55 protein-coding genes and 1 pseudogene (1 of these 56 only partly in view) are annotated in these 55,449 nt (G+C 71.3%); 22 read left to right on the top strand and 34 right to left on the bottom strand.

All coding sequences use genetic code 11. The annotated features are described in order from the left end of the window. From ACWDZ4_RS26945 to ACWDZ4_RS26905, 9 genes are all read right to left on the bottom strand, one after another. Positions 1–736, bottom strand: the 5' portion of a protein-coding gene (locus ACWDZ4_RS26945; protein WP_451510973.1) for a bifunctional DNA primase/polymerase. Its footprint begins 167 nt before the window's first position; 736 of the gene's 903 nt are visible here — the first part of the coding sequence; its start codon is at positions 734–736; its stop codon lies beyond the left edge, outside the window. Positions 737–816: 80 nt separating this feature from the next. Then, positions 817–1,278 carry a hypothetical protein gene (locus ACWDZ4_RS26940; protein ID WP_451510972.1) on the bottom strand — a complete coding sequence of 154 codons (462 nt, stop codon included), beginning with the start codon at positions 1,276–1,278 and terminating at the stop codon, positions 817–819. 206 nt (positions 1,279–1,484) lie between these two features. Continuing rightward, positions 1,485–3,602, bottom strand: a complete 2,118-nt coding sequence (locus tag ACWDZ4_RS26935) for an ATP-binding protein (protein WP_451510971.1) — start codon at positions 3,600–3,602, stop codon at positions 1,485–1,487. Between the two features lie 53 nt (positions 3,603–3,655). After that, positions 3,656–4,210 carry a hypothetical protein gene (locus ACWDZ4_RS26930; protein WP_451510970.1) on the bottom strand — a complete coding sequence of 185 codons (555 nt, stop codon included), beginning with the start codon at positions 4,208–4,210 and terminating at the stop codon, positions 3,656–3,658. Between the two features lie 59 nt (positions 4,211–4,269). Then, positions 4,270–5,118, bottom strand: coding sequence for a phosphoadenosine phosphosulfate reductase (locus ACWDZ4_RS26925; protein WP_451510969.1), 849 nt, complete (start codon positions 5,116–5,118; stop codon positions 4,270–4,272). Continuing rightward, complete coding sequence (locus ACWDZ4_RS26920) at positions 5,115–5,969, bottom strand: DUF2637 domain-containing protein (RefSeq protein WP_451510968.1); 855 nt, start codon at positions 5,967–5,969, stop codon at positions 5,115–5,117. Before ACWDZ4_RS26920 ends, ACWDZ4_RS26925 begins: the two co-directional genes overlap by 4 nt. After that, a complete protein-coding gene (locus ACWDZ4_RS26915; protein WP_451510967.1) occupies positions 5,966–6,250 on the bottom strand; it encodes a DUF6303 family protein in 285 nt (94 codons plus the stop codon). Before ACWDZ4_RS26915 ends, ACWDZ4_RS26920 begins: the two co-directional genes overlap by 4 nt. Next, positions 6,247–6,513 (bottom strand): DUF6284 family protein, encoded by a 267-nt coding sequence (locus ACWDZ4_RS26910; RefSeq protein WP_451510966.1) that lies wholly within the window; start codon positions 6,511–6,513, stop codon positions 6,247–6,249. Before ACWDZ4_RS26910 ends, ACWDZ4_RS26915 begins: the two co-directional genes overlap by 4 nt. 564 nt (positions 6,514–7,077) lie before the next feature. Then, a complete protein-coding gene (locus tag ACWDZ4_RS26905; protein ID WP_451510965.1) occupies positions 7,078–7,857 on the bottom strand; it encodes a GntR family transcriptional regulator in 780 nt (259 codons plus the stop codon). A 15-nt stretch (positions 7,858–7,872) separates the two neighbouring features. On the opposite strand from ACWDZ4_RS26905, the gene ACWDZ4_RS26900 reads away from it, so the two are divergent. After that, positions 7,873–8,349, top strand: a complete 477-nt coding sequence (locus tag ACWDZ4_RS26900) for an NUDIX hydrolase (protein ID WP_451510964.1) — start codon at positions 7,873–7,875, stop codon at positions 8,347–8,349. 631 nt (positions 8,350–8,980) lie between these two features. On the opposite strand, the gene ACWDZ4_RS26895 is transcribed toward ACWDZ4_RS26900, so the two are convergent. Further along, entirely contained in the window at positions 8,981–9,526 is a 546-nt protein-coding gene (locus ACWDZ4_RS26895) for a flavoprotein (RefSeq protein ID WP_451510963.1), read from the bottom strand. A 254-nt stretch (positions 9,527–9,780) separates the two neighbouring features. Between ACWDZ4_RS26895 and ACWDZ4_RS26890 the strand changes: the two genes are divergently transcribed. The 3 genes and pseudogenes from ACWDZ4_RS26890 to ACWDZ4_RS26880 all read left to right on the top strand — a co-directional run. After that, complete coding sequence (locus ACWDZ4_RS26890; protein WP_451510962.1) at positions 9,781–10,722, top strand: MurR/RpiR family transcriptional regulator; 942 nt, start codon at positions 9,781–9,783, stop codon at positions 10,720–10,722. 315 nt (positions 10,723–11,037) lie between these two features. Continuing rightward, positions 11,038–11,430: a hypothetical protein gene (locus ACWDZ4_RS26885; protein WP_451510961.1), complete on the top strand. Its 393-nt coding sequence runs from the start codon at positions 11,038–11,040 to the stop codon at positions 11,428–11,430. 60 nt (positions 11,431–11,490) lie between these two features. Next, positions 11,491–11,703 (top strand): annotated as a pseudogene (locus tag ACWDZ4_RS26880) (DUF2277 domain-containing protein); the annotation flags it as partial. A gap of 59 nt (positions 11,704–11,762) precedes the next feature. On the opposite strand, the gene ACWDZ4_RS26875 reads toward ACWDZ4_RS26880, so the two are convergent. The 4 genes from ACWDZ4_RS26875 to ACWDZ4_RS26860 form a co-directional block, all read right to left on the bottom strand. Further along, positions 11,763–12,404: a DedA family protein gene (locus ACWDZ4_RS26875; RefSeq protein WP_451510960.1), complete on the bottom strand. Its 642-nt coding sequence runs from the start codon at positions 12,402–12,404 to the stop codon at positions 11,763–11,765. Positions 12,405–12,635: 231 nt separating this feature from the next. Beyond that, positions 12,636–14,588 (bottom strand): FAD/NAD(P)-binding protein, encoded by a 1,953-nt coding sequence (locus ACWDZ4_RS26870; protein ID WP_451510959.1) that lies wholly within the window; start codon positions 14,586–14,588, stop codon positions 12,636–12,638. 212 nt (positions 14,589–14,800) lie between these two features. After that, a complete protein-coding gene (locus ACWDZ4_RS26865) occupies positions 14,801–16,540 on the bottom strand; it encodes an alkaline phosphatase D family protein (RefSeq protein ID WP_451510958.1) in 1,740 nt (579 codons plus the stop codon). A gap of 100 nt (positions 16,541–16,640) precedes the next feature. Then, positions 16,641–17,336, bottom strand: coding sequence for an HNH endonuclease family protein (locus tag ACWDZ4_RS26860; RefSeq protein ID WP_451510957.1), 696 nt, complete (start codon positions 17,334–17,336; stop codon positions 16,641–16,643). A 183-nt stretch (positions 17,337–17,519) separates the two neighbouring features. On the opposite strand from ACWDZ4_RS26860, the gene ACWDZ4_RS26855 reads away from it, so the two are divergent. Continuing rightward, a complete protein-coding gene (locus tag ACWDZ4_RS26855) occupies positions 17,520–18,314 on the top strand; it encodes an ABC transporter permease (protein ID WP_451510956.1) in 795 nt (264 codons plus the stop codon). Positions 18,315–18,559: 245 nt separating this feature from the next. Beyond that, on the top strand, positions 18,560–19,141 hold the full coding sequence (locus tag ACWDZ4_RS26850; RefSeq protein ID WP_451510955.1) for a TMEM165/GDT1 family protein: 582 nt from the start codon (positions 18,560–18,562) through the stop codon (positions 19,139–19,141). Between the two features lie 180 nt (positions 19,142–19,321). On the opposite strand, the gene ACWDZ4_RS26845 is transcribed toward ACWDZ4_RS26850, so the two are convergent. From ACWDZ4_RS26845 to ACWDZ4_RS26835, 3 genes are all read right to left on the bottom strand, one after another. Beyond that, on the bottom strand, positions 19,322–19,984 hold the full coding sequence (locus ACWDZ4_RS26845; RefSeq protein ID WP_451510954.1) for an HAD-IA family hydrolase: 663 nt from the start codon (positions 19,982–19,984) through the stop codon (positions 19,322–19,324). 125 nt (positions 19,985–20,109) lie between these two features. Beyond that, positions 20,110–20,298 carry a hypothetical protein gene (locus ACWDZ4_RS26840; RefSeq protein ID WP_451510953.1) on the bottom strand — a complete coding sequence of 63 codons (189 nt, stop codon included), beginning with the start codon at positions 20,296–20,298 and terminating at the stop codon, positions 20,110–20,112. A gap of 42 nt (positions 20,299–20,340) precedes the next feature. Further along, a complete protein-coding gene (locus tag ACWDZ4_RS26835) occupies positions 20,341–21,444 on the bottom strand; it encodes a peptidoglycan-binding domain-containing protein (protein ID WP_451510952.1) in 1,104 nt (367 codons plus the stop codon). 175 nt (positions 21,445–21,619) lie between these two features. On the opposite strand from ACWDZ4_RS26835, the gene ACWDZ4_RS26830 reads away from it, so the two are divergent. Then, positions 21,620–23,683 carry a DHA2 family efflux MFS transporter permease subunit gene (locus tag ACWDZ4_RS26830; RefSeq protein WP_451510951.1) on the top strand — a complete coding sequence of 688 codons (2,064 nt, stop codon included), beginning with the start codon at positions 21,620–21,622 and terminating at the stop codon, positions 23,681–23,683. Between the two features lie 63 nt (positions 23,684–23,746). On the opposite strand, the gene ACWDZ4_RS26825 is transcribed toward ACWDZ4_RS26830, so the two are convergent. After that, on the bottom strand, positions 23,747–24,223 hold the full coding sequence (locus ACWDZ4_RS26825; protein ID WP_451510950.1) for a GNAT family N-acetyltransferase: 477 nt from the start codon (positions 24,221–24,223) through the stop codon (positions 23,747–23,749). 100 nt (positions 24,224–24,323) lie between these two features. Between ACWDZ4_RS26825 and ACWDZ4_RS26820 the strand changes: the two genes are divergently transcribed. The 3 genes from ACWDZ4_RS26820 to ACWDZ4_RS26810 all read left to right on the top strand — a co-directional run bounded on the left by ACWDZ4_RS26820 (position 24,324) and on the right by ACWDZ4_RS26810 (position 26,708). Then, the gene (locus ACWDZ4_RS26820) at positions 24,324–24,986 is read left to right on the top strand and encodes a hypothetical protein (RefSeq protein WP_451510949.1); all 663 of its coding nucleotides are present in this window, start codon (positions 24,324–24,326) and stop codon (positions 24,984–24,986) included. Further along, the gene (locus ACWDZ4_RS26815; protein ID WP_451510948.1) at positions 24,986–25,459 is read left to right on the top strand and encodes a hypothetical protein; all 474 of its coding nucleotides are present in this window, start codon (positions 24,986–24,988) and stop codon (positions 25,457–25,459) included. Before ACWDZ4_RS26820 ends, ACWDZ4_RS26815 begins: the two co-directional genes overlap by 1 nt. A 136-nt stretch (positions 25,460–25,595) precedes the next feature. Next, positions 25,596–26,708 carry an amidinotransferase gene (locus tag ACWDZ4_RS26810; RefSeq protein ID WP_451510947.1) on the top strand — a complete coding sequence of 371 codons (1,113 nt, stop codon included), beginning with the start codon at positions 25,596–25,598 and terminating at the stop codon, positions 26,706–26,708. A 133-nt stretch (positions 26,709–26,841) separates the two neighbouring features. Here the strand turns inward: ACWDZ4_RS26810 and ACWDZ4_RS26805 are convergent, their stop codons facing one another. Then, complete coding sequence (locus tag ACWDZ4_RS26805; protein ID WP_451510946.1) at positions 26,842–27,189, bottom strand: antibiotic biosynthesis monooxygenase family protein; 348 nt, start codon at positions 27,187–27,189, stop codon at positions 26,842–26,844. Next, positions 27,186–28,616, bottom strand: coding sequence for a glycine betaine/L-proline transporter ProP (gene proP, locus ACWDZ4_RS26800; RefSeq protein WP_451510945.1), 1,431 nt, complete (start codon positions 28,614–28,616; stop codon positions 27,186–27,188). Before proP ends, ACWDZ4_RS26805 begins: the two co-directional genes overlap by 4 nt. Before the next feature lie 367 nt (positions 28,617–28,983). On the opposite strand from proP, the gene ACWDZ4_RS26795 reads away from it, so the two are divergent. Beyond that, on the top strand, positions 28,984–31,116 hold the full coding sequence (locus ACWDZ4_RS26795; protein WP_451510944.1) for a bifunctional glycosyltransferase 87/phosphatase PAP2 family protein: 2,133 nt from the start codon (positions 28,984–28,986) through the stop codon (positions 31,114–31,116). Next, positions 31,117–31,275, top strand: a complete 159-nt coding sequence (locus ACWDZ4_RS26790) for a hypothetical protein (protein ID WP_451510997.1) — start codon at positions 31,117–31,119, stop codon at positions 31,273–31,275. On the opposite strand, the gene ACWDZ4_RS26785 is transcribed toward ACWDZ4_RS26790, so the two are convergent. Further along, positions 31,199–31,549: a pyridoxamine 5'-phosphate oxidase family protein gene (locus ACWDZ4_RS26785; RefSeq protein ID WP_451510943.1), complete on the bottom strand. Its 351-nt coding sequence runs from the start codon at positions 31,547–31,549 to the stop codon at positions 31,199–31,201. The two genes, ACWDZ4_RS26790 and ACWDZ4_RS26785, sit on opposite strands and share 77 nt — an antisense overlap. Positions 31,550–31,916: 367 nt before the next feature. On the opposite strand from ACWDZ4_RS26785, the gene ACWDZ4_RS26780 reads away from it, so the two are divergent. The 5 genes from ACWDZ4_RS26780 (at position 31,917) to ACWDZ4_RS26760 (ending at position 36,403) form a co-directional block, all read left to right on the top strand. Next, on the top strand, positions 31,917–33,605 hold the full coding sequence (locus ACWDZ4_RS26780; RefSeq protein WP_451510942.1) for an ATP-binding protein: 1,689 nt from the start codon (positions 31,917–31,919) through the stop codon (positions 33,603–33,605). A gap of 135 nt (positions 33,606–33,740) precedes the next feature. Then, on the top strand, positions 33,741–34,160 hold the full coding sequence (locus ACWDZ4_RS26775; protein ID WP_451510996.1) for a roadblock/LC7 domain-containing protein: 420 nt from the start codon (positions 33,741–33,743) through the stop codon (positions 34,158–34,160). After that, positions 34,157–34,516 carry a DUF742 domain-containing protein gene (locus tag ACWDZ4_RS26770; protein WP_451510941.1) on the top strand — a complete coding sequence of 120 codons (360 nt, stop codon included), beginning with the start codon at positions 34,157–34,159 and terminating at the stop codon, positions 34,514–34,516. The genes ACWDZ4_RS26775 and ACWDZ4_RS26770 overlap by 4 nt, the downstream gene beginning before the upstream one ends. After that, complete coding sequence (locus ACWDZ4_RS26765) at positions 34,497–35,135, top strand: GTP-binding protein (RefSeq protein ID WP_451510940.1); 639 nt, start codon at positions 34,497–34,499, stop codon at positions 35,133–35,135. Before ACWDZ4_RS26770 ends, ACWDZ4_RS26765 begins: the two co-directional genes overlap by 20 nt. Next, on the top strand, positions 35,132–36,403 hold the full coding sequence (locus tag ACWDZ4_RS26760) for a cytochrome P450 (RefSeq protein ID WP_451510939.1): 1,272 nt from the start codon (positions 35,132–35,134) through the stop codon (positions 36,401–36,403). Before ACWDZ4_RS26765 ends, ACWDZ4_RS26760 begins: the two co-directional genes overlap by 4 nt. Positions 36,404–36,573: 170 nt before the next feature. On the opposite strand, the gene ACWDZ4_RS26755 is transcribed toward ACWDZ4_RS26760, so the two are convergent. The 9 genes from ACWDZ4_RS26755 to ACWDZ4_RS26715 form a co-directional block, all read right to left on the bottom strand. Further along, positions 36,574–37,089, bottom strand: a complete 516-nt coding sequence (locus ACWDZ4_RS26755; RefSeq protein WP_451510938.1) for a hypothetical protein — start codon at positions 37,087–37,089, stop codon at positions 36,574–36,576. 217 nt (positions 37,090–37,306) lie between these two features. Further along, positions 37,307–38,530 (bottom strand): cytochrome P450, encoded by a 1,224-nt coding sequence (locus ACWDZ4_RS26750; RefSeq protein ID WP_451510937.1) that lies wholly within the window; start codon positions 38,528–38,530, stop codon positions 37,307–37,309. A gap of 184 nt (positions 38,531–38,714) precedes the next feature. Beyond that, a complete protein-coding gene (locus tag ACWDZ4_RS26745; RefSeq protein ID WP_451510936.1) occupies positions 38,715–39,122 on the bottom strand; it encodes an aggregation-promoting factor C-terminal-like domain-containing protein in 408 nt (135 codons plus the stop codon). Positions 39,123–39,419: 297 nt separating this feature from the next. Then, entirely contained in the window at positions 39,420–40,310 is an 891-nt protein-coding gene (locus ACWDZ4_RS26740; RefSeq protein WP_451510935.1) for an ECF transporter S component, read from the bottom strand. Then, positions 40,307–42,166 carry an ABC transporter ATP-binding protein gene (locus ACWDZ4_RS26735; RefSeq protein ID WP_451510934.1) on the bottom strand — a complete coding sequence of 620 codons (1,860 nt, stop codon included), beginning with the start codon at positions 42,164–42,166 and terminating at the stop codon, positions 40,307–40,309. The genes ACWDZ4_RS26740 and ACWDZ4_RS26735 overlap by 4 nt, the downstream gene beginning before the upstream one ends. After that, positions 42,163–43,314 carry an energy-coupling factor transporter transmembrane component T gene (locus tag ACWDZ4_RS26730; protein ID WP_451510933.1) on the bottom strand — a complete coding sequence of 384 codons (1,152 nt, stop codon included), beginning with the start codon at positions 43,312–43,314 and terminating at the stop codon, positions 42,163–42,165. Before ACWDZ4_RS26730 ends, ACWDZ4_RS26735 begins: the two co-directional genes overlap by 4 nt. After that, complete coding sequence (locus tag ACWDZ4_RS26725) at positions 43,311–43,985, bottom strand: SCO2322 family protein (protein WP_451510995.1); 675 nt, start codon at positions 43,983–43,985, stop codon at positions 43,311–43,313. Before ACWDZ4_RS26725 ends, ACWDZ4_RS26730 begins: the two co-directional genes overlap by 4 nt. Positions 43,986–43,990: 5 nt before the next feature. After that, on the bottom strand, positions 43,991–45,271 hold the full coding sequence (locus ACWDZ4_RS26720) for a prenyltransferase/squalene oxidase repeat-containing protein (RefSeq protein ID WP_451510932.1): 1,281 nt from the start codon (positions 45,269–45,271) through the stop codon (positions 43,991–43,993). Positions 45,272–45,952: 681 nt separating this feature from the next. After that, positions 45,953–46,549 carry a TetR family transcriptional regulator gene (locus tag ACWDZ4_RS26715; RefSeq protein ID WP_451510931.1) on the bottom strand — a complete coding sequence of 199 codons (597 nt, stop codon included), beginning with the start codon at positions 46,547–46,549 and terminating at the stop codon, positions 45,953–45,955. 228 nt (positions 46,550–46,777) lie between these two features. Between ACWDZ4_RS26715 and ACWDZ4_RS26710 the strand changes: the two genes are divergently transcribed. The 4 genes from ACWDZ4_RS26710 (at position 46,778) to ACWDZ4_RS26695 (ending at position 50,706) form a co-directional block, all read left to right on the top strand. Beyond that, positions 46,778–48,094, top strand: a complete 1,317-nt coding sequence (locus ACWDZ4_RS26710) for a glycosyltransferase family 4 protein (RefSeq protein ID WP_451510930.1) — start codon at positions 46,778–46,780, stop codon at positions 48,092–48,094. 116 nt (positions 48,095–48,210) lie between these two features. After that, positions 48,211–48,957, top strand: a complete 747-nt coding sequence (locus ACWDZ4_RS26705; protein ID WP_451510929.1) for a class I SAM-dependent methyltransferase — start codon at positions 48,211–48,213, stop codon at positions 48,955–48,957. Then, the gene (locus ACWDZ4_RS26700; RefSeq protein WP_451510928.1) at positions 48,954–50,021 is read left to right on the top strand and encodes a prenyltransferase; all 1,068 of its coding nucleotides are present in this window, start codon (positions 48,954–48,956) and stop codon (positions 50,019–50,021) included. The genes ACWDZ4_RS26705 and ACWDZ4_RS26700 overlap by 4 nt, the downstream gene beginning before the upstream one ends. Before the next feature lie 154 nt (positions 50,022–50,175). Then, positions 50,176–50,706, top strand: a complete 531-nt coding sequence (locus ACWDZ4_RS26695) for a GNAT family N-acetyltransferase (protein ID WP_451510927.1) — start codon at positions 50,176–50,178, stop codon at positions 50,704–50,706. A 39-nt stretch (positions 50,707–50,745) separates the two neighbouring features. Here ACWDZ4_RS26695 and ACWDZ4_RS26690 read toward each other — a convergent pair whose 3' ends face one another. The 4 genes from ACWDZ4_RS26690 to ACWDZ4_RS26675 all read right to left on the bottom strand — a co-directional run bounded on the left by ACWDZ4_RS26690 (position 50,746) and on the right by ACWDZ4_RS26675 (position 54,434). Beyond that, complete coding sequence (locus ACWDZ4_RS26690) at positions 50,746–51,843, bottom strand: IS630 family transposase (RefSeq protein WP_451510926.1); 1,098 nt, start codon at positions 51,841–51,843, stop codon at positions 50,746–50,748. A gap of 120 nt (positions 51,844–51,963) precedes the next feature. Beyond that, the gene (locus ACWDZ4_RS26685) at positions 51,964–52,878 is read right to left on the bottom strand and encodes an IS982 family transposase (protein WP_451510925.1); all 915 of its coding nucleotides are present in this window, start codon (positions 52,876–52,878) and stop codon (positions 51,964–51,966) included. A gap of 85 nt (positions 52,879–52,963) precedes the next feature. Further along, positions 52,964–53,902: a MerR family transcriptional regulator gene (locus tag ACWDZ4_RS26680; protein ID WP_451510924.1), complete on the bottom strand. Its 939-nt coding sequence runs from the start codon at positions 53,900–53,902 to the stop codon at positions 52,964–52,966. A 238-nt stretch (positions 53,903–54,140) separates the two neighbouring features. Then, the gene (locus tag ACWDZ4_RS26675) at positions 54,141–54,434 is read right to left on the bottom strand and encodes a hypothetical protein (protein ID WP_451510923.1); all 294 of its coding nucleotides are present in this window, start codon (positions 54,432–54,434) and stop codon (positions 54,141–54,143) included. Between the two features lie 72 nt (positions 54,435–54,506). Here ACWDZ4_RS26675 and ACWDZ4_RS26670 point away from each other — a divergent pair, with 72 nt between their 5' ends. Further along, on the top strand, positions 54,507–55,292 hold the full coding sequence (locus ACWDZ4_RS26670; protein WP_451510922.1) for a maleylpyruvate isomerase family mycothiol-dependent enzyme: 786 nt from the start codon (positions 54,507–54,509) through the stop codon (positions 55,290–55,292). The last annotated feature ends 157 nt before the right edge of the window (positions 55,293–55,449 follow it).

Here is a 55,449-nt window from a genome sequence, read left to right as displayed (position 1 = left end):
TGAAGGCGCACCGGTTGAGCGTGGTGTTGCCCTGTTTCTCCGGCGCCTCACGGACCCGGTCACACTCCCGGGCCAGCGCCGCCCGCCCCGCACGACTGCCACTGACGACAGGCGCGACCAGCGGCCGGACCGGTACGGGCCGGGTCGGCTGGAGCAACCCGAGCAGCCAGCCGGGCAAGTCCACGATCGGGACAGGGTCAACAACCTCGTACGCGCCGGTCGTTGTGGTGCTGCCCGCGGCGACGACGTAGCCGCCCCAGGCCCGTGTATCGACCAGCGGTGCGAGCGTGCCTGCTGTGTTCCCGAGCCGGATGCCGGGCGGGGCGGTGAAGTACAGGTGGTGTCCGCCGCTCGCAGTCCGCACCCGGTAGGTGGTGGGGACGGCCTGCCCGGAGCGCTCGCAGAGCGCCTTGAAGGTCGTCACGCCGCAAGGCGTGTCCGCACTGCTGTTGGGCTTGGGCATGTCGAGGTCGACGACGACCAGCCCGGACGGGCCGGTGGCGATCCCGATGTTGAACGGGCGGTCGGCCCATGCCCGGCGGATGCGGTCCGGGTCGGTGGTGGCTCGGTCCTCCCACTTGCGGTGCCCGCCGGCGCAGTCCCCGAGTCCCTGGCAGGCGGTCTCTCCGTGGAGGGCGGGGCGCTTGTCGCCGGGCCGGAGCGGGAAGACGTGCCAGCCACGTTCGGCTGCTCGTAACGCCGCTTCGAGCAGCGCGGTGTTGCGGTCGTGGGTCATGCTGGGTGTCTCCAGTTCTCTGATGTGGATGGCTGGATGAGGGCGGCCCCGGACTTTGGCGAGACGGGGGCCGTCCTCGGTCAGTTGTGGAAGTGGTTGCGCTTGATGACGGCCTTGCGGATGTTCACCGTCGTGGCGCCCTTGTGCTGGCCGGTGGCGGTGAGGACCTGGATGGCGATGAAGCCGCCGAAGATGACGGCGGCCAGGATGATGAGCTGCTGGATCAGGGCCGCGAGTGCGGCGATGAACGTGGTCAGCAGAACGAGCCCTCCGCAGACGGCGGCGAACCCGATCCCGCCCAGCGCGATGTTCACCGCCGTACGGGAAACCAGCGGCTTCGCGGTGACGGGTTCGGGGTGGGTAGGGGCGATGGCGTAGCCGGTGATGACCCGCCCGTCGGGCAGGACGATGGACGTCACCGCTGGGACTGTTCCGGGCTGGAGCGGGACGAGCGGCGCGGCCGGGATGGTGGTGATCGGGGTGGGCTGGTGGATGGTCACGGCCCGCTCGGCAGGCTGGTAGCCGGTGTTCTCGGGGAACATGTGGAATCCCTTCCTCTGCTGGGTCAGGGAGGCGGACACACCCCCTTACGGGGGCGCGTGGAGGGGTGTTCGGGGGTGCTGAGCTGGGGTGACTCCCTGCCTCCCTGAACATCATTTGTGCAGGTCAGGTCCAGGGAGGCGGGTCAGGGAGGCGTTCAGGGAGTTCTCCCTGCCTCCCTGACCCGCCAGGGGTGCGCTCCCTGTGATCAGGACGCGGAAGCGGAACCGTCGCTATCCCGGTTGGCGAGAGCGCGGGCGATGCGCTCACGGCCCACGACCATCCGGCCGTCGGACTTGTAGGGCTCGGCTGCCGTGCCGTCCAGGACTCGCTTGAGGTCGGCGTGCGTCCAGCTCCCGTAGCTGTCCTCGGACAGCGCTGCAAGGCGCTGCAACACGTCCTGGGTGAGGACCCGGTTCGTGTCGCCGATGACGGTCGCGATGTCGGCGAGCGGGTCACGCGCCTCGTCGCGCGCGATGACGTGGAGCGTGGTGACGCCGTCGCGCATGGCCCGGGCGCGGGCGGTGATGAGCGCGGCGGTGTCGGTGTCGATGTAGTGCGTGCGCACGGTGATGCTGGCCTGGCCGGCGGGGATGTCGATGCCGTCCGACGCGACGACCAGCGTGCCCTTGTCGAGTCCGGGGCGGAGCAGGTTCGGCGCGGCCCCGCCGTCGACAGCCTTGTCCCCCAGAGCCATGCGGGCCTGCGACTCGGTGCCCAGCGCGAGGGACGCGCGGGTGTGGGCACCTTCGCGGACCAGCTTGGGAAGGTTCTGGTCGGTGGGGTCCTGCGTTCCCTGCCACAGGGTCACGTTGACGGCCCGCCCCTGGTTGTGAATCTTGCGGGCTGCCATGAAGTACCTGCTGGTGGCCTTGGAGCCGCCGTACGGCCGTTTCTTCTCATCGACCATCGGGCACATGAACGCGACCTGTGCCTCGTCGACGAGCAGGACGAGCGGTGGGAACACGGTTCCGGGCTGTGCCTGGAGGCGGCGTTCCATCTCGCTGACGCCGTCTTCCAGCATCTCGGTCGCGTCGACGACGTGGTCGTCGGTCGGACCCTGGATGAGCACGGTGGCCAGGCCGTCGAACATGGCCCAGTCCCCGGCGCCCTTGAGGTCGGCGATGCGGAACTCAACGCTGCGGTCCAGGGCCAGCCACAGGGCCAGGGCGCGGAGTGCTGCGGTCTTGCCCTGGTTGGACAGACCGGTGATGAGGAGGTGGCGCTGGTAGAGGCTGATGGCGGCCAGGTCGCCGCGCAGGTCCTGGCCCCACGGGGCGCGTCCGGTCTTGTAGTTGGCGGTCAGGTCCTGGTCGGTGGTGAGCGGGGACGGGCCGATCGGCTCGTCCAGCGCGCCGGAGTCGGCGACCCAGAGCCGGACCGTGCGGGCAGCTTGCGGGATGGTGATGAACACCTCGTGCTCGTGCCGGGACAGGTTCTCGGCGAGCTTGCGGCGCTTGCCCTGGATCTCGTTGGTGGAGACACCGGAGGGCAGTGTCACGTCGACTTCGACCCCGCATCCGGCGATCCGGATCGGGCCAAGCATGCTCGCCCCGGCGTCGCCCATCTCCTTGATCGCGGTGCGCAGCGGGGCGATACCGAGGTTGCGGAGTGCGAGGACGACGACGGACGGGGTGATCGGCTCACCCGCACCGGACCGGGCGTTCACGGGAAGCGCCCACTGGGGCGCGGCCTGCTGGTGCTTGCCCACCGCCCACAGACCGAGCAGCACCGCCCACGGGCCCAGGGTCACGAGCGGGCCCCAGGTGACGGTGATGATGAGGACGAGCCAGCGGACGAGCTCGATGAGCGCCATGATCGGCGTCCCGATGTCGGTCCAGTCCTTGTTGGCGACGGCGAGCATGATGCCCAGGATCAGCAGGCCGCCGGCCCCGATTCCGGCGCCGGCCGCGATGCCCTTGGCTGCGTCCATGGGGGCGGTGAGCAGGTCCATGCGGCGGCGGTGGCGTTCCTGGCGGAACTTCTGGCCGCGCTCTTCCCACTCCGCTGCCGCTTCCATGTTGCTCGCGGCTTCGGCAGCACGCAGGAGGCGTTCGTAGCGGGAGGCGGTGCGGCCCTCCCAGGTGCGGCGGGCCACGATCCGCGTCCCGCCCAGGACGTAGAGGCCGTGGCGGGCGGTGACGCGGCAGACGGTCTTGGTGTGTTCGTGGGTGGCGACCGTGCGTACGCCCCTCGCGGAGTGTACCCACAGGGGCACAGAAGGCTTTTCGGCGGCGGGAGTTGCTACAGCAGCCACCGCGGCGGGCTGGTTCGTCTCGGGGGCGGTGGTGGTCTTTTCGAAGAGGGGAACGACGTTGTCGCTCATGGCGGAACGACTCCTGACTGCTCCGGGTACCCGGAGCAACGAAGGGGGGTGGGTCAGGCTGCGGCGGCGGGAACGAGGCGGCCGGCGAGGTATTCGGCGCCGTACGCCTCGTTCTCCTCCTGTTCCATGCAGCGGTCGTGCTCCCTGGACTCGCGGCGAGACATCCGCTCGATGCCCAGGTCGTGGCGCAGGCCAGACACAAGGCGGTCGTGGACGCCTTTGCGGCTGGTCTGCATGGCGTGGACCAGTTCGTGCACGAGCGTGATCGCGAATGCGGCTTCGTTGGGGTGCTGGTCGACGTTGATGACGATGAGCACCCCGCCGTCGGCGAGCGGGATGGCACGGCCGGCCGCGTCGCGGGCCAGCTTCTTCGCGGCCCGCAGCGCGCGGGCCTGGACCCGCTTGTCCGTGCATCCGGCGGTCTCCCACTCGGCGGCCGTGGCCACCTCGGCAAGGTTCCGCTCCGAGGTGAGGACGATCTGTACGTCGGGCATGTGGCCGGGCACCGCCCGGTCGACGACCCGTACAGCCTGCTCGGTCAGACGCTTCGCGGTGCGCAGGGTGGCGCCGTAGCCGAAGAGCTTGTGTGTGCTGACGGTCAGCTTCACTACATCTCCGTTTCAATGCCGCAGCTCAGGCGGCAGAGTCGCTTCCAAGGAGGGAGGGGTCAGGTGGCGCACCATCCGGAATCGCAAGCGCCGTCCGCTTCGTCGAAGATGGGCAGGAGATCGACGCCGTCCGGGATGGCTTTGCGCAGCGGCCTACCGAACCGGGTGAGGAAGACGTGGTCTTTGCCGAGTTCGTCGCGCCGCGCATTGAGGAGTTCTTCGAGCTGGCAGGACTTCTCGAAGAGTTCGGGTTCGTTGCGGCGCATGTCGTGCCAGGTCTCGGGCCGGTGGAATGGGCAGAACCAGCACGATGACTTCGGCGGTACGGGCAGGCCCGCGTCGCGGATGATCCGGGCGCAGTCGATGCGCCTGAGCCCCATCTCAAGGAGGGGGTAGACGATCTGCTCGTACGGCTCGCAGCGCCGGTTGTTGGCCCGGTGGATTTCATCGAGACTGATGCCGATACCGATCGTCGCCGGGGCCTCTTTCGTGGCGCCCCGCCGCTTGAGTTCACGGCCGACGACCTTGATCTTGAAGTCGGCCGTGCACGATCGGGTTCCGGGCGCCCCGTTCGACATGCGCACGGGAATCGCGAGCGACCGGCTTCCCGCCTTGGTGAGCTGGCCATGCAGCGTGCGAGTCTCGCCGCTACGGACCATGACGCGATCCAGCAGCACGAGTTCGATGCCATGCTCGGCAGCGAACGGCCGCGCGTGCTCTTCCAGATAGCGCAGAGTTGCCGGGTTCTCCGAGTCGTTCCCGACGTTGGCCATCAGGAACGTCCGGAAGTCGATACGGCCCTGCGCGGCGAGCACGAGCAGCGCCGTGGACTGCACGCCCCCGCCGTAACTGATGGAACGGATCGGCTCAGCCGCTTCGGGGGCCGCTACCGCGGTGATCGGGCTCATGCCGATACCTCCGCTACGTCTGATCCGACTGCACGTTCGGCGCGCAGGGTCTCGCGCAGCACGCGCGCTTTGGCCGCGGAGGTGTGGACCGCCTTGCGGATGGCCTCGCCGGTCAGTTCCTCGACCGGCCACTCAGCGGTGGCCGACCGGGCTTCATCGAGCAGCTGCTCGGCGGTGCGGACCGGTCGACTCGACCGCGCGACGTCCGGTACCCGACCGGTCGCCCGACGCGGTCGGGTCGACTCCGCAGCCACCGCCCCGACCGGGGTCGGCTCGAACAGCGGCAGGTCCTCAACCGGTTCCGCCGCCGGGAGAGCGGGCGGAACGTCGACCGGTGACATGGGGGCGGGGGTCGACTCTTGCAGGTCAGAGGTAGACCGATTTACGGTCGTCTCGGTCGTTTCCTCCATAATTGCGGGTTCCGTCGATTGGTGGTGCAGGACCTTGGCGACGAGGTCGGAGCCGAAGTAGATCGACCCGACCGGCAGCGACGTGGCGAGCAGGACCAGAGCCCAGTTGGCGGGATCCCAGTCGGCCAGTCGACCCCAGTCGACCGACGTGCTGTGCAGCTCGGGGACGAGGCCGTGCACGTAGTTGAGGACGAGCGAGGCCAGCGTGTAGGAGGCCAGAACGCGCAGTGCGAACCGCCGTGAGTCGCCGGTCAGTACGAGCGTGGCGACCAGGGCCAGGGCCATGAGGCCATCGACCACGAACGGGTACAGCAGCGCTGCCGTACTGTCCGCACCGGTCGCGGTGGCGACGTCCCGCAGCGCGTTCCAGGAAACCCGGAACGCCATTCCGACCACGCCGACCAGAGCGGCGACGAGCAGTCCTTTGCCGAAGCGGTTCATGCCGCACCGCCTGTCCGCTCGCGCACCGGCAGGGAGGCGAGCAGGTGAACCTGGGCGTCGTCGCTGTCCTCGCTCCACTCCCACTCGGCACCCTCGACCGGCTCGTAGCCGAGCAGAGCGAGCGCCGCCGTCCGGGCGGCCCGCGTCGGGACCTCCCGACCGGTGAACACGTGCTCGGGCCACGCGTCGGTGGTGTTCATCAGCGCCACGAACACCCGCCACCGGTCGGTGGTGCGCGACTCGGCCAGCACCGCCGTGTGCGTTTTCGGTGCGGCGCTCATGCGGCACCGCCCGTCCGAGCCGTCTCGGCGCGGTTCGTCAGGTCACGGCGGGCGGCGAGCACCCGGCGGCGGGCCCTGCGGATGCGTCGCTCGTCCAGCTCGGTGGGCGTGCGGTCGATGGTCATGATCTGCGCGTCGAGCAGGTCGACGTCCGCCAGGATGACGGGCATCTCCAGCTCGATCGCGTCCAGCTCAGGGGCCGACGGCTCCATATCGAGCGAGACGGCCGTAACGAGGTCCTGAAGTGCAGCGATGGTCTTCATGGGTCGTTGTCTCCTTCATGGGTCGGACGGCCCGAACAGCGGCCCCGGTGTTCGAGCACCGGGGCCGCGCGCCGTCTGAGGGTCGGTCGTGGCTACGAGCGACCCACGGCGACCCGACACCGCAGCCCACCGAAGAGGCGGGCCTGAATGCCGGGCACCGTGAACGCTGGTACGGGTTCGGTTCTCCTGTTCGCACGGTGCTGCTCGTTCCGGGGAGATCCGAAGTCCCGGAAGTCATCGCAGCTTCGAGTGCCGTGCGGTTCTTAGAGCCGATGGCGTTCCCGGTTAGGGGTGTGGGCCCCGGTGTGAAGGGGGCCGGTTCTCGGTCGGCTGGTCTCCACTCGCCTCGGCCGGAACGGTCACGGCCGCCGTACTGCGGTGGATCACGCTGTGGAGTTGTCGTCTTCGCACCCGTCCGGGCACGTAATGCACGGAGCTCTAAGAGCTCCTGCACTCCTGCACTCATGTGCAGGAGTTACGTTCATCAGAATGCCCAACTCCTGTATATGAGTCAACCCGTCGCGATCGAAATCTGCGCGACGGGTCTCGATTGCTGGTGTTCCGTCAGTCCCCCGCAGGGATGCGGTAGTCGAGAACGAACTGGTCAGCGGCCATAATGGTGTCGCACACCTCGACTACGCGACCTGCTTCCGATTCTGCGCTTCGCGTCAGATGGATGACGGGCGAGCCGGGGCTGAGAGTGAGCGCTCCTACCTCCTGCTTGGTGGCGAGCCGCGCACGAACCGTCTCCGTGAACTCTTTGAGCATGTGTCCGTGATCTTCCAGGCGCGCGTAGATGCCACCGGGCCCCGGGTTTTCCGCGAGGAGTTCCGGAATGTCCTCGGCGATGTCCCACGGCAGGTAGGAGGTCGCCTCCTCGGTTGGTGTGCCGTTGCTGAAGTACAGGCGGCGGCGGGCTAGCACCTTGGTGCCAGCCGGAACGTTCAGTCGCTCCGCGATGTCCTCCGGTGCGTCTGTTGGGCCGACGTACAGGACCGTGACGCCGGGCGTCTTTCCGGCCTGCTCGCTCTCAGCGATGTACGCAGCTTTCCCAGCCCTGCGATGTGAGCGGCGGAAGCGGTCCGAGGACTTCCGGCGTACCGGCGGCTGGCTCTTCACGAACGAGCCCTTGCCGTGGAGTGTGTCGATCAAGCCCGTAGGTCGGAGCTCTGCCACCGCCTTGCGGGCCGTGCCCTGAGACACCGAGTAGCGAGCCATTAGCTCCGACTCGCTCGGCACTTTCTTGCCGGGGGCCAGCACGCCAGTCCTGATCTGCTGTGCGAGGTCTTCCGCGATCTGTAGGTACCGTGGCTTGCCAGAGTCCCTAGAGGCTGTGATGCCCATGTCGTTCTGTCTCCTATGCTCATATACATGAGTAACGCTACCCAGGAAGGGGCGTCAATGTCTCTGCACTCGGTGTCGGTGGCCGGCGTCGTCGTGCGGGAAGACGGCCGTGTCCTCGTGATCCGGCGAGCCGACAACGGTGCGTGGGAGGCCCCTGGTGGTGTCCTCGAACTGGATGAGCGTCCCGAGGACGGAGCCTGCCGGGAGGTGCTGGAAGAGACCGGTATCAAGGTCGATGCTGTACGTCTCACTGGTGTGTACAAGAACATGGCCCGAGGGGTCGTAGCCTTGGTGTTCCTGTGCCGCCCGGTCGGAGGGCAGGAGCGGACGTCTGGCGAGTCGACCGCCGTCTGCTGGTTCTCTCGCGGAGAGGTAGAGACCCACATGGTCGAGGCGTATGCCGTCCGCGTGCTTGATGCCCTCGATAGTCAGGCCCCGCCGGTGCGTGCACATGACGGACGGCGGGTGCTCGGCGGGTTGGCCGGCCCGTGATGCGGCGGCGCCGGAAGTCTGCGTGACTGGGCCAGCCCCTCCGCTTCGCGCGTAGTGTTTGAGCATGGCCATGGGAGACCGGCAGCGCCGCGACGGTGCTGCGAAACGCGTCCAGTTGACCAGCGGCGATCACGGCGGCCCGAAGGACAAGAAAGCCCGTAAGTCACGAGTGGCGAAGCCCGACGGGGCTCAACGGAGGGCTTCCGCTGCGAAGGAGTGGAAGAAGTTGTTCGCGCGCATGGACGAGATGCGGCAACGGGAGGCCCGGCGAAATGAGCGCCCGAAGTAAGGCAACTTCCGTCCTCTGGGCGCCGGGTGATGACGGCAACGATTGACGGCAACGTCCCCGCATGGCTGCGTATCCCGGATGGCTGTGAGAGTGGTCCACGCCGGTGTGAGGACCCGGGAGGACATGGTCCCACGGCCGGTCAGGCGAACTTACAAAGCAGATGTCGGCGGTTCGAAACCGTCCGCGCCCACCAGGTGTGACCAGCCAAAACGCCCCCCGCCCAGCAGGGTGGGGGGCGTTTTGACGATCCAGTGGGAGCAGATCGGGAGAACGGCTCCGCATGCGCGGCCGCGGCAGCCCGCACGGAACCGCGGGCGGAACCGCGGGGGCAGGGAAGCCTGGTCACGGGGAGGGGACGGCGACCGCATCCATCGCTTCGAGAGCCAGGCCCCACGGGTACCCTTCCGGCTGCTCCTGGCCCGGCTCGTTCGGCGCGAACCCGCCGTCCCCGTACAGCACGGTCACACCAGCCCCCCGCAGCATTCCCACCGACCGCTCGAACTGCGGATGCTGCACGTAGGCCGCATTCACACACGGCATCGTCACCAGCGGGATCCGCTTGCCCATCCCCTCGGCGGCCACGCCCACGACGAACGACGAAGTGATCCCCTGCGCCCACTGGTTGACGGTGTTGAACGTCGCCGGCGCGAACAGGATCGCGTCCGCCTCCGGCCACACATCCGGCTCGCCGGGCATCTTGTACTCGGAGCGCACCGGATGGCCAGTCAGCACAGCCAATCCGTCGAGGCTGTTGCCGAGCCAGCGGGCCGCGGTCGGCGTCAGCCCCAGGCACACGTCCCAGCCGCGGGCCTGCGCGTCCTCGACAATCCGGGCCACGTCGAACACGGGCGGCGCGGCCGAGCAGAACAGGTACAGAGTCCTCGTCATGCCGTCCAGTGGATCACACACAACAACCCCCGGACCAAGGGGAATAGGAGCGGAAGGTGGGTTTTGGGCCACGGTGCGCGGGGTGCACGGGGGTGCACGGAGGTGCGCAGGGGTGCACGGAGACGGTTCCGGGCGGGGCGGGCGGGCGCGGAGTGGGGCCGCGTGGGAGCCGGCTGCTTCGGGTGGCTGTCCGGGTTGTGGTCGCGAGGGGTGGGCTATGTTGAGCGTCAGTGGGACGAGAGGGAGGCACGCCGGTGCCATCGAGGCAGCAGGCACGCGCACAGGCGTCCGCGATCACGCCGGGAAGGCAGTCCCCGGGCGCGGAGGCGTCTTCCACGGCTCCCGCGGACAGGGTTCGCGCACTGTTCGGCGGCCACCGGCTGTCCCCCGCGCAGCGGCGTATCGCCCAGTACATCGTCGACCACCTCACCGAGGCCGCCTTCCTGTCGATCACGGACCTGGCGGAGCGCGTCGGGGTGAGCCAGCCGTCGGTGACCCGCTTCGCGTCCTCCCTGGGCTTCAGCGGGTACCCCGCCCTGCGGGAGGCCCTGCAGCCCATCGCGCTCAGCTCCGTCGCCGGCTCCCCGGACGCGCGGGAAACGCGGGAGGAGATCCGCCGCAACGAGCTGCAGGCGGCCGTCGACGCCGAGATCGAGAACCTGGAGAGCCTGCGGCGCACTCTCGCCGATCCCGGCCGGATCCTCGACATCGGCCGGGAGCTGGCCCGGTCCGTGCCCCTGACGGTTCTGGGGCTGCGGATCTCCGTGTCGTTGGCGGAGTACTTCGCCTACGCGGCGCGGCGGATCCATCCCGACGTGCGGCTGGTGACCCGCGGCGGCAGCGTCGCCTACGACGCGCTGCTCCAGTCGCGGGAGGCGGGCGGGACGTGGGTGGTGGCGTTCGCGATGCCCCGGCACGCCAACGAGACCCTGGCGGCGATGCAGGCCGCCCGCAGCACGGGGCTGCGCGTCGCGCTGATCACCGATCTGACGCTCGGGGCGCTCGTGGACGAGGCCGATCTGGCCCTCACCGCCGGCACCGGATCCCGTCTCGTCTTCGACTCCTACGCGGCGCCGGGAGTCCTGTCCGCGGCCGTCCTCCAGGCCATGGCCGACGCCGATCCCGTGCGTACGCAGTCGCGGCTGGAGGGGTACGAGCAGGTCGCGGAGCAGCACGACTTCTTCCTCGAGGACTGAGCCGGGCCCGGGCGGAGTTACGGAACGTGGCCTTTCGTATCACTTGAGGAATGAATTTTTTCATACCCTTGCCTACTCGGCGGTATATATGTTTACTGCCTGTGGTCGCCGCATCTCGCGCCTCACATGAACCGGACACCCACGGGCGGCGCGCTCCTCCTCACGCCGGCCCACGGGTGTTCCATCCGGGCACTCCGCTTTCCCCGGCGGACGCCCCCGTCGGCGGTCCCGGTCAACCCCTGGGCCGGGACCGCCACACACTTCCGCGGCGCTCGGCGACCACAGTCCGCCCACCATCCCGCCGGAGCGACGACGATGCCCCAGACCCTCTCACCGACCGGCCCGGACTGGCCGGGTCAGGTCAAGGCCCCCGGCAGCCAGGACTGGGAGCGCACGGCCGCCCGGTGGCTGCGGGACCTCCTGCCGGCCCGCTACGCCGGGTACTCCACGCTCACCCGCCACCACGTCCTCCTCGCCCGCCACGCGCAGCTCCAGGTCGAGCACGAGATCCGTGCCGTACGGGTCGCACTGCGCACCTGCCGGGCGGAACTGCCCGTCCTCGGCGTCTCCGAGAAGGCCATCGAGAGCACCATCCAGCTCTACGCGGTCGAGCTGGAGCAGCTCGACCGCCTTGCCCGCTCCGTCCGGCTCATCACCGGCGCGCTCCTCGCCGACGCCCGTACCGGGCGGGGGCGGCAGGGCCGCTGAGCGGGATTCCCGTCCGCGAGGACCGTGCCGAGGAGGGCGGTCCGGGGATACCGTCGGAGTATGTGCCGCAGCATCAAGACGCTCCGTCCGCCCGTTCTGCCCGGGGAGGCGTCCGACGAGGAGATCGGTGCGGCTGCCTTGCAGTACGTGCGCAAGGTCTCAGGGTTCCGGGCGCCCGCCGCTCACAACCGCGAGGCGTTCGACCGGGCCGTCGCCGAAGTGGCCGAGGCGACCCGGAGGCTGCTCACCGGGATCGAAGTGCGAGGGGCGGCCAAGCCAAGCCAAGCGGAGCTGAGGGCTGAGGCTGAGGGCCAAGAGTCAAGGGCTGCGCGTCAGGGCGTGACCGGTGCGGGGGCCGGCGCCGGGCGGCGTACGAACAGGGCCGCCAGGGTGCCCGCCACGAACAGCGCCAGCAGCGAGACCGCCGCGCCCAGCCACGACGCGCCCAGCCACTGGGCGCCGAGGTAGCCGAGGCCCACGCTGTAACCGGCCCAGGCCACGCCCGCCAGGGCCGACCAGGGCAGGAACTCCTGCACCTTGCGGTGTGCGGCGCCCGCGCCCAGGGAGACGACGGAGCGGCCCGCCGGGGCGAAGCGGGCGATGACGACGAGGATGCCCCCGCCACGGCTGAGCGCGGTGCCGAGACGTTCCTGCGCGGTGGTCAGGCGGCGGGAGCGGGCGATGGCGCGGTCCAGGCGCTCGCCACCGCGCCAGGCCAGGCGGTACGCCACCAAGTCGCCCAGGACGGACGCCGCCGTCGCACACACCATCAGCGCCAGGATGTCGGGCACCTGGTGCGCGACCTGGCCGGTGGCTCCCGCGGCGGTCGTGGTGCCCGCCGCGGCGGCGGTGGCGGCCGTGATCACCAGGACTCCGCTGGGGAGGACCGGTACGAAAACGTCCAGGACGACGGAGAGCGCGACCACCGCGTAGATCCAAGGGCTGCCGGTCAGCGCCCCCACACTTTCCAACAACGTGACTCCCCGGTTCGTGACAACGCCGCGACGTCGCAGGGGAGCGGCAGGGGCGGCTGTACAGCTATACAGCGTACGCCTGCCATATCGGCCGAGATCGTCAGGGGCCCGGCGATGTTGGACATGTCACGTTCGACGGGCCGGCGGGAATACGGCCGGGAATACGGCGAGGCTGCGGGACCGGAATGCGGGCGGGAACGCGGGACCGGAGCGCGGGCGGGAGCGGTCGGCTCAGGTCGGGGTCCGGTCCGTCGGCAGAGGGGTCAGGACCGCGGCCGTACGTACCGTCACCGCCGCCCGCAGAGCCGCGCGCGCCACCGCGTCCGCGTCCGCCAGCGTCACCGAATCGACCCCGGGCCTGGCGCCCGCCGCGGTCACCCAGTGCACCCCCTCCGTGGGCACTCCGAACGCGAACCGCCCGGGATGCGGCCGGCCCTCGCCGTCGGTCAGGCGGTACGGGCGGCGGGTGACGTCGAGGCCGCCCGTCTCGTACCCGTCGACCGTGTGCGGACGGCACTGGCCGGTCCTCAGCAGGCGTGCGAGGAGTTCGTCCGACGTACGCCGCAGGTCGGGCTCCGGCAGCCGTGCCTCGATGAGCGCCGTGACCGTGACCTCGGACCCGGCGATGTCGGGGGACCGGGCGACGAAGCCGTGGTCCGCGGTCTCCACCGTCATGCGCGGGCCCACCACGTCCAGTACGCCCGCCTCGATCAGCGCCGTCATCTCCTCGATCCTCCTGCGCGGCGGTCCGATGGAGAGGAAGGCGTTCAGCGGCGTGTACCAGCGGTCGAGGTGGTCGCGGCGGGACGCGCCGGGCAGACCGGCGTGGTCCACGATCTGCCGCAGTTCGTTGCGCAGGTCGCGCAGCACGTCGAGGGCGGCCTTGCGCGGGCCCGCCACGTTGCCGAGCGCCGCGTGCGCCGCGTCCCGCCGCAGGTGGCGCAGCAGCCAGGCGCGGTGGTCCGCCGGGTCGCGGAAGGTCTGCCCGGTGTACGGGCGGGCGGTCAGGTCCCAGCACCAGCGTTCCGTGTGCGGCACCCCGAACGCGGCCAGGACGTCCGCCTCCTCGGCACTGCGGTGCGCGGTGGCGAGGAAACGCCCGCGAAAGCCGGTGCCGTCGCCCTGTCCGGCGGTGGCCTGGGCGCCCAGCAGCGTCTCGTAGTAGACCGTCTCCACCTCCTTCGCGACCAGCGGCCATATCTCGGCCAGGAAGTCGGGCGGATCGCCCGCGTCCGCGCGGGCACGGAAGGCCGCGATCACGGGGGGAGTCAGGAGCAGCGGCTCGTGCCGGCCGTACGGGCCCTTCGCGTTGTCGCCGCGCGCCTGGTGCGGCACGCCGCGCCGCGATCCCGCGAACAGCCGCGGTTCGCGGCCCGAGCGGTGGTAGACGAGGCCGCCGCCCGCGGCGCGGGTGAAGGTGCCGCCGCGCCCTGCGGTCAGCAGCGCCATGTGGTCGAAGAAGTTGAGGCCCAGGCCGCGCAGCAGAACGGGTTCGCCGGGGGCGAGGACCGACAGGTCGAGGTCGGCAGGGTTCGCGGGGAGCAGGTGGCGCAGGCCGTGGCGGGCGGCGTGCGCGGTGAGGCGCGCGTCCGACGGGCCGGGGTGCACGGGCAGGTGGCCCTGGGCGAGGACGACCGCGCTCAGGCCGGTGAGTACCTCGCCGTTGTCGAGGGTGAGGGTCTGGGGGGCGTGGGGGGAGCCGTGGGGGCTGCGGGAGTCGTAGGGGCTGTGGGTGTCGTGGGTGTCCTGGAGGTCCACGGCCCGTGCCGGGTGCACCCGTACGGTGACCGACCCCGGAGCCGCGCGTACCACTTGGCGGAACACCCACTCCAGGTAGCGGCCGTAGCAGGCGCGGGTCGGGTAGTCGTCGGGGCCGAGCGCCGCCTCGCCGCTTTGGGAGGCGGCCCACTCGTACAGGCTCGGCCCCGGGCGTATCGGGCCCTCGCAGCCGACGCTCGCGTCGGTGAAGAGCGTGACCTGTGAGGCCACCGTGTTCATCAGCAGCTCGGCGGGCTGGTCGGTGCGCCAGACCCGGCCCGCCCCCGGCGGCGCGGGGTCGACGACGTGCACCGTCAGTCGGGTGTCCGGGGCCAGCTCCGGCACGGAGGCGCAGAGCCTTTCGAGCACGCTGGTGCCGCGCGGGCCGGCGCCCACGACAGCGATGGCTTGGTGCACTGCGGACAAAGCGTGGACTCCCGGGGCGGGTGTGGGGTGTGGCGGCGGGTGTGGCGTGGGGGGCGCCGGAGGTGGAAGGTTCGCATCATCATGCCGGGGCAGCACGGGAAGTCGTAGCCCTGTACCGGTGATCTCCACCCGCTGTGGGAAGGATCACGGGAGATCACGGGACCGGCGGGCGGCCCGGCCCGTGCCCCCGGCCGCCGGGTCCGCCCATGCGCTCAGCCGCCGGTCTGCCCCGGCCGTGTCAGCTCTCTCTCCAGTACGGTCACGAGTCCCGCGCCGCCGCCCCTCCTCGCCCGCGCCTGCTCCAGCCGCAGCGCCGCCGACCGGCCCCGCAGCGTCAGCGTCATCAGCTGGTTGCCGAACCACGGCCCCGACGTCTTCCGCCAGCCGATCCGCGGCTCCTCCATCCGCCCGTGCCGTGCCAGGAGGCGGCCGATGCGCCGGCCCGTCCCGCTCCAACCGAAGCGGAAGCCGAGCCGTATCGAGGCCGAGATGCTGTTGTGCACGGGGGAGCAGGTCAGCTGGACCACCTGCGCCGCAGGACCGCGGTTCTCGCCGCCGTCCTTGCCGCCGTCCTCACCGCGCCAATGCGCCTCGGCGACGTACGCGTGGTGCACGTCGCCCGACAGTACGCACACCGTCGCCGGGGCGTCGGAACCCGAACCCACCTCCGCGATCATGCCGGCCAGCCGGTCGAAGGACGCCGGGAACGCCGCCCAGTGCTCCAGGTCCGCCTTCCTGCGCAGGTTCTCGCCGAAGCGCGCCCAGCGCGCCCCCCGTTCGCCCCGGCACAGCGCCGCGTTCCAGCCCTCCGTGTCATGGATGAGCGGGGGCAGCAGCCAGGGCAGCGAGGTCCCGATCAGCAGGTGGTCGTACGAGGCCGGGGCCTCCAGCGCCTGGTCGCGCACCCACCGCTCCTCGGCGTCGTCGAGCATCGCGCGCCTGTCCTCCTCCAGGACGCGGGCCGCGCGCGTGTCGACCATCAGCAGGCGCACCCGGCCGAAGTCGCGCCGGTAGCTCCAGTGGACGTGGGCCGGGTCGTTGTCGGCGCGCGAGGCGAACTCCCGCAGGAGGTCCGTTCCGTCGGGGGCCGCCCGTACGGCAGCGTAGAGCTCGTCCTTCGCGAGCTCGGCGGGGGAGAGGTTCCCCAGGTGCTGGTAGACCCAGTACGACATCAGGCCGCTGAGGATGCGCTCCCGCCACCAGGGCGTGGCGCGCATGTCGGCCACCCAGGAGGCGCTGGTGTTCCAGTCGTCGATCACGTCGTGGTCGTCGAAGATCATGCAGCTCGGGACGGTGGAGAGCAGCCAGCGCACCTCCGGGTCCAGCCACGACTCGTCGTAGAGCCGGGTGTACTCCGTGTAGTCCGCGACCCCCGCGCCCGGCGCCTCGCGCAGATCGCGCCGCGCGGCCAGCCAGCGCCGCGTCGCCTTCGACGTCTCGTCGGCGTACACCTGGTCGCCGAGCAGGAGCAGCACGTCGGGGCGGGCCGACGGCGGGGCCGCGGCCAGGTCCTGGGCGAGGGTGTTCAGGGCGTCGGGCCCCACCGGGTCCTTGCCGCCGTGGGCCGGCGCGGCCCACCGGCACGAGCCGAAGGAGACGCGCACCTCCTCGTCCGGCCGTGCCGGTGTGCGGATGGTGCTCGGCGGGAAGCGGGAGTCTTCGAGCGGCCACACCCGGTGCCCGTCGAGCAGCACCTCGTACGCCGTCTCCGAGCCGGGGCGCAGTCCGGTCACGGTGACCAGCGCGTAGTGGTGTCCGGCGATCTGGAACGTACGGGCCGAACCGCCCGCGCCGCCCGTTCCGTCCGTCCCGCGTGTCCCGCCCGTCCCGCCTGTTCCGTCCTCGCACCGCACCTCCGCCGTGCACGGCCGGTCCGCCTCGACCCAGACGGTCGCGGAGTCGCCGGCCCCGTCGACGTACCGCAGCAGTGGTCCCAGCCGCAGCCCGGCCATGTGTGCCCTCCTCCGTCGCGTCCCGCACAGGGGTCGACCCCTGTGCGGGGTTCGCCCCCGTACGGTACGGAACGACGGAGGAGGGCGGGAAGATTCCGGCTCAGCAGTTGTTCAGAACGCCCTGGAGGGCGGTCTTCTCGGCGGAGTTCACCGTCAGCTTCCAGTGGTGCTTCACGTCCACCCACATCCGGGCGTACATGCAGCGGTAGGCGGTGCGCGGCGGCAGCCACTCGCCCGGGTCCTGGTCGCTCTTCTCCTGGTTGACGTTGTCGGTCACGGCGATGAGCTGCGGCTGGGAGAGGTCGTTGGCGAAGGACTGCCGCTGCGCGGTCGTCCAGCTGCTCGCGCCCGAGCGCCAGGCCTCGGCGAGCGGGACCATGTGGTCGATGTCGACGTCGGAAGCGGCGGTCCAGGTGGCGCCGTCGAACTCGGAGTACCAGCTGCCGCTGACGGCGGCGCAGCCGGAGTCCTGCTGGACGTTCGTGCCGTCGCGCTCGAGGACGACCTCGCGGGTGTTGCAGGTGCCGGACTGGGTGATCCAGTGCGGGAACTTGTCGCGGCTGTAGCCGGTGGACGAGCCCTCGGCGCGCTCGGTCAGCTCGCCGAGGTACGTGCGGGCGGTGGCCGCGCTCACGGGGGTGGGCGGGGAGGCCAGGGCGGTGGGGGACGTGAGCAGGACGCTCGTGCCGGCGAGGGCGGCGGACGCGGTGAGGACGGCGATCCGGCGCGGTATGCGAAGCGTTCGGAGCGCCCGGGGCGTGCGGAGCGGAACTCGACGCGCGTAGACACCTGACATGTGAACTCCCTTGTGGTGGGGGGCCGACCGGACTGCCCGTCGCCGGGTCCGGTCATCGTGGCGGCGCCGGGTTGCCGGGGGATGGGCGCCGGGTAACAGCGTGACGACATGTGCACGTCACATCAAGAGTTCTGACGTCCCGACACCGTTCCTCCACCGCCCTAGGGTTGGGCGGTGCCCGCCTTGTCAGCGCCACCCCTCGCCGCCGCCGGCCACGTCCTGCTGCCCGTCGGTCCCACGCTCGCAGCCGTCCTCGCCGTGCTGCTCGCGGTCGCGGTGACCGTCGTCGCCTGCGCCCGCCTCTCCGACGACGGATCCCGCGGCCGGGCCCGCTCCGTGGCCGGCGCCGGCCTGCGGGCCGCCGTCCAGCTCGCCGCCGTGTCCCTCCTGATCGGCTGGGCCGTACGCTCCGGATGGCTGCTGCTCGCCTTCCTCGCCCTGATGTACGCCGTCGCGGTACGCACCGCCGGACGCCGCGTCACCCCCAACGGCACCTGGTGGTGGGCCGCCGTACCGATCGGCGCGGGAGTCGTCCCGGTGGTCGCCGCGCTCCTGCTCACCGGGCTCGTACCGGTCGACGGCATCGCGCTCGTCCCCGTCACCGGCATCCTCATCGGCGGCGCGCTCACCGCGACGGTGCTGGGCGGGCGGCGGGCGCTCGACGAGCTCGCGGTGCGGCGCGGGGAGGTGGAGGCGGGCCTGGCGCTCGGCCTCGTCGACCGCGAGGCCCGGCTGGAGATCGCCCGTCCCGCCGCATCCGACGCGCTGCTGCCGGGCCTCGACCAGACCAGGACGGTGGGCCTGGTCACACTGCCGGGCGCCTTCGTCGGCATGCTGCTGGGCGGCGCCTCGCCGCTGCTCGCCGGGGTGGTGCAGCTGTTCGTGCTGATCGCGCTGATGGCGGTGCAGGCGGTCGCGGTCGCGGCGGTACTGGAACTGGTGGCGCGGGGGCGGCTGCACCGGGACCAAGGTGCCTGAGGAGCCCGGAGCCCGTCGCGTACCCTGTACGGAGCATGAAGGGGAGTAGCTCTTCGCCGGACCGTCGACATACTGCTGAGCACGCCTCAGCCGGCGCCCGGAGGCGGACACGGAACCACGTCCGCCAGCGAGACCTTCGGCCGCAGTGTTGTTGTCTTTTTACGACGCTGCCGTGCCGGAGCGACCCCTGATTCACGCAGGTTTCTCTCGGCGGGCAGCCCGACCGATTGAGGAACCCCACCCCCGTGATCAGTTTCACCATCATGGCGATCACCTTCGGCACCGTCTTTCTCGCCGAACTCCCCGACAAGACCGCCCTGGCCGGCCTCATGCTCGGCACCCGCTACCGCGCGTCGTACGTCTTCGCGGGCGTCGCCGCCGCCTTCGCCGTCCACGTGGCCCTCGCCATCGCGGCGGGCAGCGTACTGACCCTGCTGCCGCACCGGCTGGTGCAGGCCGTCGTGGGTGTCCTCTTCCTCGCGGGCGCGCTGGTGCTGCTCTTCAAGAAGGACGACGCCGAGGAGGAGATCAAGGCCCCCGTCGACCAGTCCTTCTGGAAGGTCTCGGGCGCGGGCTTCATGCTCATCCTGGTCGCCGAGTTCGGTGACCTCACGCAGATCATGACGGCCACCCTGGCGGCCCGCTACGACAACCCGGTGTCCGTGGGCATCGGCGCGGTGCTGGCCCTGTGGGCGGTCGCGGGGATCGGCATCGTGGGCGGCCGCACGCTCATGAAGTACGTACCCCTGAGCCTGATCACGAAGGTGGCGGCGGCGCTGATGCTGGCACTGGCGGCGTTCAGCCTGTACGAGGCCGTCGTCGGCTGACCGCTGTCTCTTCCGCTGGGGTTTCGTCCTCGGAAGGGGGATCGGACCGGCCCGGGCAGTGCTGTTCGCACCGCACGAGCTTCCCGGAGCCCCGGCCCGGCGGCCGGGTCGGGCGCCCGCCCTCGGGCGCGCGGCCGAGGGCGCGCGGCCGAGGGCGCGCGCCCAGGCGTCCGCTCGCTCTCAGGCGGTGATGTGCAACCGCAGCGTGCCGTCGGGCAGGGCCTCGATCCGTACCTGCGTGAGGTCGTTCACGTGCACCGTCGGGGCGTGGACGGCCGCGCGCGGCCCCACGCCCACCACGCGCATCCCGGCCGCCCGGCCCGCCGTGATGCCCGCCTCGGAGTCCTCGAAGACGACGCAGTCGGCCGGGGCGTGGCCCAGCTCCGCCGCGCCCTTCAGGAAGCCCTCGGGGTCCGGCTTGCTCGCGCCCACCAGCTCGGCGGTGACGCGGGTGCGCGGCATCGGCAGCCCGGCGGCCGTCATGCGGGCCTGGGCCAGCCCTTCGTCGGCCGAGGTCACCAGGGCGTGCGGCAGGCCGGCCAGCGCGGCCATGAAGGCGGGGGCGCCGGGGACGGGCACGACGCCCTCGACGTCGGCGGTCTCCTGGGCGAGGAGCTCGCGGTTGTCGGCGTAGTTCTGCTCGACGGGGCGCTCCGGGAGGAGGACGGCCATGGTGGCGTACCCCTGACGGCCGTGTACGACCTTGAGGGCCTCTTCCGGGTCCAGGCCGTGCTCCTCGGCCCAGCGCCGCCAGACGCGCTCCACGACGGCGTCGGAATTGACGAGTGTGCCGTCCATGTCCAGGAGGAGCGCGTTGGCGTTCAGAACGGTGGTGGCCGGCATCGGCGTACTCCAGAGCGCGGAAGAAGGAGACAAGCGGCCCCGCCCGCCGGTCAGGGAAAACGGGCGGAGGCCACTTTGTTCCACCACTATACAAAATGGCCGGGGGCAGCGCCACCCCACCCCCCTCAAGGCATCGGCAGGGCCGCTGCGGCGGCGGGCGGCGAGGGCTCGGGCCTGCGCGGTTCACGCACGCCGGAGGGCGGCGGACCGCCGCCGGGGCCGGCCCGCCCGCCCGCCGTGCGGCGACGCAGCAGCCGGAAGACCAGGAACAGGGGAAGGGGCGGCAGGGTCAGCAGCAGCCAGTTCTTGTTCATCCCCCGACGGTCCGCTCCGGGCGGCGCGAACGCCATGGCCCGTCAGGGCTCCTCCGTCTCCGCCTCCAGCGCGCGGCGGGTGTGGGGGCCGTAGGTGCCCTCGGGGTCGCCCTGGATGTACTTGTACGACTGGTACGTCCGCACGGCTTCCTCCACCCGGTCGCTGAAGTGACCGTTCTTCCGGCTGCGGTAGAGCCAGAGCTGCGCCAGCCTGTCCTGGAGTTCCGCGACCTCCGGGCCCCGGTCGCCCCTCCTCAGCGTGGCGGCGGCGGGTTCCGGCGGTTTCTCCGCCGTGGTGGTGGTCCGCGCGGTGGAGGGCGCCGCCGACGCGGTCGGCTTCGACGCGTCGGCAGAGGCGCTCGCGGACGCGGCGGCAGAGCGCGAGCCGGATGCGGAGGCGGACGTCGATGCGGACGCCTCTGTGGACGTGGACGCGGACGGGGAGGCCGACGCGGAGGCCGATGCGGAGGGACTCGGAGACTGCGATCCTGCGCCGGACTCCGACGCGGACGTCTCGGGGCCGTCGCTCGCGCTCGGCACGCTGGTCACCACGTCCGGAAGCGCGTGCTCACGCTCGTCCTCCCCGGAGAACAGCCCGCCCGCGAAGGCCGCGGTGCCCACGACCGCGGCAGCGGCCGCACTCACCGCGAGCCACAGCACCGGCCCTTTGCGCTGCTGCCTGCGGGGCCCCGACGGTTCCTCGCCGAAGCCGAAGCCGAAGCCGAAGCCGGGGTCGACGCCGGAGCCGAAGCCGGGGTCGGCTCCGTACCCCGGCCCCGCTCCGGGCGGGGGGCCGTACGACGGCACGGCGCCCATGACGGCCGTGGTGTCGGTGGTGCCAGTGGCATCGCGTCCGGGGCCGCCCTCGTGCCCGGGCCCGTTCAGCACCCCCAGCGGCATCGTCATCGCCGTAGTGCCCTCAGGCTCCGCGTACGAGGGCGGCGACGCCCCGTCGTCCGTCTCCTGGAGCGTCACATACGGGCGTATCCGCAGCGGATCGAAATCCTCCGCCGCCGCGATCTCGGCCGACCGCTCGGCCCGTACGGCCCGGGCCGCCCGTTCCGCGCACCCGCAGCCGGGTCTGCCCGCGTCGTCGGACGCGGCCCCCCGGTCCGTACCGCACTCGGGACATACGTGTCCGTTCATCGTGGGGCCCCTCCCTCGAACTGCCGGCGATTATGCAGACCCGTCGAAGGGATGCCCAGCAGGTACGCCCAGCAGGTACGCCCAGCAGGTACGTCCTCCCTCGGCAGGCCATATCCGCCCACAACACCCAGGATGGAAGGGGTGCACAACTCCCAGGGGACCCAAGGAGAAGTCCATGGCCCAGCAACCGAGCGGCGCCCCCGCCGCGGCCCCGGCCGCCGGCCCCGGCACAGGCCCGGGCGACAGCCGGCGGACCGTTCTCGTAGCCATCGGAGCGCTGCTCCTCGGCATGCTGCTCGCCGCGCTCGACCAGACCATCGTCTCGACCGCCCTGCCGACGATCGTCAGCGAACTCGGCGGCATGGAGCACCTGTCCTGGGTCGTCACGGCGTACATGCTCGCCGCGACCGCGGCCACGCCCCTGTGGGGCAAACTCGGCGACCAGTACGGCCGCAAGAAGCTGTTCCAGGCCGCGATCGTCATCTTCCTGATCGGCTCCGCGCTGTGCGGCGTCGCGCAGGACATGTCCCAGCTCATCGGCTTCCGCGCGGTCCAGGGACTGGGCGGCGGCGGCCTGATGGTGCTGTCCATGGCGATCGTCGGCGATCTCGTGCCGCCCCGCGAACGCGGAAGGTACCAGGGCCTGTTCGGGGCGGTGTTCGGCGCGACGAGCGTCCTGGGACCGCTCCTCGGCGGGCTCTTCACCGAACACCTCAGCTGGCGCTGGGTCTTCTACATCAACCTTCCCGTCGGCGTCGTCGCCCTCCTCGTGATCGCCGCCGTACTGCACATCCCGGTCCGCCGCACGCGCCACACCATCGACTACCTGGGCACCGCCCTCATCGCCTCGGTCGCCGTGTGCCTCGTCCTCGTGGCCTCCCTCGGCGGCACCACCTGGGCCTGGGGCTCGGCGCGGATCATCGGGCTCGCGGTCCTCGGCGTCGTCCTGCTCGTCTGGTTCGTCCTCGTGGAGCGCAGGGCCGCCGAACCCGTCCTGCCGCTGAAGCTCTTCAAGCTCAGGACGTTCACGCTCGTCGCGGCCATCAGCTTCGTCGTCGGCTTCGCGATGTTCGGCGCGATGACCTATCTGCCGACGTTCCTCCAGATCGTCCAGGGCGTCAGCCCCACCATGTCCGGCGTGCACCTGCTGCCGATGGTGCTCGGCATGCTGCTCACCTCGACCGCGTCCGGCCAGATCGTCAGCCGTACCGGCCGCTGGAAGGTCTTCCCGATCGCCGGTACGGGCCTCACCGCCCTGGGCCTTCTCCTCCTGCACCAGCTGACCGAGACCACCGGCGCCTGGGAGACGAGCTTCTTCTTCTTCGTCTTCGGCGCCGGACTCGGCCTGGTCATGCAGGTGCTCGTGCTCGTCGCGCAGAACGCCGTCAGGTACGAGGACCTGGGCGTCGCCACCTCCGGCGCCACCTTCTTCCGCTCCATCGGCGCGTCCTTCGGCGTCGCCATCTTCGGCACCGTCTTCACCAACCGGCTGGTCGACAAGCTCGGCGACGCCCTGACCGGACAGCAACTGCCGCCCGGCACCGGCCCCGACCAGGTCGCGGCCGACCCGCGCGCCATCGCGCTGCTGCCGCCGGAGTTGCGCCCCTCGGTGCTGCACGCGTACTCCACGTCGATCACCGACGTCTTCCTGTACGCGACCCCTGTCGTCCTCATCGCCGCTGTGCTCGCCTGGCTGTTCAAGGAGGACAGGCTGCGCCGGTCGGTGACGGCGCCCGACGCGGGCCAGACGCTGGCGTCCAACCCGGTCGAGCGCTCCTCGTACGACGAATGCGCCCGCGCGCTCTCGCTGCTCGCCACGCGGGAGGGGCGCCGCAGGGTCTACGAGAGGATCACCGCCAGGGCGGGCTACGACCTGCTGCCCGCGGCCGGTTGGCTACTGCTGCGCATCAGGCGCTCGGGCGCCGTCGAACCCGGCATGCTCGCCGACGTCACCCCGGTTCCGCTGCGGGTCATCACCGAAGCGTCCCGGCAGGTGGAGGAGCGCGGGCTCGCCCGGCGTGACGGCCTGCACCTGGTGCTGACGGAGAAGGGGGCGGTGGTCGCGGAGAAACTCGCCGAGGCGCGCGAGGAGTCCCTGGCCGAGCTGCTCGGCGACTGGTGGGGGCCCGACCGGCCGACCGATCTGATCAGACTGGTCAAGGAGTTGAGCGCCGAGGTGAGCGGTTCCGACGAGGACCGCCCGTACACCTCGGCGGCCAAGCCCGACCACATGCGCTGAAAGCCGTGGCGCCCACCCCCGCGGCGCCTCGCAGGGTTACCGGGATTACCGGGATCACGGGGGCTACAGGGACTTGGCGAACCAGTGCTCGGCGTACGGGCCGTTGTTGAACGCCGGGACCTCGACGTATCCGTGCCGGGCGTACAGCGCCCGCGCCTCCACCAGGTCGTTGCGGGTGTCCAGCCGGATGCGCTTGATGCCGAAGCCGCGCGCCGCCGTCTCGATCGCGGCCAGCAGCAGCCCGCCGCCGCCGGTGCCGCGGAAGGCGGGGCGTACGTACACCCGCGTCAGCTCGGCGGTGTCCGGGTCCCTCACGCGCAGCCCGGCGCAGGCGGCCGCCGCGCCGTCGTACCGCCCGACGAGGAACTCGCCCGTGGGCGGCGCGAGCCGCTCGACGCCGTCGCCGGTGAGCCCCTCGTCGATCTCCCGCGCGGTCGCGGGGCGCCCCCAGTAACGGCTGGCCACCTCGTCGTAGTAGTCGCGGCGCAGTGCCGTCGCCTCAGGGGTGTCGTAGCGCTCAGGGGTCACGTTCCAGGTCATGGTCATGTCTGTACCGGAGCGCCCGGCCGTTTGGCCAACGGATTACCGGCAACCCGCTGTGTGACAAGCCGTTGACGGAACGAGAACCGGGAAGGCAGCCATGTCCACACTCTGGATCATCGCCCTGTTGGCGGTGGTCGTCGTCGCCGTCGTCGCCGTGTTCATCGTCGTTGGACCGGGCAGGGGCGGCGGCGGTCGCGGCCGCGGGCTCAAGAAGCGGTTCGGTCCCGAGTACGACAGGGTCGTGGCCCGCCACGACGGTGACACCAAAGCGGCCGAGCGCGAGCTCGACGAGCGCGTGAAGCGGTACGGATCGCTGGAACCGCGGGCGCTGCCCCCCGAGACGCGTGAGCAGTACGTCGCCCGATGGGCGGGTGTCCAGGAGCAGTTCGTCGACTCTCCGCGTCATGCCGTCGTCGAGGCCGACCGGCTGCTGGCCCGGCTCGCGGCCGACCGCGGGTTCCCGGCCGACGAACAGTACGACGAGCAGGTCTCCGCGCTCTCCGTGCACCACGCGGGACAGGTGGAGGGCTACCGCAGGATCCACCACGCGGCGCACACCGACAGCAGTACGGAGCAGATGCGCGAGGCCATGCTCGACGCGCGTGAGCTCTTCGAGGAGCTGGTCACCGCCAAGCCGGCGGACAGCGGCCGGCACCGTCCGCACCACGTCGGCGACCGGGACAGTTCCGGCCGCCGGGCCCGCTCCCACGCCCCGTGGTCGCCGGGCCGAGGTCACCATGCGAAGGAAAGTGGCGCGTAATGACGTACGACACCGACGCAGACAACCGTGCACAGCAGCAACCGCAGCAGCAGCGGCAACAGCCGCCGCAGCCGCCGCTCACCGTGCCCGGACAGACCACCCGGCACACGACGGCAGACCCCGGCACAGGCCCCGGCCCCGAATTCGCCACCCCCTCCGCGACCGCCACCGCTTCCGCCTCCGCCGCCCAGGAACCCGCTCCTCATGGGCTACTGCCGCACGGCGAACGCGACAAGCTGGCCCTGCGTCTCCAGCAGGCCGTCAACACCTTCGTGGACGGCCCGCGGCGCTCGGTCGAGGAGGCCGACAGCGTCTTCGAGGAGGCGGCCCGCTGTCTGACCGATGCCGTGGCCGAACGGCGCGACTCCCTCCGCACGGCCTGGGCGAGTACGGACCGTGAGGCCGAGACGGAAGAGCTGCGGGTGGCCCTGCGCACGTACCGCGAGGTGACGGAACGCCTTCTGCGGATGTGAGGCCCCGACGGCCGGCGGCACCGGGCAGAACCATCTGCCCGGTGCCGCCGACGGCTCTGCGCATTCACTTTGGGTAACGTACCGGTCGTAATGAGTTACTGAATTCTGCGATCGAAAGCGGTTGAGCATGGCGACAGTGCAGAAGCCCGACGCCAACGCTACGGAATCCCTCGTTTCGCCGGTCAATTCGCACAACGAGTGGGACCCGCTGGAGGAGATCATCGTCGGGCGTCTCGACGGCGCGACGATTCCCTCCAGCCATCCGGTCGTGGCCTGCAACATCCCACCCTGGGCGGCGCGGTTGCAGGGACTTGCCGCCGGATTCAAATATCCGCGCGCGCTCATCGAGCGGGCGCAGCAGGAACTCGACCAGTTCATCGCCCTCCTGGAGTCCCTCGGCGTCACGGTCACGCGCCCGGACCCGGTCGACCACGGGCAGCGCTTCAGCACCCCCGACTGGTCGTCGCGCGGTTTTTGCAACACCTGTCCACGTGACAGCATGCTCGTGATCGGCGACGAGATCATCGAGACCCCGATGGCGTGGCCGTGCCGGTATTTCGAGACCCACTCCTACCGCGCGATTCTCAAGGACTACTTCCGGCGCGGCGCGCGCTGGACGGCGGCACCCAAACCGCAACTCACCGACGCACTGTTCGAGGCGGATTTCCGTATCCCCGAGGCCGGCGAGCCCATGCGCTACATCCTCACCGAATTCGAGCCGGTGTTCGATGCGGCGGATTTCGTGCGCGCGGGTCGCGACCTGTTCGTCACACGGAGCAACGTCACCAACCGCATGGGAATCGACTGGCTGCGCCGCCATCTCGGATCCGGCTATCGCATTCACGAGATCGAGAGCCGCTGCCGGACGCCCATGCACATCGACACGACGTTCCTCGTGCTCGCGCCCGGCAAGGTGCTGGTCAATCCTGAATACATCGACGTCGACCGCCTGCCCGACGTCCTGAGTTCCTGGGACGTCCTGATCGCCCCCGAGCCCGACCTGATCAACGAGCGCCTGCTCAAGATCACCTCGATGTGCGGCAAGTGGCTCAGCATGAACATTCTCATGGTCGACGAAAAACGGGTGATCGCGGAGCGGCACCACACCGGTATGCTGCGCGCGCTCGAAAAATGGGGATTCGAGCCGATCCCGTGTGACCTGCTGCACTACGCGCCGTTCGGCGGCTCGTTCCACTGCGCGACACTCGATGTCCGGCGTCGCGGGACGCTCGAATCGTATGTCGACTGAGCTTCGACTGAGCGGCCTTCGGTCCGGGCGCGCTGAAACGGCTGCGCCCCGTACCGGATTGATCCGGGCACGGGGCGCAGGGGCGAAGCCGGGCACGGCCCGGTGACGAACTGCCGTTGCGGGAGAGCGGGAGCTATTCGCTCTTGCCGCCCTTGGGCGCGGCCTGCTGGACCACCTCGAACGACCACAGCGTGGAGCCGGAGGCGGCGGGCTTGGGACGCTCGCCGCCCTCACCCGCGCCCGGACCCCGACCCTGGTGGGCGGCCTTCATCGGCCCCTCCATCCAGGCCTGGAACGACGCCTCGTCGGCCCACCGGGTGTAGACGAGGTACTGGTCGGTGCCCTCGACGGGCCGCAGCAGCTCGAACCACTCGAAGCCGTCGGAGTTCTCCACGGACCCGGCCCGCGCCGAGAACCGCTTCTCCAGTACCTCGCGCTGCTCGGCGGGCACACTCAGTACATTGATCTTCACGATGCTCATGCGGCCATCCTGCCGTACGAAGCCCGCAGTTCGCGGGCCTCCTCCTGCGTGGCGACCGACGGCGGCGAACCCGGCAGGGGCCTGCGGGCGCTCTCCGTCATGAAGAACACCGCGACGCCGCCGACGACGGCCGCGGCCATCATGTAGTAGGCGGGCATCATCAGGTCGCCGGTCGCGCCGATCAGCGCGGTGACGACCAGCGGCGTCGTACCGCCGAAGAGCGAGACCGAGATGTTGAAGCCGATCGACAGCGAGCCGTAGCGCACCCGGGTCGGGAAGAGCGCGGGCAGCGCGGACGGCATCGACGAGGTGAAGCAGACCAGCAGCAGCCCCAGCGCGCCCATGCCGAGCACGACGGCGGGCAGCGAACCCTGACGGATCAGCAGCAGGGCGGGCACGGACAGGGCCAGGAAACCGGCGCAGCCCGCGGCGATCACCGGGCGGCGGCCGACGCGGTCGGTGAGGCGGCCCATGAAGAGCTGCGCGCACATCATCAGCGCCATCACGCCGAGGACCACGAGCAGGCCGTGCGTCGCGTCGTACTCCAGCTGCTCGGTGAGGTACGTCGGCATGTACGAGAGCAGCATGTAGTCGGTGACGTTGAAGACGAGCACCAGCGCGATGCACAGCAGCATCGCCCGCCACTGGCCGATCAGCATGTCCTTCAGGCCGGCCTTCTCCTTGCGGGCCGCCTGGTCCGCGCGCGCCTCCTTCTCCAACCGGGCGAAGGCCGGGGTCTCTTCGAGGCGCAGGCGCAGATAGAGGCCGATGACGCCCATCGGGCCCGCGATCAGGAACGGGACGCGCCAGCCCCAGGAAACCAGGTCGTCGGCGCCGAGCAGGGCGGTCATCAGGGTGACCAGGCCGGCGCCGCCGATGTAGCCGGCGAGGGTGCCGAATTCGAGGAAGCTGCCGAAGAAGCCGCGACGCTTGTCCGGGGCGTACTCCGCGATGAAGGTGGAGGCGCCGCCGTACTCGCCGCCCGTCGAGAAGCCCTGGACCAGGCGGGCCAGGAAGAGGAGCGCGGGTGCCCAGACGCCGATCGTCGCGTACGACGGGATCAGGCCGATCGTGAAGGTGCCCGCCGCCATCATGATCATGGTGAGGGCGAGGACCTTCCGGCGGCCGACGCGGTCGCCGAGCGGGCCGAAGACCATGCCGCCGAGAGGCCGTACGAGGAATGCCGCCGCGAACGCTCCGAACGTCGACAGCAACTGCGCGGTGGAGTCGCCGGAGGGGAAGAAGACCTTCCCGAGCGTCACCGCGATGTAGCTGTAGACGCCGAAGTCGAACCACTCCATGGCGTTGCCCAGGGCGGCCGCCTTCACCGCCCGCCTGACCATCGCGGGATCGGTGACGGTGATGTCGGGGGTGTCGGGGGTGTCAGGGGTGTCGGATCGGGAGTCGACAGGTGTGGGGGTCGGCACGAATCTGCCCGCCTGCGCTTTCTCTTGCTGGACGGCATGGCACGAGCCGCCCGGTCCAGGCGGCTCAAACAAGACCATAGGCGCTTAACCGGCCTTTACGGACGGTGTGGAATTGATCGCCCTTCGTCCCTCCGACCGCCCGCCAGCTGGGCAGACGTGCCGCACGCCAGGGCCGTCCCGCCCCCTCGCCTGTGATCCATCTCGCGTCCCACCGGTGGAACGAGGAGCGTGGAAAGCGTCGTCCTTCAGACAAAAGCGGATGACGGCCAGGCGAATCGGGGGTTGCCTGCGTCTTCCGCACGGGGCAGTGCGACGCTCTACGCACCGTGCACGCGGGTGCGGGACAGGTGGGGAGGGTCGGCGCGACATGGCGAATGCGGAGCGGGGCGGACCGGGCGGTGCCGTCGGTGTGATCGGCGCCGGCGCCGGGGGCGGGGTCGGCGTGGCACGGGTCGTGCTGTGGGCCGTCGTGGCCGCACTGGCGGTGCGGCAGATCGCGACGGTCCTGCGTACGCCGCCGGGCGAGCGCCTCACCGACCTGGAGACCTGGATCGGTGACCGGGGCGTGCTGCACGTCACCGGCTCGCTCTACGACACCGACCGCTTCACCGGCACGCCCTTCGCCGGCCTCGTCCTGAAACCGCTCGCCCGCTCGGCCGAGCAGAGCCTCGGCGTGGCCTGGACCTTCGGGACACTGCTGCTCGTCGCCGTACTGGGCGTGGTCGCCGCCCGAGCCCTGCCGGGGCCCGTCCCGCGGCGCACCGCGCTGCTCGCCGCTCCCGTCGCCATCAGCCTGCTGATGCTGTCGCTGCCCGTGCGCAATACGCTCCACCTCGGCCAGACCAGCGTCATCCCCGTCCTCTTCGTCCTCCTCGGCTGCTTCCAGGCGCGCGGGGAACGCGGCTCCGGCATCCTCATAGGGATCGCCGCCGCCCTCCAGCCCACCGTGCTGCTGTTCGCGCCGCTGCTGTGGCTGACGGGGCGAAGACGCGCCGCGCTCACCACGGGCGCCACGTTCGCCGTCTGCTCGGTCCTGGCCTGGGCCGCGATGCCGCAGGACTCCTGGACGTACTGGGTGCACCACGTGGCCGGCGCCGGGCTCGGCGCGCGCCCCGACAGCCTCGCCAACCAGTCGCTGCACGGCGCCCTGCTGCGGCTCGGCCTGGAGGGCCCGCTGGAGATCGCGCTCTTCCTCCTGCTGGCCGCGGCCGTCGTCGTACTCGGGCTGCGGCGCGCCGTCCGCTACGCCCGGGACGGCCAGCTGCTGCTCGCCGTGGCGCTGACCGGCTGCGTCGCGGTCGCCGTGTCGCCGACGGCCTGGCAGCACCAACTGCTGTGGGTGCTGCTCGCGGTGGTCGGGCGGGTCGGCAGGCGGGCGTCGGACCGGATGGTGTGGCCGGCGGCCGTGGTGCTGGTGATGACACTGCCGGGCACGATGCTGCTGCCGAACGTGGCGCCGCTCGTCCCGGTCCGCGACAACGCGCTGTTGGTGGCGGCGCTCGCGGCGGCCTGCGCGGTGCCCTTCGTGTCGCGCACCTCGCCGTACTGGAGCCGGCCCGTCCCCACCGACTACGCGAAGCCGGCACCGGCCCGCTGGAGCCGGGTGCCGCTGGCGCCGTTCTGGCGCCGGGTGCTGACCCGCCCCAACCTGCTGCTCGAACTGCTGCTGATCCGCGTCGGATACTCCCTCTACTCGCAGGTGCGCACCGCCGCGGCGGGCGGGCGCGCCACCGCCGAGGAGCACGCCCGGCAGATCGTCTCGGTGGAGCGGTTCCTGCACATCGACATCGAGCACTGGGCCAACCACGCGGTGGTGAAGGCCGACTGGCTGGAAACCTTCTTCGACTTCTACTACTCGTCGTTCCACTTCGTCGTACCGCTGACGATCCTCGGCCTGCTGTACGTCCGCCGCCCCGCCGACTACCGCTGGGCCCGCAGCTCCCTCGGCTTCGCGACGGTGCTCGCGCTCATCGGCTTCTGGCTCTACCCGCTGGCGCCGCCCCGCCTGGTGCCGGGGCTCGGCTACATCGACACGATCCACGGCCCGCAGGACCTCGCGAGTCCGGAGTACGGCGCGCTGACCGCCCTGACCAACCAGTACGCGGCGATGCCCTCCCTGCACTTCGGCTGGTCGCTGTGGTGCGGGCTGGTGGTGGCCCTGATCGCGCCGAAGCTGTGGATGAAGCTGCTGGGGCTGCTCCACCCGCTCTTCACGGTGTGCGCGATCGTCGCCACCGCCAACCACTGGGTGCTGGACGCGGTGGGCGGTGCGGCGGTGGTCGGCGCGGGCTTCGGCCTGACGTACGTCCTGGCCGGCCCGCGCAAGCTTCTTCAGCCCGCGCCGCAGCCGCCCGCGTCGTCGGCGTCCGCGCCGCAGTCATCCGCGTCATCCGCGCCACAGCCGTCCGCACCCGGCCTTCCGCTCCCCGGCGCCGACATGCGCGACGGCAGGGAAGTCCCGGTGGGCAGTGCGGGATCCGGCTCCGGTACGCCGAAGTAGGTGCGTACCGGCACGCCCCCCGCCCACAACCCCAACTCCCCGTCGGGGCCGTTCCCGTCCTGGGGCGGCCCGGAGGCCACCTTCACCGGGGCCTCGTCCAGCTCCGGCGCGAGCAGCGAAGTGGCGGCCGGCTCCGTGGCGTCGGGGCGGCGGGCGTAGTCCCACGGGCCGGGCGCGCAGTGCCCGGTGACGACGCGCGACCCGTGCAGCAGGGCCTCGGGGCCGGTGCGCCGGGTGATGAGCCGCGGTACGCCGAAGAGACCATGGCACTGCGGTGGTTGGCGCCGTACTCGAAGGCGGAGCGGGCGAGCACCAGCCCGTCGGCGTGCGTCACGGTGAAGCGGACGGCGGCGTCGGGCTCCGCGGCGAGGCTGCGACTGGCGACGGCCCCGTGGACGTACAGCGTGCGGGCCGCGAAGTCGACGCCGTACACCGCCGGTACGGCGTCGAGGTCGTCGCGCCCGGCCCGGCCCGGCCTCGGTCGCGCAGGCGTCGGTGCCGCGTCCGCCCGGTCACGGTCAGCTGCTGATTCTGTCGCCCGGCTCCCATTTCCCCACCGATCCAGCCCAGTTGGTCTGTCGACTCGATTATTTCAGCGGGCAGGTAATCGGACAGGTAAATCGGGAGGATCTCCGCAGGAGTCGTGGGCAGAGGCGGGCATGGCCCTGACGCATCACGTTCCGTGGTTACCATGGCCACGGCCCAGCGGAACATCACCGTCAACTTTCCTCGGTCCGTCACCCCGTGGTGTCTCCGCTGCCGGCCGGCCACCCCCACACACCGTCTGAGGGACCCGCGCTATGACAACGCCTGCCGCCGTCCGCCCGCGCCGCGCATCGAAACGGCGGCCGCCCTGGACTGCGCCGGCGGTGGGCCTGGTCGCCGCCGCCGCGGCCGGTGGCGCCGTGGTGGGGGCCGCCCCGGACGCGGCGCGCTCGTGGGTGCTCGGTACGGCCGCCGTCGGTGTCCTGTGCGTCCTCGTACTCGCCGTCGTCGTCGCCGTACTGACCGAACGGCTCGCCGCCGCCAGGCGCGCGGCCCACGAGGAGCAGGCCGCGCTGCGCGAGCGAATAGCCCGCAGCACCGGTGACACCGCGCACCTGGTGAACGTCACGCTGCCGCAGATGGTCCAGCGCCTGCGCGACGGTTCGGACGCCGGCGAAGCGCTCGCTTCCGCCCAGCGGCCCGCCGACCCCCAGCTCGAGAACCTGCTGCGCGTCTTCACCACCGAACTCGGTGAGACGGCCCGCCGCACGGCGGCGGCGGAAGCCGACCACGCGGCGGCCGTACAGCAGATGACCCGGGGCGCGGCCGACCTGGAGCGCCTGACGGCCACCGCGCTGCCCGCCGCCGTGGCGGCGCTGCGCCGGGGCGCCTCCGCCGACACGGTCCTCGCCGGACTGGACCTGCCCGCCGACGAGCGGCTGCGGGCGCTGCTGGAGCAGATGGTGCGCGAACTCGGCGTCAGCGAGCGCCGCGCGGCCGCCGCGCAGGCCGCCAGCGCCAAGGCGCTGGGCCGGGTGCAGGCCAGGGCCGTCAGCATGCTGGCCGACCTGCGCGAGATGCAGGACCGGCACGGAGCCGATGTCTTCAGCGACCTGCTCAGGCTGGACCACAGCACCTCGCAGCTCGGGCTGCTCACCGACCGGCTGGCCATTCTGATGGGCGGCCGGGCGAGCCGGGCGTGGAACAAGCCGATCGTCATGGAGAGCGTCCTGCGCGGCGCGGTCGGCCGCATCGCCGACTTCCGCAGGGTGCGGCTGCACTCGGCCAGCACCGCGGCGGTCGCGGGGTTCGCGGCCGAGGGCGTCATGCACCTGCTGGCCGAACTCATGGACAACGCCGCGAACTTCTCGCCGCCCATCGACGAGGTCCACGTGTACGTGGAGGAGCGCAGCGCCGGCATCGTGGTCACCATCGAGGACAGCGGCCTGCGCATGGCCGACGCCGCGATGCGCCGCGCCGTGGAAGCCGTATCGGGCAGGTCCACCGACCTGGCGGGCCTCCAGGGCACCCGGCTCGGCCTGGCGGTGGTCGGCATCCTGGCCGCCAAGTACGGCATTTCCGTGAACTACCGGCCCTCCTCCCGGGGCGGCACCGGAGTGGTGGTGCTGCTCCCGCCGCAGCTGCTGGCCCAGCAGCGGGTGCCGGCCCCCGTACCGGCGCGGACGCCCGCGGCTCCCGCGGCCGCCCCCGCGCCGCTGCCCGAGCCCGCCTCGCGGCCGGCGCCCCCGCCGGTGCCCGAAGCCCTGCCGGCGCCCGCGTCCCCGTCGGCGCCCGCGCGCGCCGACGCCCCCGAGGGGGCACCGCGCGCCGCGACCGCGGGCGGCCTTCCGGTACGCCCGCCGGGACGCACGATGGCCACCGCGGACCAGAAGCGTCCCGAGACCCCGGACGACCGCCCCGCCCCGCCCGCCCGAAACGCCGGGTCGAGCTTCGGCGCCTTCCACCAGTCCCAGCGCCGTAAGGACCCACGCCCGCCCGCCTGAGCGTCACGGTCCTTCATCTCCGCGCGCCGTATCCGCGCGCGCCGCCGTCCCGCAGACGACCGACCTTCCCCATGACCCTTGAGATTGGAGGCACGGGCCGACCGGAGCACCGCGCCGCACCGGCCCATGACCACCGTGCAGACCACCGACACCAGCCTGACCTGGCTCCTGGACAACCTCGTGGAGCGCACCCCCGGCACCCGGCACGCCCTGGTGCTCTCCCGCGACGGCCTCAAGCTGTGCCGCAGCAGTCACCTCACCCTCGACCAGGCCGACCAGCTCGCGGCCATCTCCTCCGGAATGCAGGCCCTCGCGCACGGCGCCTCGGTGGAGTTCGGTGACGGCACCGGAGGCGTCAACCACCTGATGGCCGAGTTCCGCGGCGGGCTGCTGCTCATCGTCGAGGCCGGCGAGGGCGCCCACCTCGCCGTCGTGGCCACCGACAGCGCCGATCCGGGCGTGGTCGGGCACAACATGAGCGAGATGGTCGAGCAGATCGGCGAGCACCTGCGGGCCGAACCCCGCACCAGTGCGCAGGACACCCCGACGTCATGATCCGCCGCCCCGTCGACACCGGGTCCCCGGACCGCCTCTACACGGTGACCGGTGGCCGCAGCCACCCCGTGGACACCGCGGTGTTCGATCTGGTCACCCTGGTGGTCAGCGAGTGCGCCCCGACGCCGGGCATGCAGTCGGAGCACGTCCGCATCCTCACGCTGTGCCGTCACCCCGCCGCAGTGGTGGAGATCGCAGCCGACCTGCAACTGCCCATCACCGTCGTGCGGATCCTCCTGGAGGACCTGCTGGCCGCCGGGCGGATCACCGCCCGCCGTCCTCGCGCCGCGGCCGCCGCCGACCTGCCCGAATCCGCCCTGCTGAAGGAGGTGCTGCATGGACTCCGCAATCTCTGAGGCGACCTCCGGGGTGATCTCCGGGGCGCCGGAGCGCACACCGCTCGCCGATGGAGCCGACACCGGACTGAAGATCGTCGTCGTCGGCGGGTTCGGCGTGGGCAAGACCACGCTGGTCAGGTCCGTGAGCGAGATACGCCCGCTGAACACCGAGGAGTACATGACGCAGGCCGGTGTCGGCGTCGACGAGACCTCGGGGGTCGCCCAGAAGACCACCACGACGGTCGCCTTCGACTTCGGGCGGATCAGCCTCAACGAGACCATGGTGCTCTACCTGTTCGGCGCTCCCGGACAGGAACGGTTCTGGTTCCTGTGGGACCGGCTGTTCTCCGGCACCCTCGGCGCGGTCGTCCTGGTCGACACCCGGCGCATGAGCGATTCCTGGTACGCCATCGACCGGCTCGAACACCACAAGACGCCGTTCGTCGTCGCCGTCAACCGGTTCGACGACGACGCCGCGTACTACTCCCTGGACGAGATCCGTCAGGCGCTGTCGCTGCCCGCCCACATCCCCCTGCTCGACTGCGACGCCCGCGTGCGCAGCGACGGCAAGAACGTCCTGATCACCCTCGTCGACCACCTCTACACACTGGCTCTGGCACAGGAGACGACCTCATGAGCGACCTCACCGCCTCCGCCTCCGCGGTGACGCCTCCGCCGGGCTGCCCCGCGCACCAGCCGGGCGCGATCAGGCTCAGCGGCCTCCAGTACCAGCAGACCCCCTCCGAGCTGTACCGGACGCTGCGGCGCGAACACGGAGCCGTGGCCCCGGTGCTGCTCGACGGCGACATCCCGGCCTGGCTGGTCCTCGGGTACTCCGAGGTCTCCTACGTCACCCGCCACGACGAGCTGTTCGCCCGCGACTCCCGGCGCTGGAACCAGTGGGACTCCATCCCCGCCGACTGGCCGCTGCTGCCCTTCGTCGGCTACCAGCCCTCGGTCCTGTTCACCGAGGGCGCCGAGCACCAGCGGCGCGCCGGCGTGATCAGCGACGCCCTGGAAGCCGTCGACCAGTTCGAACTCGGCTACAACTGCCGCAGGATCGCCGACGAGCTCATCGGCGGGTTCGCGGGCAGCGGCCAGGCCGAGCTGATGTCGGCGTACGCCCACGCCCTGCCGATGCGCGCGGTGGTCCAGATGTGCGGCATGCCGGCCCACGGCACCGACACCGACGACCTGGTCGAGGACCTGCGGATGTCCCTCGACGCGTCGGAGGGCGACGACCCGGTGGCCGCCTACGCGCGCGTGGGGGAGCGCCTCCAGCAGCTCGTCGTGGACAAGCGGGTAGCGCCCGGCCCGGACATCATCTCCCGCATGGTCTCCCACCCGGCGGGCCTGGCGGACGAGGAGATCGTCCAGGACCTCATCTCCGTCATCGCCGCCGCCCAGCAGCCGACCGCGAACTGGATCGGCAACACGCTGCGACGGCTGCTCACCGACGACCGGTTCGCCCTGAACGTCTCCGGCGGGCGGCTCAGCGTCGGGCACGCCCTCAACGAGGTCCTCTGGCTGGAGACCCCCACCCAGAACTTCATCGGCCGCTGGGCCGACCGCGACGTCCAGCTCGGCGGCCGCCACATCAAGGCTGGCGACTGCCTGGTGCTCGGCTTCGCGGCCGCCAACACCGACCCGCAGATCTGGCCCGAGGGCCACGTCGGCGCGGAGGGCAACTCCTCGCACCTGTCCTTCAGCAACGGCGAGCACCGCTGCCCCTACCCCGCGCCCCAGCTCGCCGACGTGATGGCCCGTACCGCCGTCGAGGCCCTGCTGGAACGGCTCCCCGACCTGATGCTCACGGTCGAACCGGAGGAGCTGACCTGGCGCCCGTCCATCTGGATGCGCGGCCTGACCACCCTGCCGGTGTCCTTCACCCCCGTGTCCCACTAGGGCCGGCGGCGAAGCACCGGACACAGCCAGGCGTCGCCCGGATACCGCGCCTGCGCGGGCAGGCGCGGTTCGCGCGGGAGCCGTACGTCTCGTACCCCCCGTACGTCTGCCCTGTCCGCCCGCCCGCCCGGTCCGTCATGGAACGGAGGGCAGGTCACCGGGGCAGGAGCTCAGCAGGCGATGCCCCGGGAGCGCAGCCACTCGCACTGGGTCTCACCGGACGTCTTGCCGCCGTCGTACGCGCGCGGGTCCTTGTAACCGGGACCAACGGGCTCGTGCGGCTCGTAGACTCCGTCGCCGTCCACGTCTCCGCCGTCGGGATCGATCGTTCCGCCCGGGTTGCGGCAGGCCGCCCGGTCGGCCGGGTCCGTCGTGCAGGCCCTCCGGCTGTCCGGGGCGGAGTCGGGCCGTCCGGATTCCGGAGCCCGTTCGGGGGCTTCCGCAGCCTCGCGTCCGGCGGTCTTCCGCGCCGCCGCGTCCTGCGCCGTGGCCTGAGCCTTCAGCGTCTCAGTGAGCGAGGGGCCGAACTGCGGAGGGACGGGAGCCGGCTCGCCGGCCTGTTCCTGCTGCCCCGCCGGGGGCGCGGTGGAGCCGCACGCCGACAGGGTGAACGGGAGGCCCGTGGCCAGCAGGACCGAACCGGCGAAGACAGCTGCCCGGCGGCGGACGCGGAACGTGACAACCATAGTGACCCTAATGGGCGATTGGCGCTGTTGGTGCGCTTAACCCTACGGCGACGCCCGAGAGCAGGTCAACGGCTCCGGGGGGCCGTCAGGACGGCCAAGCCGGTGGACGAGCGCGCCCGTACCCATGGCTTCCACCCCCGTGCCCCACTGGCCCCCACCGCGCCGGAGCCCCCTGGGCCACCGCCCGGTCACCGGCGCGGGGGAGCGGCCGCTGTCCTCAGCCGACAGGCGTGAACACCACCGGCACGGCCTTCGGTCCCCGGGTGAACACCCCCTGCTCGGTGATCTCGGCGCCGTCCGCGAGCCGGATGCCGGGCATCGCGTCGAGCAGCTGGTTCACTCCGACCTGCACCTCGGCCCGCGCCAGCAGGGCGCCGACGCAGAAGTGCCGCCCCAGGGCGAAGGCCAGGTGGTCGGCGGCCGCGGAGAAGGCGTTCGTCGCGTTGAGGTCCTCCCGGAAGATGTCGAACGTGTCCGCGTCGGCGTAACGGCTCTCGTCGCGGTTGGCGGACCCGATCAGGCACGTCACGGTGGCGCCGGCCGGGACGGTGCCACCGCTGAGCGTCACCTCCGCCGCCGTCTGGCGCATGATCATGTGCACGGGCGGGGAGAAGCGCAGCGTCTCGGCGAAGGCCCGGTCGATGAGACCGCGGTCCTGCTGTACCGCGGCGAGCTGATCGGGGTGGGCGAGCAGGTTGGCGAAGAGCGCCGCGATCGCCTTGTCGGTGGTCTCGCCGCCGGCGGCGAGCAGCAGGCTGCAGAACGCCTTGATGTCCTCGTCGCTCATCCGCACCCCGTCCACCTCCGCCGCGCACAGCGTGGACAGCAGGTCCGTCCCCGGCGCCTTCCGGCGCTCCTGGATGATCGGGATCATGTACTCGGCGAACTCCACACGGGTGCGCTCGCCCGCCGCCGCCACCTCGGGGTCGCCGGCCAGATTGCCGAGGAAGGCGATCACCGTGGTGTACCAGTGGTGGAACTTGGCGTGGTCCCCCTTGTCGAGACCGAGCATGTCGGCGATGACGTTCACCGGGAAGCGGGTTGCGAACGCGCCGACCAGATCGGCCGCGCCCCGGTCCCGGAAGGTGTCGATCAGCTCGCGGGCGTTGCTCTCGATGACCGGGAGGAACATCTCCTGGAGGTCCTTGCCCCGGAACGCGGGGGCCACCAGCGCCCGGCGCACGGCGTGTTCTCGCCCGCTGAGCTGGAGGATCGTCTTCCCGTGCACGGGCTCGATCTGCCAGTCGTAGTTGTCGGTGGTGAACACCGGCTCCTTGTCCTTGAAGGCCCGTTCCACGTCCTCGTACCGGGAGATGACGTAACTCTGCATCGTCTCGTGCCAGAACAGCGGCGCGGACTTTCGCATCACCGCGTAGGCGGCGTACGGGTTCTCGGCGAACTCGGGCGAAAGTATGTCGGGGACCTGCTGGGCCGTGGACATGGTCGGATGCTCCCTCGAAAGGCAATACGCGGTCGAGGCAACGTTATTGATCAGCCGTCGGCACGGATAGACCAGGACCGCTCACCGGACCGCGTCCGTGCGACGGCCCGGTCGGCCGTGCCGCCCCCGGCGTCACCTTCCCGATCGGCCGGACCGCGACCGCCGGGATGCCGGCGGGCTGATGTCAGTACCAGCCGTTGGACTGCCAGAAGCCCCAGGCGTCGCACGGGCTGCCGTAACGGTCGTTCATGTAGTCCAGGCCCCACTCGATCTGGGTGGCCGGGTTCGTCTTCCAGTCGCTGCCCGCGGACGACATCTTGGAGGCGGGCAGCGCCTGGACCAGGCCGTACGCGCCGGACGAGGCGTTGGTGGCCTGCGGGTTCCAGCCGCTCTCGTGCGAGACGATGTTGTCGAAGCACTGGTACTGCGCGGCGTCCGGGATCATCTGCTGGGCGACCGACTGCGGGCTTGCCGCGGCGGCCTCGGAGGCGCCGCCGCCCATGATCGCGCCCACGGAGCCGAGGAGCACGGCAGCGCCGGCGGCGAAGGACTGGGGACGGGCGACGATGCGGTTGATGACCGGGAACGACACGTGGAGACCTCACGTCGGGAGCGGGGGACGTCGCGGGCGGGCCGGTGCGGCCTGTGGCGGCCGGTGGCGGCCGGGTGGTGCTGCGCCCGGCGACTGCTCCAATGAAGCAGGGCCGAGACCCCACCGCAATCACCCCTCTTACTAGCAGAGCCGGTAAACCGGGCATAACGGCCCACGGGTGCGCTAGCAGGGATCTGTGCAGGTCAGAAGGGTGTGGACCGGTCCGGCGGGGCGATGCTGTGGCTACTACCCGCCGTAGTCGAGGGCCAAGGTCCTGTGGGCCCTCTCACCGCCCCGTCACCGCTGCGGGCCCTCGAATGTGACCTGGGCCTCGAAGGCCGCGCGGCGCGTGGCCCGGCGCAGCGCCTTCAGGAGGGGCGCGCCGATGCCGAGGGTCAGTACGACGGTGAGCACGGCCCGGCCCAGGTCCCAGCCGAGGGAGGTGGCGAGGCAGTACGCGAGGAAGCGGACCAGGTTCTCGTGGACCGGGTCGCCGGGGTGGAAGGAGACGCCGGTCGAGAGGCCGCCGATGTACGTCCATCCCTGGAGGTTCATGACCGTGCCGTAGAGGAAGGCGGCCGCGCAGCCGTACGCCGCCAGCATCACCAGCTCGCCCCGGCCGCGCAGCCGCTCCGCGCCCGGCAGCAGGCCCGCGCCCATCGTGAACCAGCCCATCGACAGCATCTGGAACGGCATCCACGGCCCGACCCCGCCCGTGAGCAGCGCGGACGCGAACATCGTCACCGAACCGAGCACGAAGCCGAAACCGGGGCCCAGGACCCGCCCGCTCAGCACCATCAGGAAGAACATCGGCTCCAGGCCGGCCGTCCCCGCCCCGAGCGGACGCAGCGCGGCCCCGACCGCTGCCAGTACGCCCAGCATCGCGACGGCCTTCGCGTCGAGCCCGGAGTCGGCGATCGTCGCGACGACCACGGCGACGAGGAGGGGGAGGAGGACGGCGAGCAGCCAGGCGGCGTCCTGGGAGTGGTCACGGGCGAGCTCGGAGGCGGGGTCGGCGAGGAGCGGCCAGCCGACGGCGATCACACCGATCACGCTGATGAGCAACAGCGCGGCGACGGAGCGCGGACCGAGGCGTACGGGACGTGCGAGGCGTTCGGGGCGTTCGGGGCGTGCGGGGCGTGCGGGGCGTTCGGGAGGTGTGGGGCGGACCTGTTTCGCGTCGCTCATACCCCTCCCTCCTCCAGCGCGTCCCGCACCTGCGCGACGGTCAGCCACTTCTGCGGGGTGAGGACCTTCGCGACCTGCGGGGCGAAGGCGGGGGAGGAGACGACCACTTCGGCCGTCGGGCCGTCCGCGACCACCTCGCCGTCGGCGAGGATCACGACGCGGTGTGCCAGTTCCGCGGCCAGCTCCACGTCGTGCGTCGCCAGTACGATCGCGTGCCCCTCGGCGGCCAGGGAACGCAACACCCCGACCAGGCGGGCCTTCGCCGCGTAGTCCAGGCCGCGCGTCGGCTCGTCGAGGAGGAGGAGCGGCGGGCGTCCGGTGAGCACGAGGGCGAGGGCGAGGGCGAGCCGCTGGCCCTCGGACAGGTCGCGCGGATGCGTGTCGTCCCGGATGCCGGGGAGCAGCTCCGCGACCAGGGCCCGGCAGGAGCCGGGGGCCGCGCCCGCGTCGCTGTCGGCCGCCGCGCACTCGGCGGCGACGGTGTCGGCGTACAGCAGGTCGCGCGGCTCCTGAGGGACCAGGCCGACCTCGCGGACCATGTCGCGGGGGCTGGTGCGGTGGGGGGTGCGGCCGCCGACGGACACCGTGCCGGAGGTGGGCTCGACCATGCCGACGAGGGCGGAGAGGAGGGTGGACTTGCCGGCCCCGTTGCGGCCCATGAGGGCGATGGTCTCGCCGGGGGACACGGTGAGCGTGACGCGGCGGAGGGCCTCGACGCGGGCACGGCGGATGCCGAGGTGGGTGACGGTGGCCACGGTCCCGGCGGCCACGGTCCCGGCGGCCACGGCGCCGGTGGTTTCGCCGCTGCGGGGCGGTTCGGCAGTGCGGCGGCGCAGCAGGCGGGCGAGCCTTCTCCCCACCCGCTCCTTCCCGAAACTGTGGGCTCCGCCCCCAGGCCCCCGGTCCTCAACCGCCGGGCGGGCTTGATCGTGGCCGGTGTCGGGGCCAACCGGCCCCTCCGGCGTTCGAGGAGCGGGGTCCGGGGCGGAGCCACGGTTTCGGGAAGGGGCGGGAGCGGGAAGGAACAGCTCCGGCTCCGCGCCGGCCAAGCTCGCCCGCAGGTCCGCCGCCCGGCGGCGGGCGTCCCGTACCGAGAGAGGCAGCGGGTCCCAGCCGGCGAGGCGGCCCAGCGCCACCACCGGCGGGTGGACCGGGGAGACCGCCATGACGGCCCCCGGCTCACCCATCACCGGCGCCTCTCCCGGGCCCGGCAGGAGGATCACCTGATCCGCGTACTGCACCACCCGCTCCAACCGGTGCTCCGCCAGCAGCACGGTCGTCCCCAGGTCGTGGACCAGGCGTTGCAGCACCGCCAGCACCTCCTCCGCCGCTGCCGGATCCAGCGCCGACGTCGGCTCGTCGAGGACCAGCACCTTCGGATGCGGGGTGAGCACCGAGCCGATCGCGACGCGCTGCTGCTGGCCGCCCGACAGCGTGGCGATCGGGCGGTCGCGGAGCTCCGCGAGGCCGAGCAGGTCCAGCGTCTCCTCGACCCGGCGGCGCATCACGTCCGGCGCGACGCCCAGCGATTCCATGCCGTACGCCAGCTCGTCCTCGACGGTGTCGGTGACGAAGTGGGCGAGCGGGTCCTGGCCCACCGTCCCGACCAGATCGGCGAGTTCGCGCGGCTTGTGGGTGCGGGTGTCGCGGCCGTCGACCGTCACGCGGCCGCGCAGGGTGCCGCCCGTGAAGTGCGGTACGAGGCCGGAAACCGTGCCCAGCAGGGTCGACTTGCCCACCCCGGAAGGGCCGACCAGCAGCACCAGTTCGCCCTCCGGCACGGTGAGATCGACGCCCCGGATCGCGGGCGGCGCGGCGTCGTCGTAGCTGACCGACACATTCTCGAACCGGATCACTGCGGAGTCTCTTTCACTACGGGAGATACGGGAGATACGGGAGATACGGGGGGTGCGGGGGGTGCGGGAGCCACGAACGCCGGGAGCAGCCCGATCAGTACGGACGCCGCGGGCCAGAGCGGGAACTCGGGAGCGGCCAGCGGCACGACCCCGGGGTGCAGGGCCGCCGGATCGTACGAGGCGGCCCAGATCGTCAGCGCCGCGACCGCCGCCCCCGACCCGGCCACCAGCCACGCCCGTACGCCCCACTCGTCGGGCCGGTAGCGCGTACGGACGCTGCGCCGGCCGCCCAGGCGCAGCCCCGCCAGGGCGGCGACGACCCCGGTGGCCAGGACCGGCAGGCCGTACGCCGCACCGTCGGCGGTCAGCAGCCCGTACGCCCCGGTGCACACCCCGAGCAGCCCGCCCAGCATCAGCACGGTCGTCGTGTGCCGTACGGCGGGCGGGACCGGCGCCGTGCGCCCGTAGCCGCGCGCGTCCATCGACGCGGCCACCGCCACCGACCGCTCCAGCGCGCCTTCGAGGACCGGCAGCCCGATCTGGAGCACCGCTCCCACGCCACCCGTCGGCCGGCCGCGCAGGCGGCGCGCGGTGCGCAGCCGCACCACGTCGGCCACCATGTTCGGCGCGAACGTCATCGCGACGACGACGGCGACCCCGGCCTCGTACAGCGCGCCCGGCAGGGACTTGAGCAGCCGGGCCGGATTGGCGAGCGCGTTCGCGGCGCCCACGCAGATGAGGAGCGTGGCCAGCTTCGCCCCGTCGTACAGGGCGAAGACCAGCTGCTCGGCCTTCACGCGCCCACCGATCCGCACCCCCTGCGCCCAGTCGGGCAGCGGCACTTCGGGCAGCGTGAAGAGGGTGTGGCTGCCCGGGATCGGCGAGCCCAGGAAGACCGAGAACACCAGCCGGACACCGATGACGAGCAGCCCGAGCTTGACGAACGTCCCGTACGAACGCGCCCACGGCGCATCCGTCCTGCGCGCCGCCACCACATACCCGGCCACCCCCACCAGCATCCCGAGCAGCAGCGGGTTGGTGGTCCGGGACGCGGCGGCGGCCAGGCCGAGCGCCCACAGCCACCAGGCCCCGGCGTGCAGGGCGTTGCTGCGGCTCGCTCGCGGCGCACGCAGGAGCATCGAGGTCATCCGCGGCGGCGGCGCGCCTGCCACACGCCCGCGGCGCCGAGCGCGAACACGGCGGCGAGGCCGACGAGCAGCCCGGCGGAGGGACCGCCGCCGTCGCCGTCGTCGCCGCCGTCGGTGGGACTGGCGGCCGTCGAGGAGCGAGGTGTGCCGTCACGGCCGGACACCTGCTCCCCGCACCCCGTCTCCGGGTAGCCGGAGATGGCGCAGAGCAGCGCCGTGCTGTTGTAGCGCAGCGGCTTCGCCACCGAGGCGAGCGCGTCCGCCGCGGTCGCGTCCGTAGCGGTCCGCGCGCACACGGAGCGCGGCGCGGGCGGCTGTTCGCCGTCCGGGGCGTCGGCCGCCGTACCGAAGTCGATGACGACGGCGATCCGCTTGGCGCCGTCCTCGGCGGGCGCCTCGCCGCAGATCGCGTCGAAGCCGTCCGCCGCGCGGCGCGGCTTCGCGGAGTCCTGCGAGTTCTCGCTCACCGAGAACCGGAAGCCGATCACATCGCCGTCGGCGGACCTGGCGGTGGCGGGACCCTGGCTCGCGTACGTCCACGTGCCGCCGTCGCTCCCCCAGAACGACCAGTAGCGGTACCCCGTCGCCGCCTGCGCGGCCCCCGCCCCGGCCGGCACCGCGAGCGCGGCGCCGAGCAGCAGGACGAGAGCCGTCAGCCGTGTCCGCAGCACCGTCGTCACAGCTGCCGGTTCTTCTTCTTGCGGCCGCTGAAGAGGATGCCGGCGCCGGCGCTGGCGACGAAGAAGACGGCGACGATCCACCAGGCACCGAAGCCGCCGTCACTGTCCTTCTTCTCGTCGGCGGACTTCCCGGCGGGCGTCTCGGCGGACTTCCCGGCGGCCTCGGGCGCGGGCCCGGTCGCGTTGAGCCCCTTCACCAGGTCGGCGCCGCCGAAGTTCTCCGGGGCGGTGCCGGTCGCGTTCGCGGCGAAGATCAGCTGGGCGTAGGCGGCGGGGCCGTGCTCCTCGGCCCAGCCCGCCGCGTTCTTCTCCAGCCACTTCAGCGGCTTCTGCGCCTGCGCGGCGCCGCCCTGCGCGGCCAGCGCGACGACGGCGTCCGCGGTGTTGCCGAAGTCCGGCTGTGCCTCGGTGTTCTCGGCGCCGGGCATGGGAGGCGTGTCGAGGTGTCCCGTCTCGGCGAGTACGCCGTCGAGGTAGGCGGCACCGTTCGCGACGGCCCGCGCGGGCGTCGGCTCGCCCTTCACGCACGCACCGGACTCCGCGTCCTTCGTGTCACCCCTGCTGTCCTTGCCGGCCTCGGCGTCCAGCCCCTTCCCGAGTCCGCCCAGCACACCGGCCGCCGTCGCGTCGGCGTTGGGCGCGAGCCTGCCGTCCTTGTCCGGCTGGTACGCGAACGCGCCGCCGCCCGTCTTCGCGTCGCACGGCACCGAGAAGGTGACGAGCGCGTCGTACGGCGACCTGCCCTTCGGCGACTTCACCTCGCCGGGCTTCTCACCCGCCGCCGCCAGCGCGCCGATCACGACCGAGGTGGAGTTGGCGTCGCTCGGGCTGCCCGGGTTGTACCCCCAGCCGCCGTCCTTGTTCTGCGCGGACTTCAGCCAGCCGACGCCCTTCTCCACGGCGGCCTCCTGCCCGCCGAGGGCGTTCAGCGCCTGCACGGCCGCGGCGGTGGCGTTGCTGTCCACCATGGTCTTCGCCGTGCACGGCTCGGCGGCGTCGGCGCGGAAGGAGGCAAAGCCGCCGCTGTCGCACTGCTGCCCGACCAGCCAGCTCACGGCCTTCCCGGCGGGCTTCACGCCCACCGTGTCCTGTGCGAGCAGGGCCAGCGACTGCCGCCAGACGCCGTCGTACGTCGGGTCCTTCTCGCCGTAGAGCCCCGAGGGAATCACGGGCGCCGGGGACGGGGACGGCGCGGCGACGGCAGCCGTGGCCGCGCTCGCGCAGAGGACGGCGGAAGCGGCGAGCACGGTGGCTGCGCTGCGGCGAAGGGGGGTCATGACGGGCGGGGCCTCTCCTGCTGAGGAGCCGGGCCCGGGCACGCGGAAACCACGCACCAGGCTCCGGCTCCGTATACCTCGACATACCTCGACGGTGCCGAGCCATTGGTCATGCCGGACCGGGCGTTCCGACTCACCGCCCGTAGAGGACGGATTCACGAATGGGGTCTCCCCTGCTCGAGCGCAGTCGAGAGCTTGGGGAAGGGGCAGTGCCGGATTCGCACCGGCTTCCCCCGGAACGGCATGATGACGATTCGCACACTCTACCGGCCCGTGGCGGGCGGCCCCGGGGGTGCCGGGGGCGGCAAGATCATCGGGTTCCGTGGCGGAGACTGCCGCGCGCCGCTCCGCTTTCGAACAGGGCCGAACGATTCTTTGTCCATGAGTACCGCACTGTCGCGGCGTGACAGGTGTGACTGCTGCCGCCCCGGCCGCGTGGAAGTCTCGGTGCCACCGCAGCCGACGGGGACCCATGGACAACCGGTACGAGGTCTTCTGCCTCGCCGACGGACAGTTCTACGCGACCCCGGACCAGGCTCTCCGCGGGCCGGCCCGGACAGCCCTCCTCGGTGCCGCTGTACGAAGTGGCCCAGCGCGAGCTCCCGCCGGGATGGCGCCGGTTCGTCCGCCCGATCGGCAGGGCGAGGCGGGGCCCTGCGGATCAAGTCGGGCCTGATGAGGTCAGGTCCGGTCGATCAGCCTGCACACTGTCTCGATGTCGGTCCTCACCCGGGCGATCGAGGCCCGGCCCGAGAGCCAGGTGATGAGCGCCGAGTGCCAGGTGTGCTCGATGACCCTGACCGCCGCCAGCTGTTCCGGTGTCGGCGGTCCCGGCAGGTTCATCGCCTCCAGGATGATCGCCGTCGTCTGCCGCGAGACCGTGTCCACCTCCGGGCTGACGCTGCGGTCCGCGAAGGTCAGCGCCCGCACCATCGCGTCCGCCAGCTGCGGCTCCCGCTGCAACGCGCGGAAGGCCCGCATCAGGGTCTCGGTGACCCGCTCGGCCGCGCTCTGCCCGGCCGGGGGCCGCTTGCGCAGTGTGCTGTGCAGGTGTTCGAGCTGGTCCTGCATGGTGGCGACCAGGAGGTGGATCTTGGAGGGGAAGTAGCGGTACAGCGTGCCCAGTGCGACGCCCGAGGACTCGGCGACCTCGCGCATCTGCACCGCGTCGAAGCCGCCCCGGCCGGCCAGCCGCGCGCTGGTGTGCAGGATGCGGCGGCGGCGCGCCTCCTGACGCGCCGTCAGGGCTGGCGGCGCCGACTTGGCTTCCACTGTCATGCGTCCCGTTCCATGGCAGGTGTGCGTACGCCGGACCTGAGGGGGCGGGCCCCCGGGCGGCCCGCCACGGCAGGCCCCCGCCGTGGCGCGAATCACCTGATCCGACGCTTACGGTTGCGCTACCTGCCGGTAGATTCAGAGCTCGTCGAGCGATCGATACTGAAACTTGTTCTAGGTTAGCGCCAGCGGCTACGCTCCGGTGAAAGAGCAGTGAGAAGGGGGCCGAGAGTGACCGCTGAGGCCATAGAGGCGGGCCCCCACGCGGGTGACCCGGGCACGGGCGACCGCCCACTGCGCATCGCGCTCCTCACCTACAAGGGCAACCCCTTCTGCGGAGGCCAGGGCGTCTACGTGCGCCACCTCTCGCGCGAGCTCGCCCGGCTCGGCCACAGCGTCGAAGTCCTCGGCTCCCAGCCCTACCCCGTACTCGACGAGGGCGTACCGCTCACCGAGCTGCCCAGCCTCGACCTGTACCGCAGCCCCGACCCCTTCCGCACCCCCGGGCGCGACGAGTACCGCGACTGGATCGACGCCCTCGAAGTGGCGACGATGCGGACCGGCGGCTTCCCCGAGCCCCTCACCTTCTCGCTCCGCGCCAGGCGCCACCTGACGGCCCGCCGCGGCGACTTCGACGTCATCCACGACAACCAGACGCTCGGCTACGGCCTGCTCGGCGATCTCGGCGCGCCCCTGGTCACCACCGTCCACCACCCCATCACCGTCGACCGGCAGCTCGACCTCGCCGCCGCGACGAGCCGTCGCAAGCGCGCCTCCGTGCGCCGCTGGTACGGCTTCACGCGCATGCAGAAGCGCGTCGCCCGCCGGCTGCCCTCCGTGCTCACCGTCTCCGGCTCCTCGCAGCAGGAGATCGTCGAGCACCTCGGGGTACGTCCCGACCGTGTCCGTGTCGTGCACATCGGCGCGGACACCGGCCTGTGGTCGCCCGACCCGTCCGTCGCCGAGGTCCCGGGGCGGATCGTGACGACGTCCAGCGCGGACGTACCGCTCAAGGGCCTCGTCCACCTCGTCGAGGCGCTCGCCAAGCTCCGCACCGAGCAGCCCGACGCCCACCTCGTCGTCGTCGGCAAGCGCGCCGAGGACGGCCCGGTCGCCCGGGCCATCGAGGGGTACGGGCTCCAGGGCGCCGTCGAGTTCGTCAAGGGCATCAGCGACCGCGAGCTGGTCGACCTGGTCCGCAGCGCGCAGATCTCCTGTGTCCCCTCCCTCTACGAGGGCTTCTCGCTCCCCGCCGCCGAGGCCATGGCCACCGCCACCCCGCTCGTCGCCACCACCGGCGGCGCGATCCCCGAGGTCGCGGGCCCCGACGGTGAGACCTGCCTGGCCGTGCCGCCGGGCGACGCCGGCGCGCTGGCCGCCGCACTCGGCCGGTTGCTGGACGACGCCGAGCTGCGCCGGCGCCTCGGCGCGGCCGGACGCGACCGGGTACTGGACAAGTTCACCTGGGCCAGGGCCGCCCAGGGCACCGCCGAGCTCTACCGCGAACAGATCGCCGCGCACGGCGCGGTGCGCGGGGGAGCCCGGTGAGACCCCGCTGAAGCGGAAGTCGCCGCGGAATCCGCCCGCCCCCGTCCCCGCCACCCCCGCCACGCGTGTCCGGTGACCCGGCGCCGTAACCACCCCCACCCGGAAGGGCAGACCCCGTGCTGACCGTGGATTTCTCCCGCTTCCCGCTCGCCGCGGGTGATCGCGTACTCGACCTGGGCTGCGGCGCGGGCCGGCACGCCTTCGAGTGCTACCGGCGCGGCGCCCAGGTGGTGGCCCTCGACCAGAACGGCGAGGAGATCCGCGAGGTCGCCAAGTGGTTCGCCGCCATGAAGGAGGCCGGTGAGGTCCCGGCGGGCGCCACCGCCACCGCCATGGAGGGCGACGCGCTCCACCTGCCCTTCCCCGACGCCTCCTTCGACGTCGTGATCATCTCCGAGGTCATGGAGCACATCCCCGACGACAAGGGGGTGCTGGCCGAGATGGTGCGCGTGCTGAAGCCGGGCGGCCGCATCGCCGTCACCGTGCCGCGCTACGGGCCCGAGAAGGTCTGCTGGGCGCTGAGCGACGCGTACCACGAGGTCGAGGGCGGCCACATCCGCATCTACAGGGCCGACGAACTGCTCGGCAAGATGCGCGAGGCGGGCCTCAAGCCGTACGGCACGCACCACGCGCACGCGCTGCACTCGCCCTACTGGTGGCTGAAGTGCGCGTTCGGTGTGGACAACGACAAAGCGCTGCCGGTCCGGGCGTACCACAAGCTGCTGGTCTGGGACATCATGAAGAAGCCCGCGGCGACGCGGATCGCCGAGCAGCTGCTCAACCCGGTGGTCGGCAAGAGCTTCGTGGCGTACGCGACCAAGCCGCACCTGCCCGCCCCGTCGGTAGCGGCGGCCGCCAAGTGACCATTCCCGGACGTACGGAACACCTGGTCCTCCCCGGTGTCCTCACCGCCGACGAGGCCGCCGAGACCGTGGCGGGCATCCTCGCCGTACAGCGCGAGGACGGCGCCATCCCGTGGTTCCGCGGTCACCACCTCGACCCGTGGGACCACACCGAGGCCGCCATGGCGCTCGACGCGGCCGGCGAGCACGACGCCGCCGCCCGTGCCTACGCGTGGCTGGCCAGGCACCAGAACGCGGACGGCTCCTGGTACGCGGCGTACGACGACGGGGACGCGGAGCGGGTCACCGACCGGGGCCGCGAGAGCAACTTCTGCGCGTACATCGCCGTCGGCGTCTGGCACCACTACCTCGCCACCGGCGACGACGCGTTCATCGACCGCATGTGGCCGGCCGTCCACGCGGCGACCGAATTCGTCCTCGGGCTCCAGCAGCCCGGCGGCCAGATCGGCTGGAAGCGCGAGGACGACGGCACGCCCGTGGGCGACGCGCTGCTGACCGGCAGCTCCTCCATCCACCAGGCGCTGCGCTGCGCGCTCGCCATCGCCGAGCAGCGCGAAGAGCCGCAGCCCGACTGGGAGCTGGCGGTCGGCGCGCTGCGCCACGCCATCCAGCGCCACCCGGAGCGGTTCCTCGACAAGAGCAGCTACTCGATGGACTGGTACTACCCGATCCTCACGAGCGCGGTGACCGGGCCGGACGCCAAGGCCCGTATCGAGGCGGACTGGGACCGGTTCGTCGTCCCGGGGCGGGGTGTGCGCTGCATAGTCCCCAACCCCTGGGTGACCGGCGGCGAGAGCTGCGAACTGGCCCTGGCGCTCTGGGTGGTGGGCGAGTCGGACCGGGCACTGGAGATCCTCCAGTCGATCCAGCACCTGCGGGCGCCGGGCGGCATGTACTGGACGGGATACGTCTTCGACGACGACGCCGTGTGGCCGCAGGAGCAGACCACGTGGACGGCGGGGTCGCTGCTGCTGGCGGTGGCCGCCCTGGGCGGAGACGAGGCGACCACCGCGGTCTTCAGCGGCGAACGGCTGCCGCTCGGCCTGGACCCGGACTGCTGCTAGTGGCTCAACTCGGATAGTTGGCCGTGCAAATGGCTCCTCACACAGCTCGGCCTGCAGTGCCGGGCGATGTGGGGCATGGCGACGAGAAGGGCGATGTCCGAGCAGGCAAAAGCGGTTTGCTGACTCGGATGTCGCGTGGGTAGCGTCGCCATCTGTGACCCCGACTCTGCGCACCGAGCGGCTACTTCTGGAGCCGTACATCCCCGAGGACGAAGAGGGCTTCGTCGCTCTGTTCCAGGACACCAGGGTGTCGCAGTGGATGGGTGACGGCCCTGCTTCCGAAGCAGCAGACCGGGCACTGTTCGGGCGGATCTTCACGAAGGTCTATGCCCAGGACCTGTTCGATGTCTGGGCTGTTCGTCGCAACGAACTCCTGGTCGGGCATGCCGAGATCAAGCTGACCGACGTCGTCGGAGGCCACGAGATCATCTACGCTCTGGCGCCGACGGCATGGGGGTTCGGCCTAGGGACCGAGCTGGCAGAGGCTATCGTTGCCTATGGCTTCGACACCCTCGGATTGACCAAGGTGTATGCCACCGTGGCTGCACCGAACGAGACCTCGCTGACTCTGTTGGGCAGAATCGGTTTCGAGCATGTCCGGGATATCAAAGAGGATGACGGCAGCACTACCCGCGTGTTGGCCCGCCGTCTGGCTGCGAGCGACAAGTCGCGCCTCGCCCGATAGGGGCGAGCAAACCGCTGCCTCTGAACCTCCCGCGGGTGGTCAGGCAGCGCGGGTCGGGTTCCGGGTCCAGGTCCGGATGGGTGAGTCAGGAGCGAAGATGGTCTTCGGCTCGGCACGGGCATTGCGCCAGCGGACGTAGGCGGCGATGGCAGCGTTCTGCTCGTCGTGGCTGCGATGGTCGGTGCCGTTGAGCGCGAAGTAGCGCAGGGCCGCGAACTCCGATTCGATCCAGTTCAGCCAGGAGCCGTAAGTCGGGAGAAAGACCAGCTCAACGTCATTCTCGGCGACCCAGGCGCGGACCTTGGCGTGTTTGTGCGGGGAGAAGTTGTCCAGCACCACGTACAGCTTCTGCCCGGGCCAGCGGGCGCGCAGGGCTTTGAGGATGCCGAGGAACTCGCGCCACCGCTTACGCGGGCGGATGCGGTAGTACAGCTTGCCGGTAGCCAGATCGAGGGCGGCCAGCATGTGCATTACGCCGTTGTACCGGTTGTAGGTGGCCCGCAGCCGGCGCGGACGCCGCACCGGCCCCCACGCCTTGCCCTTGCGTGGCATGAGGTTCAGCGGCCCGAACTCATCGACACATATCACCCGTCCGTCGGCGGGCAGGGTGTCGTACATCGCCAGGATGCGGTGCATCTTGGCGATGAAATCCGGGTCGGTGGACGCCTTCCACGTTGTGGTGGTCTGCCAGGAGACCTTGTCGGCGCGCAGGATCCGACGCAGGGTCTCCCGGCTGATGGCCACGGTCACCTTCTGTTTGACGAGGTGCTCGGCGAGCTTGCTCAGGCTCCACGTGGAGAACGCGGTGATCTTCCAGTCGGCGGGAGACGTCCGGGCGATCAGGCAGATGTGCTCGCGCACCTGGTCACTGATCGTCCTGGGCCGTCCCCCGCTCCATTTTGGGTCCAGTGCGTCGAACCCCCGCTCATTGAAGGCGTGGATGACATCGCGGACGTAGTCCTCACCGACCTGCATCAGCGAGGTGATGTCCCGGACCGTCTGGCCCTGGGCGGACATCAGCACCACGATCGCCCGCCGCAGTCTCACCGGGTCCTTCGCGGTCCGGCTGATCTGCTGCAGCTTGCGGCCTTCCTCCATGCTGACCGGCCGGACGAACACACTCGGTCGACGTCCCACGACCACCTCCAAGATCATGTCTTGGACATAGTCTGCTGGCCGAGGAGCAGCAGGTCGATTACCCGGCCAACGATGCTTGACGAGCCACTAGATGAATGAGTCCAAGGGGTGTTGTTGCGGTCAGTGATCGTAGGCCGTGAGTGATCGCTTGATGGGCAGTCCAGTTTGGTCGTTGTGCCAGATCACCGCTGTGAGTGCGAGGATCCGGCACAAGACCCGGGCTGACACCCCTGCAGCGCTCTTGCCGCCGTGTCGTTCCAGGTCGAGCTGCCCTTTGAAGGTCTGATTGATCGACTCGATGACCTGCCGCAGCGGTTTGAACAGGTGCGCCCCGGCCCGCTCGGCTTCCCCCTTGCGGGCCGGCCGCAGCAACTTCAGGTGACGCTCGGCAAGGCCGTACTCGAACTCGCGGCCGAAGTAGTTCTTGTCCCCGATGATCGTCTGCCCGGGGTGAACGGCGAGGACGTCTGGCGCGGTATCGAGCATGTCGCGCAGCGTTTCGCGCTCGTCCGCCTTGGCCCCGGTGAGTGCGAACAGGACCGGCAGTCCGCCGAGTGTGCACACCAGGTGCAGACGCAGTCCCCAGAAGTATCGCGAGTGTGATGCGCAGTAGCCGTACTGTGCCCAGCCTGCCAGGTCCGAGCGTTTGGCCGTCTCACGGGAGCAACCGCAACCGACCGGTGTGGAGTCGACCAGCCACACATCGTCGCTCCACAGCGAGGTATCGCGGGCCACGATCCGGATCATGCTGGTGAGCAGTGAGAACGCGGCACGCAGCCGCTTGTTGTAGCCGGACTGCTGGGGCACGTAGGGAAACAGGTGGCCGAAGTCCCGCCCGACGCGGCGAAGCCAGCGCCGCTCAGAGGTGTATCCGAGCAGCGCCGACATGACCGCGAGCGTGATCAGCTCGGCGTCACTGAGCGTGGGCGTGATTCCGACGGCAGGCCGCCACGGCGCCAGATGCGGCGAAGCCTTCAACTCGTCGTCAATCCGGGCACAGAGTGCCGTTGCGAGGGTGTCCAGGTCGTTAGTCACACATCGACGTTGGACGCCCTCGTCTCATGTCCGCAGGCGATCCCCTGGACTCATTCAGGGATCCGGGGCGTGCCCACTGCGGTGACTATGCGGCACGGTCATTTCGCAGGGCCTGGATGAGCCAGGGGTACACCGGGATCAGGTTCGGTACTACCTGCCAGCCGTTGACGATCCACACCAGCCGCCAGTATCGGTCTACCCGGGGATCGTGCGCCTCTTCGAACTGCTGGGCCATCCAGTCCCGGAATTCCGTGTCAGGGGTGCGCGCGAGCACCTCGGCGAAGCGGTGCACGAGGTCGTCGATGACGGGTGCGCCCCTGTCGCTGAGCGGGTCGATGCCCGACTCCATGGCCTCGGCCACCTTCTGACGGGTGAATTCCATCAGTTCCTCGCCGGCATCGCATTCGATGTCGAGCGGGCGCCCGGCGGCCTGACGTACGGCCGTCCGGCGCATCCGGGCACGGAAATCCTCGTCGCCGACCAGCTCGGCGAGCTCCACCCACGCGGCGACCTGCTCGCCGGTCGGATCATCGGGGAGGTCGGGAGTGGCAGCGCGAACCATGGCCACCGCAGTCGGGTCGGCATCCACTGTGCCGAAGGTGCCATCCACGAAATCGTCGATCAAACGTCGGCGTTCCTCGCCGGACAACTGTGTGAGCCTGTGCATGAGTGTGGTCTCCTCAGGACTGGACCCGCGTCTGGCCACGACTCGCAGAACGCTCCGACGCAGTTGCAGCACCCGGATCTGGACGTCCATGGCGTCGGCGTGCGCCGCGGCGACTTCCGCCACCGAGAGCTCGCGGTCCAGTACCCGTTGAATAGTGGCCAGGTCCATGCCCAGCTCGCGCAGTGTGCGGAGGAGTTCCAGACGAAGCAGTGCGTCGAGGTCGTAGAGCCGGTAACCGGCGGGGCTACGGGTGGTCGGCGCTACCACCCCCGAATCGGAGTAGAAGCGGATGGTCCTCACAGACAAGCCGGTCCGCCGGGAAAGCTCCCCGATCGAGTAGAGGGTCGTAACGTCCATGTCCCCCACTCTGCTGTCTCCAGTCACTGGAGACTCAAGGCCATTCCCAAGCAGGGCCCGACCACGAGACGTCCTCCGAGTTGCTGGAGCATGCGTTGCGCGCTCTCCGCTGCCCGCCAGGATGAAACGGGCACGCCTTGCACGTGCTGGGCGAGTGATGGCAGCGACATGCGACACCGCTCGCTGGCGGCCTACGGCTACGAGCCCTTGGACTCAATCATCTAGCCGCGGTCTCGTCTCAGTGGCGGCGCAGGACGTTCGCCAGCGCGTGCCCGGCGAAGAGGTACACGAGCGCGGCGAGACCGTAACCGGCGACGACGCGCGCCCACGCCTCGTCGAAGGTGAACAGGTCGTGCGACCAGCCGGCCAGCCACCGGGCGGCGTCCTGGACGAAGTTCACCAAGTCGTTCGCGCGGTTCGCGTCCAGCAGGTACATCAGGATCCACAGGCCGAGGATGAAGGCCATGACGTCGGCGACGACGACGACGATCGTCGCCGCCCGGCTGCTTCCACTGCTATGGCGGGGGGACATGCCCGTCGTATTGCCGCTCTGCGCGGGCCGAAACCCGGGGCCCGTACGAACGGACCCCATTAGAGTGCCTGTATGACCGACCTCGGATACGCACGCCACTGCGATGAACTCGTCCGGCAGGCCGACCTGTTGAGAGCCGTGCTGGTGGACGCCGACCTGACGGCGAAGGTGCCGACCTGCCCCGAATGGACCCTCGGCCACCTCGCACGCCACGTCGGCGGCGCGCACCGCTGGGTCGAGGCGATCGTACGGACGAGGGCTTCCGAGGCCGTCCCCGGGGACCAGGTGCCCGATTCCACCGGCCCCGGGGACGCCGAGCCGGCGGCCCTGGACGCGTGGCTGGCGGAGGGCGCGCGGAAGACCGCCGACACGCTGCGCGCCGCCGGGCCGGACGCCGAGGTGTGGTCCTGGAACGGGGACAACAGCGCGGCCTTCTGGGCGCGCCGCATGACCCACGAGACGGTGGTCCACCGCGCGGACGCGGCGATCGCCGCCGGGATCGTCTTCGAGGTGGAGCCCGACGTGGCCTCGGACACCCTCGACGAATGGCTGGAGATCGCCGCCTGGGTGCAGTCCACCGCCACCGACGAGCAGGTGGAGGAACTGCGGCGCGGTGCGGGCCGTTCCATCCACCTCCACGCGACGGACGTGCCCGGCGCGGAGTGGCTGATCGAGTTCGGCGAGGGCCGCTTCACCTGGCGCCGCGGCCACGGGAAGGCCACGGTCACCCTGCGGGGCCCGCTCACCGACGTACTCCAGGTCTTCTACCGCCGGCTGCCCGCCGACAGCGACCGGGTGGAGGTGCTGGGCGAGACGCAGCTGCTGGATGCCTGGCTGGAGCGCTCGTCCTTCGGCTGAGCGCCGGGGCGCGGGGGCGGAGTCCTCGGCGAAGGCCGGGTCGCCGCAGCAGCGCGACGGCCCCCCGCCCGGAAGCCGGCCACTTCGGTCTGCCTTCCCGTGACCAAGTGGTCCGGAGAAGGGTGAGGTTGTGAGCTACGCCGACGTCAACGGACTG

The sequence above is a fragment of the Streptomyces sp. NPDC003016 genome, from assembly GCF_053591455.1.
The sequence above is the reverse complement of the archived record's forward strand: the minus strand, read 5'-3'. Positions and strand labels throughout refer to the sequence as shown.

What these genes read in the sequence shown, in the direction of transcription:
- ACWDZ4_RS26840 (WP_451510953.1), bottom strand. Translation starts at nt 20,298, where the DNA reads ATGAACAAGAACTGGCTGCTGCTGACCCTGCCGCCCCTTCCCCTGTTC.
- ACWDZ4_RS26835 (WP_451510952.1), bottom strand. Translation starts at nt 21,444, where the DNA reads ATGAACGGACACGTATGTCCCGAGTGCGGTACGGACCGGGGGGCCGCG.
- ACWDZ4_RS26895 (WP_451510963.1), bottom strand. Translation starts at nt 9,526, where the DNA reads ATGACGAGGACTCTGTACCTGTTCTGCTCGGCCGCGCCGCCCGTGTTC.
- ACWDZ4_RS26925 (WP_451510969.1), bottom strand. Translation starts at nt 5,118, where the DNA reads ATGAGCCCGATCACCGCGGTAGCGGCCCCCGAAGCGGCTGAGCCGATC.
- ACWDZ4_RS26805 (WP_451510946.1), bottom strand. Translation starts at nt 27,189, where the DNA reads ATGAGCATCGTGAAGATCAATGTACTGAGTGTGCCCGCCGAGCAGCGC.
- ACWDZ4_RS26830 (WP_451510951.1), top strand. Translation starts at nt 21,620, where the DNA reads ATGGCCCAGCAACCGAGCGGCGCCCCCGCCGCGGCCCCGGCCGCCGGC.
- ACWDZ4_RS26860 (WP_451510957.1), bottom strand. Translation starts at nt 17,336, where the DNA reads ATGTCAGGTGTCTACGCGCGTCGAGTTCCGCTCCGCACGCCCCGGGCG.
- ACWDZ4_RS26755 (WP_451510938.1), bottom strand. Translation starts at nt 37,089, where the DNA reads ATGGTTGTCACGTTCCGCGTCCGCCGCCGGGCAGCTGTCTTCGCCGGT.
- ACWDZ4_RS26815 (WP_451510948.1), top strand. Translation starts at nt 24,986, where the DNA reads ATGACGTACGACACCGACGCAGACAACCGTGCACAGCAGCAACCGCAG.
- ACWDZ4_RS26885 (WP_451510961.1), top strand. Translation starts at nt 11,038, where the DNA reads ATGCCCCAGACCCTCTCACCGACCGGCCCGGACTGGCCGGGTCAGGTC.
- ACWDZ4_RS26825 (WP_451510950.1), bottom strand. Translation starts at nt 24,223, where the DNA reads ATGACCTGGAACGTGACCCCTGAGCGCTACGACACCCCTGAGGCGACG.
- ACWDZ4_RS26730 (WP_451510933.1), bottom strand. Translation starts at nt 43,314, where the DNA reads ATGACCTCGATGCTCCTGCGTGCGCCGCGAGCGAGCCGCAGCAACGCC.
- ACWDZ4_RS26910 (WP_451510966.1), bottom strand. Translation starts at nt 6,513, where the DNA reads ATGAAGACCATCGCTGCACTTCAGGACCTCGTTACGGCCGTCTCGCTC.
- ACWDZ4_RS26740 (WP_451510935.1), bottom strand. Translation starts at nt 40,310, where the DNA reads ATGAGCGACGCGAAACAGGTCCGCCCCACACCTCCCGAACGCCCCGCA.
- ACWDZ4_RS26920 (WP_451510968.1), bottom strand. Translation starts at nt 5,969, where the DNA reads ATGAACCGCTTCGGCAAAGGACTGCTCGTCGCCGCTCTGGTCGGCGTG.
- ACWDZ4_RS26715 (WP_451510931.1), bottom strand. Translation starts at nt 46,549, where the DNA reads ATGACAGTGGAAGCCAAGTCGGCGCCGCCAGCCCTGACGGCGCGTCAG.
- ACWDZ4_RS26780 (WP_451510942.1), top strand. Translation starts at nt 31,917, where the DNA reads ATGACAACGCCTGCCGCCGTCCGCCCGCGCCGCGCATCGAAACGGCGG.
- ACWDZ4_RS26765 (WP_451510940.1), top strand. Translation starts at nt 34,497, where the DNA reads ATGGACTCCGCAATCTCTGAGGCGACCTCCGGGGTGATCTCCGGGGCG.
- ACWDZ4_RS26865 (WP_451510958.1), bottom strand. Translation starts at nt 16,540, where the DNA reads ATGGCCGGGCTGCGGCTGGGACCACTGCTGCGGTACGTCGACGGGGCC.
- ACWDZ4_RS26670 (WP_451510922.1), top strand. Translation starts at nt 54,507, where the DNA reads ATGACCGACCTCGGATACGCACGCCACTGCGATGAACTCGTCCGGCAG.
- ACWDZ4_RS26915 (WP_451510967.1), bottom strand. Translation starts at nt 6,250, where the DNA reads ATGAGCGCCGCACCGAAAACGCACACGGCGGTGCTGGCCGAGTCGCGC.
- ACWDZ4_RS26820 (WP_451510949.1), top strand. Translation starts at nt 24,324, where the DNA reads ATGTCCACACTCTGGATCATCGCCCTGTTGGCGGTGGTCGTCGTCGCC.
- ACWDZ4_RS26900 (WP_451510964.1), top strand. Translation starts at nt 7,873, where the DNA reads ATGCTCATATACATGAGTAACGCTACCCAGGAAGGGGCGTCAATGTCT.
- ACWDZ4_RS26770 (WP_451510941.1), top strand. Translation starts at nt 34,157, where the DNA reads ATGATCCGCCGCCCCGTCGACACCGGGTCCCCGGACCGCCTCTACACG.
- ACWDZ4_RS26845 (WP_451510954.1), bottom strand. Translation starts at nt 19,984, where the DNA reads ATGCCGGCCACCACCGTTCTGAACGCCAACGCGCTCCTCCTGGACATG.
- ACWDZ4_RS26720 (WP_451510932.1), bottom strand. Translation starts at nt 45,271, where the DNA reads ATGACCCCCCTTCGCCGCAGCGCAGCCACCGTGCTCGCCGCTTCCGCC.
- ACWDZ4_RS26680 (WP_451510924.1), bottom strand. Translation starts at nt 53,902, where the DNA reads ATGGACGTTACGACCCTCTACTCGATCGGGGAGCTTTCCCGGCGGACC.
- ACWDZ4_RS26675 (WP_451510923.1), bottom strand. Translation starts at nt 54,434, where the DNA reads ATGTCCCCCCGCCATAGCAGTGGAAGCAGCCGGGCGGCGACGATCGTC.
- ACWDZ4_RS26795 (WP_451510944.1), top strand. Translation starts at nt 28,984, where the DNA reads ATGGCGAATGCGGAGCGGGGCGGACCGGGCGGTGCCGTCGGTGTGATC.
- ACWDZ4_RS26905 (WP_451510965.1), bottom strand. Translation starts at nt 7,857, where the DNA reads ATGGGCATCACAGCCTCTAGGGACTCTGGCAAGCCACGGTACCTACAG.
- ACWDZ4_RS26935 (WP_451510971.1), bottom strand. Translation starts at nt 3,602, where the DNA reads ATGAGCGACAACGTCGTTCCCCTCTTCGAAAAGACCACCACCGCCCCC.
- ACWDZ4_RS26750 (WP_451510937.1), bottom strand. Translation starts at nt 38,530, where the DNA reads ATGTCCACGGCCCAGCAGGTCCCCGACATACTTTCGCCCGAGTTCGCC.
- ACWDZ4_RS26940 (WP_451510972.1), bottom strand. Translation starts at nt 1,278, where the DNA reads ATGTTCCCCGAGAACACCGGCTACCAGCCTGCCGAGCGGGCCGTGACC.
- ACWDZ4_RS26760 (WP_451510939.1), top strand. Translation starts at nt 35,132, where the DNA reads ATGAGCGACCTCACCGCCTCCGCCTCCGCGGTGACGCCTCCGCCGGGC.